This is a genomic window from Sphingorhabdus buctiana, assembly GCF_042680825.1.
In the GTDB taxonomy this organism is placed as follows: domain Bacteria; phylum Pseudomonadota; class Alphaproteobacteria; order Sphingomonadales; family Sphingomonadaceae; genus Sphingorhabdus_B; species Sphingorhabdus_B buctiana.
The window spans coordinates 218,458-275,661 of the sequence record NZ_JBHUEL010000002.1; the positions used below are offsets into that span (position 1 = coordinate 218,458).

The 57,204-nt window shown below is 56.5% G+C and carries 53 protein-coding genes, 1 tRNA gene and 1 pseudogene (2 of these 55 cut by a window edge); 42 read left to right on the forward strand and 13 right to left on the reverse strand.

The window, feature by feature from the left end; genetic code table 11:
• A protein-coding gene (locus ACFSAG_RS01535; protein WP_381510829.1) for an Rne/Rng family ribonuclease crosses the window boundary here: on the reverse strand, window positions 1-1,842 show its 5' portion. 723 nt of this gene lie to the left of the window's left edge; the window shows 1,842 of its 2,565 coding nt (coding positions 1-1,842); the start codon lies at window positions 1,840-1,842; the stop codon falls past the left edge of the window.
• A gap of 608 nt (window positions 1,843-2,450) precedes the next feature.
• On the opposite strand from ACFSAG_RS01535, the pseudogene ACFSAG_RS01540 reads away from it, so the two are divergent.
• The 5 genes and pseudogenes from ACFSAG_RS01540 to ACFSAG_RS01560 form a co-directional block, all read left to right on the forward strand.
• A pseudogene (locus ACFSAG_RS01540) lies at window positions 2,451-3,173 on the forward strand (N-acetylmuramoyl-L-alanine amidase family protein); the annotation flags it as partial.
• Window positions 3,174-3,281: 108 nt separating this feature from the next.
• A complete protein-coding gene (locus ACFSAG_RS01545; protein WP_381511255.1) occupies window positions 3,282-4,979 on the forward strand; it encodes a DNA polymerase III subunit gamma/tau in 1,698 nt (565 codons plus the stop codon).
• A complete protein-coding gene (locus ACFSAG_RS01550) occupies window positions 4,976-5,311 on the forward strand; it encodes a YbaB/EbfC family nucleoid-associated protein (protein WP_381510831.1) in 336 nt (111 codons plus the stop codon). The genes ACFSAG_RS01545 and ACFSAG_RS01550 overlap by 4 nt, the downstream gene beginning before the upstream one ends.
• 115 nt (window positions 5,312-5,426) lie before the next feature.
• Complete coding sequence (gene lon / locus ACFSAG_RS01555) at window positions 5,427-7,823, forward strand: endopeptidase La (protein ID WP_374614758.1); 2,397 nt, start codon at window positions 5,427-5,429, stop codon at window positions 7,821-7,823.
• Between the two features lie 282 nt (window positions 7,824-8,105).
• Entirely contained in the window at window positions 8,106-8,378 is a 273-nt protein-coding gene (locus tag ACFSAG_RS01560; RefSeq protein WP_115548669.1) for an HU family DNA-binding protein, read from the forward strand.
• 123 nt (window positions 8,379-8,501) lie between these two features.
• Here the strand turns inward: ACFSAG_RS01560 and ACFSAG_RS01565 are convergent, their stop codons facing one another.
• Window positions 8,502-8,753: a hypothetical protein gene (locus ACFSAG_RS01565; protein ID WP_381510834.1), complete on the reverse strand. Its 252-nt coding sequence runs from the start codon at window positions 8,751-8,753 to the stop codon at window positions 8,502-8,504.
• A 138-nt stretch (window positions 8,754-8,891) separates the two neighbouring features.
• On the opposite strand from ACFSAG_RS01565, the gene ACFSAG_RS01570 reads away from it, so the two are divergent.
• Entirely contained in the window at window positions 8,892-10,304 is a 1,413-nt protein-coding gene (locus ACFSAG_RS01570; protein WP_381510836.1) for a M20/M25/M40 family metallo-hydrolase, read from the forward strand.
• Between the two features lie 3 nt (window positions 10,305-10,307).
• Here the strand turns inward: ACFSAG_RS01570 and ACFSAG_RS01575 are convergent, their stop codons facing one another.
• The gene (locus ACFSAG_RS01575; RefSeq protein WP_381510838.1) at window positions 10,308-10,682 is read right to left on the reverse strand and encodes a hypothetical protein; all 375 of its coding nucleotides are present in this window, start codon (window positions 10,680-10,682) and stop codon (window positions 10,308-10,310) included.
• Window positions 10,683-10,953: 271 nt separating this feature from the next.
• Between ACFSAG_RS01575 and rpsB the strand changes: the two genes are divergently transcribed.
• From rpsB to ACFSAG_RS01720, 29 genes are all read left to right on the forward strand, one after another.
• A complete protein-coding gene (rpsB, locus tag ACFSAG_RS01580; protein ID WP_374615265.1) occupies window positions 10,954-11,748 on the forward strand; it encodes a 30S ribosomal protein S2 in 795 nt (264 codons plus the stop codon).
• A 152-nt stretch (window positions 11,749-11,900) separates the two neighbouring features.
• The gene (gene tsf / locus ACFSAG_RS01585; RefSeq protein ID WP_374615264.1) at window positions 11,901-12,827 is read left to right on the forward strand and encodes a translation elongation factor Ts; all 927 of its coding nucleotides are present in this window, start codon (window positions 11,901-11,903) and stop codon (window positions 12,825-12,827) included.
• 107 nt (window positions 12,828-12,934) lie between these two features.
• Complete coding sequence (pyrH, locus tag ACFSAG_RS01590) at window positions 12,935-13,660, forward strand: UMP kinase (protein ID WP_381510841.1); 726 nt, start codon at window positions 12,935-12,937, stop codon at window positions 13,658-13,660.
• A gap of 3 nt (window positions 13,661-13,663) precedes the next feature.
• Window positions 13,664-14,221 (forward strand): ribosome recycling factor, encoded by a 558-nt coding sequence (frr, locus tag ACFSAG_RS01595; protein WP_374615262.1) that lies wholly within the window; start codon window positions 13,664-13,666, stop codon window positions 14,219-14,221.
• Window positions 14,222-14,310: 89 nt separating this feature from the next.
• Entirely contained in the window at window positions 14,311-14,961 is a 651-nt protein-coding gene (gene uppS / locus ACFSAG_RS01600; protein WP_381511256.1) for a polyprenyl diphosphate synthase, read from the forward strand.
• On the forward strand, window positions 14,958-15,662 hold the full coding sequence (locus ACFSAG_RS01605; RefSeq protein ID WP_381510842.1) for a phosphatidate cytidylyltransferase: 705 nt from the start codon (window positions 14,958-14,960) through the stop codon (window positions 15,660-15,662). Before uppS ends, ACFSAG_RS01605 begins: the two co-directional genes overlap by 4 nt.
• On the forward strand, window positions 15,659-16,831 hold the full coding sequence (locus tag ACFSAG_RS01610; protein WP_381510844.1) for a 1-deoxy-D-xylulose-5-phosphate reductoisomerase: 1,173 nt from the start codon (window positions 15,659-15,661) through the stop codon (window positions 16,829-16,831). The genes ACFSAG_RS01605 and ACFSAG_RS01610 overlap by 4 nt, the downstream gene beginning before the upstream one ends.
• A complete protein-coding gene (locus ACFSAG_RS01615) occupies window positions 16,821-17,939 on the forward strand; it encodes a M50 family metallopeptidase (RefSeq protein WP_381510846.1) in 1,119 nt (372 codons plus the stop codon). The genes ACFSAG_RS01610 and ACFSAG_RS01615 overlap by 11 nt, the downstream gene beginning before the upstream one ends.
• A gap of 102 nt (window positions 17,940-18,041) precedes the next feature.
• Entirely contained in the window at window positions 18,042-20,696 is a 2,655-nt protein-coding gene (bamA, locus tag ACFSAG_RS01620; RefSeq protein ID WP_381510847.1) for an outer membrane protein assembly factor BamA, read from the forward strand.
• Window positions 20,696-21,427, forward strand: a complete 732-nt coding sequence (locus tag ACFSAG_RS01625; protein ID WP_381510849.1) for an OmpH family outer membrane protein — start codon at window positions 20,696-20,698, stop codon at window positions 21,425-21,427. The genes bamA and ACFSAG_RS01625 overlap by 1 nt, the downstream gene beginning before the upstream one ends.
• Before the next feature lie 5 nt (window positions 21,428-21,432).
• Entirely contained in the window at window positions 21,433-21,888 is a 456-nt protein-coding gene (gene fabZ, locus ACFSAG_RS01630) for a 3-hydroxyacyl-ACP dehydratase FabZ (protein WP_374615256.1), read from the forward strand.
• 106 nt (window positions 21,889-21,994) lie between these two features.
• Window positions 21,995-22,222, forward strand: a complete 228-nt coding sequence (gene rpmE, locus ACFSAG_RS01635; RefSeq protein WP_374615254.1) for a 50S ribosomal protein L31 — start codon at window positions 21,995-21,997, stop codon at window positions 22,220-22,222.
• Between the two features lie 89 nt (window positions 22,223-22,311).
• Window positions 22,312-22,388 (forward strand) — tRNA-His (locus tag ACFSAG_RS01640).
• 87 nt (window positions 22,389-22,475) lie between these two features.
• Complete coding sequence (locus ACFSAG_RS01645) at window positions 22,476-23,507, forward strand: Glu/Leu/Phe/Val dehydrogenase family protein (protein ID WP_381510852.1); 1,032 nt, start codon at window positions 22,476-22,478, stop codon at window positions 23,505-23,507.
• Between the two features lie 203 nt (window positions 23,508-23,710).
• The gene (locus ACFSAG_RS01650) at window positions 23,711-24,574 is read left to right on the forward strand and encodes an OmpA family protein (RefSeq protein WP_381511258.1); all 864 of its coding nucleotides are present in this window, start codon (window positions 23,711-23,713) and stop codon (window positions 24,572-24,574) included.
• A 99-nt stretch (window positions 24,575-24,673) separates the two neighbouring features.
• Window positions 24,674-25,132, forward strand: coding sequence for a MarR family winged helix-turn-helix transcriptional regulator (locus ACFSAG_RS01655; RefSeq protein ID WP_381510854.1), 459 nt, complete (start codon window positions 24,674-24,676; stop codon window positions 25,130-25,132).
• A 10-nt stretch (window positions 25,133-25,142) separates the two neighbouring features.
• Window positions 25,143-26,357 carry a cytochrome P450 gene (locus ACFSAG_RS01660; RefSeq protein ID WP_381510856.1) on the forward strand — a complete coding sequence of 405 codons (1,215 nt, stop codon included), beginning with the start codon at window positions 25,143-25,145 and terminating at the stop codon, window positions 26,355-26,357.
• Window positions 26,358-26,444: 87 nt separating this feature from the next.
• The gene (gene ccmC, locus ACFSAG_RS01665; protein ID WP_374615248.1) at window positions 26,445-27,161 is read left to right on the forward strand and encodes a heme ABC transporter permease CcmC; all 717 of its coding nucleotides are present in this window, start codon (window positions 26,445-26,447) and stop codon (window positions 27,159-27,161) included.
• A gap of 4 nt (window positions 27,162-27,165) precedes the next feature.
• Window positions 27,166-27,297: a hypothetical protein gene (locus ACFSAG_RS01670; protein WP_374615246.1), complete on the forward strand. Its 132-nt coding sequence runs from the start codon at window positions 27,166-27,168 to the stop codon at window positions 27,295-27,297.
• Entirely contained in the window at window positions 27,294-27,743 is a 450-nt protein-coding gene (ccmE, locus tag ACFSAG_RS01675) for a cytochrome c maturation protein CcmE (protein WP_374615245.1), read from the forward strand. Before ACFSAG_RS01670 ends, ccmE begins: the two co-directional genes overlap by 4 nt.
• Entirely contained in the window at window positions 27,740-29,674 is a 1,935-nt protein-coding gene (locus ACFSAG_RS01680; RefSeq protein ID WP_381510859.1) for a heme lyase CcmF/NrfE family subunit, read from the forward strand. The genes ccmE and ACFSAG_RS01680 overlap by 4 nt, the downstream gene beginning before the upstream one ends.
• Entirely contained in the window at window positions 29,671-30,201 is a 531-nt protein-coding gene (locus tag ACFSAG_RS01685; protein ID WP_374615243.1) for a DsbE family thiol:disulfide interchange protein, read from the forward strand. Before ACFSAG_RS01680 ends, ACFSAG_RS01685 begins: the two co-directional genes overlap by 4 nt.
• Window positions 30,198-30,605 carry a cytochrome c-type biogenesis protein gene (locus ACFSAG_RS01690; RefSeq protein ID WP_374615242.1) on the forward strand — a complete coding sequence of 136 codons (408 nt, stop codon included), beginning with the start codon at window positions 30,198-30,200 and terminating at the stop codon, window positions 30,603-30,605. The genes ACFSAG_RS01685 and ACFSAG_RS01690 overlap by 4 nt, the downstream gene beginning before the upstream one ends.
• On the forward strand, window positions 30,602-31,255 hold the full coding sequence (locus ACFSAG_RS01695; protein WP_381510862.1) for a tetratricopeptide repeat protein: 654 nt from the start codon (window positions 30,602-30,604) through the stop codon (window positions 31,253-31,255). The genes ACFSAG_RS01690 and ACFSAG_RS01695 overlap by 4 nt, the downstream gene beginning before the upstream one ends.
• Before the next feature lie 131 nt (window positions 31,256-31,386).
• Window positions 31,387-33,321, forward strand: a complete 1,935-nt coding sequence (locus ACFSAG_RS01700; protein ID WP_381511260.1) for a potassium transporter Kup — start codon at window positions 31,387-31,389, stop codon at window positions 33,319-33,321.
• Window positions 33,322-33,408: 87 nt separating this feature from the next.
• Window positions 33,409-34,152 carry a hypothetical protein gene (locus tag ACFSAG_RS01705; protein ID WP_381510863.1) on the forward strand — a complete coding sequence of 248 codons (744 nt, stop codon included), beginning with the start codon at window positions 33,409-33,411 and terminating at the stop codon, window positions 34,150-34,152.
• A 55-nt stretch (window positions 34,153-34,207) separates the two neighbouring features.
• Window positions 34,208-34,660 carry an AHH domain-containing protein gene (locus tag ACFSAG_RS01710; RefSeq protein WP_381510864.1) on the forward strand — a complete coding sequence of 151 codons (453 nt, stop codon included), beginning with the start codon at window positions 34,208-34,210 and terminating at the stop codon, window positions 34,658-34,660.
• Window positions 34,661-34,882: 222 nt separating this feature from the next.
• Window positions 34,883-36,541 (forward strand): 2-isopropylmalate synthase, encoded by a 1,659-nt coding sequence (gene leuA / locus ACFSAG_RS01715; protein WP_381510866.1) that lies wholly within the window; start codon window positions 34,883-34,885, stop codon window positions 36,539-36,541.
• A gap of 62 nt (window positions 36,542-36,603) precedes the next feature.
• Window positions 36,604-37,581 (forward strand): NAD(P)H-dependent flavin oxidoreductase, encoded by a 978-nt coding sequence (locus ACFSAG_RS01720; protein ID WP_374615237.1) that lies wholly within the window; start codon window positions 36,604-36,606, stop codon window positions 37,579-37,581.
• Between the two features lie 36 nt (window positions 37,582-37,617).
• Here ACFSAG_RS01720 and ACFSAG_RS01725 read toward each other — a convergent pair whose 3' ends face one another.
• The 5 genes from ACFSAG_RS01725 to miaA all read right to left on the reverse strand — a co-directional run bounded on the left by ACFSAG_RS01725 (window position 37,618) and on the right by miaA (window position 42,675).
• A complete protein-coding gene (locus tag ACFSAG_RS01725; RefSeq protein WP_381510868.1) occupies window positions 37,618-38,235 on the reverse strand; it encodes a YceI family protein in 618 nt (205 codons plus the stop codon).
• Between the two features lie 78 nt (window positions 38,236-38,313).
• Window positions 38,314-39,333 carry a ketol-acid reductoisomerase gene (gene ilvC, locus ACFSAG_RS01730; RefSeq protein WP_381510871.1) on the reverse strand — a complete coding sequence of 340 codons (1,020 nt, stop codon included), beginning with the start codon at window positions 39,331-39,333 and terminating at the stop codon, window positions 38,314-38,316.
• 43 nt (window positions 39,334-39,376) lie between these two features.
• Window positions 39,377-39,892, reverse strand: coding sequence for an acetolactate synthase small subunit (gene ilvN / locus ACFSAG_RS01735; RefSeq protein ID WP_374615234.1), 516 nt, complete (start codon window positions 39,890-39,892; stop codon window positions 39,377-39,379).
• The gene (locus tag ACFSAG_RS01740; RefSeq protein WP_381510873.1) at window positions 39,892-41,637 is read right to left on the reverse strand and encodes an acetolactate synthase 3 large subunit; all 1,746 of its coding nucleotides are present in this window, start codon (window positions 41,635-41,637) and stop codon (window positions 39,892-39,894) included. Before ACFSAG_RS01740 ends, ilvN begins: the two co-directional genes overlap by 1 nt.
• A gap of 99 nt (window positions 41,638-41,736) precedes the next feature.
• Window positions 41,737-42,675, reverse strand: coding sequence for a tRNA (adenosine(37)-N6)-dimethylallyltransferase MiaA (gene miaA / locus ACFSAG_RS01745; protein ID WP_381510874.1), 939 nt, complete (start codon window positions 42,673-42,675; stop codon window positions 41,737-41,739).
• Here miaA and serB point away from each other — a divergent pair.
• Window positions 42,674-43,588: a phosphoserine phosphatase SerB gene (gene serB / locus ACFSAG_RS01750; protein ID WP_381510876.1), complete on the forward strand. Its 915-nt coding sequence runs from the start codon at window positions 42,674-42,676 to the stop codon at window positions 43,586-43,588. The genes miaA and serB overlap by 2 nt on opposite strands.
• Window positions 43,589-43,640: 52 nt before the next feature.
• Window positions 43,641-44,159, forward strand: coding sequence for a superoxide dismutase family protein (locus ACFSAG_RS01755; protein WP_381510878.1), 519 nt, complete (start codon window positions 43,641-43,643; stop codon window positions 44,157-44,159).
• Here the strand turns inward: ACFSAG_RS01755 and ACFSAG_RS01760 are convergent.
• On the reverse strand, window positions 44,156-44,785 hold the full coding sequence (locus ACFSAG_RS01760; protein ID WP_381510880.1) for a murein L,D-transpeptidase catalytic domain-containing protein: 630 nt from the start codon (window positions 44,783-44,785) through the stop codon (window positions 44,156-44,158). The two genes, ACFSAG_RS01755 and ACFSAG_RS01760, sit on opposite strands and share 4 nt — an antisense overlap.
• Window positions 44,786-45,034: 249 nt before the next feature.
• Here ACFSAG_RS01760 and ACFSAG_RS01765 point away from each other — a divergent pair, with 249 nt between their 5' ends.
• The 4 genes from ACFSAG_RS01765 to ACFSAG_RS01780 all read left to right on the forward strand — a co-directional run bounded on the left by ACFSAG_RS01765 (window position 45,035) and on the right by ACFSAG_RS01780 (window position 49,641).
• A complete protein-coding gene (locus ACFSAG_RS01765) occupies window positions 45,035-45,763 on the forward strand; it encodes a L,D-transpeptidase family protein (protein WP_381510881.1) in 729 nt (242 codons plus the stop codon).
• 88 nt (window positions 45,764-45,851) lie between these two features.
• Entirely contained in the window at window positions 45,852-46,301 is a 450-nt protein-coding gene (locus ACFSAG_RS01770; RefSeq protein ID WP_374615228.1) for a MerR family transcriptional regulator, read from the forward strand.
• 27 nt (window positions 46,302-46,328) lie between these two features.
• Window positions 46,329-48,128, forward strand: coding sequence for an acyl-CoA dehydrogenase C-terminal domain-containing protein (locus ACFSAG_RS01775; RefSeq protein ID WP_381510884.1), 1,800 nt, complete (start codon window positions 46,329-46,331; stop codon window positions 48,126-48,128).
• A 1-nt stretch (window position 48,129) separates the two neighbouring features.
• Entirely contained in the window at window positions 48,130-49,641 is a 1,512-nt protein-coding gene (locus ACFSAG_RS01780; RefSeq protein WP_381510886.1) for a phospholipase D-like domain-containing protein, read from the forward strand.
• 499 nt (window positions 49,642-50,140) lie between these two features.
• On the opposite strand, the gene cysK is transcribed toward ACFSAG_RS01780, so the two are convergent.
• Window positions 50,141-51,061, reverse strand: coding sequence for a cysteine synthase A (gene cysK / locus ACFSAG_RS01785; RefSeq protein ID WP_381510888.1), 921 nt, complete (start codon window positions 51,059-51,061; stop codon window positions 50,141-50,143).
• Window positions 51,058-52,386, reverse strand: coding sequence for an MFS transporter (locus tag ACFSAG_RS01790; protein ID WP_381511262.1), 1,329 nt, complete (start codon window positions 52,384-52,386; stop codon window positions 51,058-51,060). The genes cysK and ACFSAG_RS01790 overlap by 4 nt, the downstream gene beginning before the upstream one ends.
• Window positions 52,387-52,557: 171 nt before the next feature.
• Between ACFSAG_RS01790 and ACFSAG_RS01795 the strand changes: the two genes are divergently transcribed.
• Entirely contained in the window at window positions 52,558-54,300 is a 1,743-nt protein-coding gene (locus ACFSAG_RS01795; RefSeq protein WP_381510890.1) for a DUF885 domain-containing protein, read from the forward strand.
• Between the two features lie 35 nt (window positions 54,301-54,335).
• Here ACFSAG_RS01795 and ACFSAG_RS01800 read toward each other — a convergent pair whose 3' ends face one another.
• Together ACFSAG_RS01800 and ACFSAG_RS01805 are read right to left on the reverse strand one after the other, a co-directional pair.
• Window positions 54,336-55,019, reverse strand: coding sequence for a PilZ domain-containing protein (locus ACFSAG_RS01800; RefSeq protein ID WP_381510892.1), 684 nt, complete (start codon window positions 55,017-55,019; stop codon window positions 54,336-54,338).
• Between the two features lie 155 nt (window positions 55,020-55,174).
• Window positions 55,175-57,204, reverse strand: the 3' portion of a protein-coding gene (locus ACFSAG_RS01805; RefSeq protein WP_381510894.1) for an ATP-dependent helicase. The gene runs 280 nt beyond the window's last position; 2,030 of the gene's 2,310 nt are visible here — the last part of the coding sequence; the start codon falls outside the window, past its right edge; its stop codon occupies window positions 55,175-55,177.

The window sequence follows — 57,204 nt, forward strand, 5'->3', positions numbered from 1 at the left end:
AGGACCGCTTGCCGTCACTGTCATCTTCGCGCCTTCGGTTTCGCCATTGGGCAAAACTTCGACACGAACATGGTACCGGTCTTCGATCTCGGCAAGCTCTGCGCGCTTGTTGTTTAGGATGTAGATGGTGGCTTCCTGGCTCGCTTGCAGCGAAATCTGGCTGCCATGGCCGCGCGCAGCTTCTTCTTCGATCAGGCGCAAGGCCGAAAGTGCCGAAGATGATGCGGTACGTACGAGACCAGTACCTTCGCAATGCGGGCAAACACGGGTGGATGCTTCGAGCACACCGGTACGCAGGCGTTGGCGGCTCATTTCCATCAGGCCAAAGCTGGAAATCCGGCCTACCTGGATGCGCGCGCGGTCGTTCTTCAGCGCTTCCTTCATCGCCCGCTCAACCTTGCGGGCGTTCGAATGGTGATCCATGTCAATGAAGTCGATGACTACCAGGCCTGCCATGTCGCGCAAGCGCAACTGGCGGGCAATTTCGCGGGCTGCTTCGAGGTTCGTACTGAGCGCAGTTTGCTCGATGCCATGTTCCTTGGTCGAACGGCCCGAGTTGATATCAATCGAAACCAGCGCTTCAGTAGGGTTAATAACGATGTAACCGCCTGATTTCAGCTGGACGACCGGGTTGTACATCGCGTTCAACTGATCTTCGACGCCATAGCGCTGGAACAGCGAGACCGGGTCGGAATAATGCTGCACCCGCTTCGCATGGCTGGGCATCAGCAGCTTCATGAAATCCTTGGCTGCCTTATATCCTTCGGCACCTTCAACGAGCACGTCGTCGATATCCTTGTTGTAGATATCGCGGATAGCGCGCTTCACGAGATCGCTATCCGAATGGATCAGCATCGGCGCGCTGCCCTTCAACGTGCGCTCACGAATTTCGTCCCACAAACGAGCGAGATAATCGAAGTCGCGCTTGATTTCGGGTTTGGTGCGGGCAAGGCCAGCTGTGCGGATGATGCAACCCATCGTCGAGGGAAGCTTAAGGTCGGAAATGATGGATTTGAGACGCTTGCGATCCGACGCGCTTGAAATCTTTCGGCTGATCCCGCCACCATGGCTGGTGTTGGGCATCAACACGCAATAACGACCTGCAAGGCTGAGATAGGTGGTCAGCGCAGCGCCCTTGTTGCCCCGTTCTTCCTTGACGACCTGGACCAAGAGCACCTGGCGCCGATGGATAACGTCCTGGATTTTGTAGCGACGGCGCAAGTTGAGGCGCTTAGCGCGCATCTCATCGCTTGCTTTGGGAGCATTGGACTTGCCACCACGTCCACGCCGACGGCGACCGCGGCGGTCATTGCGGTTTTCCTCTTCTTCATCCGAAGAGGTTTCACGCTCACCATCGTCCTCGGTATTTTCATCACCATTGGCTTCGAGGTCAGGCTCTTCGCCCTCGCTGATGTCGATGGTGTCGATGCGATCATCGCTTTCGACTTCGATGAAATCGGGGTCTTCTTCGTCATGCGCTTCGGAGCGCATGATGCCTGAGGGTTCGTCTTCCTCAGCTTCTTCCTGCTCGCGCAGTTTCGCTTCTTCGGCTGCCGCAGCGGCTTCTTCAGCCAGCAGGCGTTCGCGATCCTCTTTCGGGATCTGGTAATAATCCGGGTGGATTTCGCTGAAGGCAAGGAAACCGTGCCGATTGCCACCATAATCGACGAACGCCGCTTGCAGCGACGGCTCTACGCGGGTGACCTTGGCTAGATAAATATTGCCTTTGAGTTGCTTATGTTCTGCAGACTCAAAGTCGAATTCCTCAATCGTGTTCCCTTTTACGACGGCAACGCGGGTTTCCTCCCGGTGGCGCGCGTCGATTAGCATGCGCGTTTTCATTATAATTTCTCCGCGCCTCCCATTGCTCTGCATCAAGCGAGCTGCGGGGGGCGATATTTGCTGAAAGATGTCCGGCGCCGGTCGCAAATGGGGAAGCCCCAAATGCAACATAGCTGGCCGGGAAATGTACGAATGTGTCTGCTGCAAGGGCACCGCGGGCGCAATTCGCGCGGGCGTAATTTCCTGCCAACGCACCGGGCCCATTCGGGACGGTGGAAGGGGAAATTTCATGCCACATGCAACATCAACCTGTTTTATGCCGAAAAGTCAGTTGGTTCGGCGTCTTGGGGGTCGTATCCAGTAAAGAATAACAGACCGTGAATGACTGCTAGCACCCCGCTTACGCAGGGGCAAGTGGCGGTATCGAAAAATTCCCTCGACCCAAGGTCCAAATTTGCGCAAAAGTCATGCACATGTTGTTCGGCGCTTTCATTGCGATATCGATTGCCATTACGCCGCCGTCATCAGCAGGCGCCATGGCTTCGAGCCCTCTATTCCAGAATTTTGCCGGATCATTCCTGTCGCAGATTCTGGCCTGGTTTCGGCCAGAACCGCGCAAGAGCCGGTACCAGGTTTCCGGGGAGATAGGAAAAGGGGACCAGAGAGGCTTACCGCAAATTGCCGGCCCTGCAGATGCGAGGCTGCCCTTGATCGTAATCGATGCAGGGCATGGCGGTCATGATCCAGGGGCGATCAATTCAGTATCGGGTACCCGCGAAAAGGATGTGACGCTAGGGCTGGCGCGCGCCATCCGCGCTGAATTGGTTGAAACTGGCAGGGTTCGGGTAGCGCTGACGCGCGACGTTGATCGATATCTGGTTTTGCAGGATCGTTACGAAATCGCCCGCAAACTGAAGGCCAGTCTCTTTATCTCGATCCATGCCGATGCCGCCGAAAACACCGAGGCCAGGGGAGGGACGGTCTACACGCTTTCAGAAGTAGCTTCAGACCGCGAGGCGCAACGCCTGGCAGCCCGCGAGAACCGCGCCGACATCATCAATGGCGTTAATCTTGGTGGTGAGGATAAGGAAGTCTCCTCCATATTGATCGATTTGACTCAACGCGAAACGATGGGTGTTGCGGCCAGTTTCGCAAAATTGCTGATCCGCGAAGCTCAGCCCAAAATGATTCTGCGCGAAAAGCCGCACAAATTTGCTTCCTTCATCGTTCTGAAAGCGCCGGATATGCCATCCGTGCTTTTCGAGACCGGGTATATCAGCAATGTCGATGACGCGGATTTCCTGTCGTCGGCCGAAGGTCAGCAAAAAGTAGCGCGTGCAGTCACCAGCGCCGTCCAGGCGCATTTTGCCCGCCGGTTGGCGCGCAATTGACAGCGAAATAGCTTCGACAAAATATCTGCGCGCGCCTATCGGTTGATCATGGACGATTCACTGCCATCTGGACTTGAACAACCCGCATTAGACGGTCGCGATCCGGATATGCCCGATGATGCGCTTGGACTTGCCTTGCCAGAAATGCCGAAGGCGGTGGCGGCATCACCTTATCGCGTGTTGGCGCGTAAATATCGTCCGCAGAATTTTGCCGAACTGATCGGCCAAGATACGATGGTGCAGACACTCGGCAACGCAATCAAGCGTGGTCGCCTTGCACATGCATTCCTGATGACTGGCGTGCGCGGGGTCGGCAAGACATCGACCGCGCGACTGATTGCGAAGGCGCTGAACTGCATTGGCCCAGACGGGCAGGGCGGCCCAACCATCGATCCTTGCGGTGTTTGCGAACCGTGCCGCGCGATTGCCGAAGGTCGGCATATCGACGTGATAGAGATGGACGCGGCGAGCCACACCGGCGTCGACGATGTCCGCGAGATTATCGAGGCGGTCCGCTATGCAGCCGTGTCTGCACGCTACAAAATCTACATTATCGACGAAGTTCACATGCTGTCGAAAAATGCCTTCAATGCGTTGCTGAAAACGCTTGAAGAGCCGCCAGCGCACGTGAAATTCCTGTTCGCAACGACCGAAGTGAACAAGGTTCCGATTACAGTGCTGTCGCGCTGCCAACGGTTCGACCTGAAGCGCATACCTGCCGAATTGCTCGCCGAACATTTTTCGGAAATCTGCAAGAAAGAGGGTGTGGACGCCGAAGCCGAAGCCTTGCGCCTCGTTGCGCAGGCAGCCGAAGGTTCGGTGCGTGACGGGCTGTCGATCCTCGATCAGGCGATTGCCCATGCGGACCTTGCAGCCGACGACAGCGGCAGCGAAGCTCGGGTCGAGGCAGCACAGGTTCGCACCATGCTGGGTCTATCGGATCGTGCGGCCGTGCGGCGTCTGTTCGGCCTGTTGCTCGAAGGCGAGGCGCAGGCAGTATTGGATGAAGCGCGCAACCAATATCAACTGGGCGTTGAGCCGGCTGCAACCTTGGCCGGATTGCTGCGCGAAGTGCATTTGGTGACGCTGTCCAAGATCGGCAGCCCATCGGAGGCTGCTTTGCCGGAAGAAGCCCGTGCGCAAATCGATGAGTGGGCAGGGCGGTTGTCCTTCCCGATGCTTCACCGGTTTTGGCAATTGCTGCTGAAAGGGCATGACGAAGTGCGTCAGGCCAGCCTGCCGCTCGAATGCTGCGACATGGCGTTGTTGCGTGTATTGCATGGGGCTGCGATGCCCGATCCCGGTGAACTCGCCCGGATGTTGCAGCAAGGACCCGTGCCGACCGCAGCCAGTAATCCGACGCCCGCTCCACAAGCACCTCAGTCTTCACCGGCGATGGCGTCTAGCTATCCTGCTGATTTCAAATCGCTGGTTGAGGCGCTTGACCAAGGGGGGCATCCCAATGTGGCTGCCACGCTCCATGATGTCTTGCGCTTGGTTCGCTATGCGCCGCCCAGACTGGAATTCCAATTGGGCGGTGCTGTATACCAAGGATTTGCTGCCGACCTGAACGATGCGCTGTTCCGCTTGACCGGTACTCGATGGGAACTTGCCGAAACGCCTGGAGAGGCTCAGCCCAGCCTGTATGAGCAGGAAAAGGCGGCACGCGCCGCACAAGATAGTGAAATTCTCGAATCGCCGCTCGTAAAGGCGGCACTTGCAGCCTTCCCGGAGGCCGAGGTGCATGTCGACGGACGGACGATTCATTCTCCCCACGAAGCAGAAGTTCGGAGCCTTAGAGCATGAAAAGCATCGAAGAGATGATGAAAGCGGCGCAGGAAGCTGCGCAAACCATCCAGAAGCAGATGGAAGAAGCGCAAGGAAAGCTCGATACCATTGAAGTAGAAGGCGTATCTGGCGGCGGTCTCGTCAAGGTGCGGGCGAGTGCCAAAGGCCGTATCATTTCGTTGTCGATCGACGACAGCCTGATTGTTCCTGCCGATAAGCAAATGCTGGAGGATTTGGTCGTTGCGGCATTCAACGATGCCCGCGAGAAAGCAGATGCCGCCAGCAACAGCGAAATGGGCAAGATGACCAGCGGATTGCCGCTGCCTCCGGGCTTCAAGCTGCCGTTCTGAGGCGCTTTTCCCCAGCTTTTCGTGCCATTTCACCGCTATGCCGTTGAATGGCAGAAAATCGCGCTCATATTGATGCCAAGTTTTCGTGCCGCCAATCGGCACGGTTGGAGTGAATATGACGCTATCTCTACCCCTTTTGCCTTTGCGCGACATCGTGGTGTTTCCCGGCATGGTTGTGCCGCTTTTTGTTGGTCGCGACAAATCCGTCGTCGCCCTCGAAAAGGCGATGGAGAGCGACAAGGAAATTTTCCTCGTCACCCAGCTCGATCCGGCTGAGGATGATCCCGATTTTGATGACCTGTACACCGTCGGTGTTTCGGCAACGGTGATGCAGCTGCTGAAGCTGCCCGACGGAACCGTTCGGGTGCTGGTTGAGGGCAAGCAGCGGGCCAACCTGCTGCGTGTCCACCAGCGGACCGCGGACTATGCTGAAGCCGAGGTTGAGCTTGTTGATGCCTCCGCAGTTGAAGGGCCCGAAGCAACTGCATTGATGCGTTCGGTGCTTGAACAGTTTGAGCAATATTCGAAGCTCAACAAGAAAATTCCGTCTGAAACCGCCGTGCAACTGGCAGAAATCGAGGATGCCGCGCAGCTTGCGGATGCCGTTGCTGCCAATATCAACCTCAAGGTTTCGGACAAACAGGCTTTGCTCGTCGAGGCCGATCCGCTGAAGCGTCTTGAAATGGCCTTCGCCTTCATGGAGGGCGAGTTGGGCGTGCTGCAGGTTGAAAAGAAGATCCGCGGCCGCGTGAAGCGCCAGATGGAAAAATCGCAGCGCGAATATTACCTGAACGAGCAGTTGAAGGCGATCCAGCGCGAGCTTGGCAATGGCGACGAAGAAGGCGGCGATGAGCTTGCCGAGCTGCAAACCAAGATCGATACGCTGAAGCTGTCAAAAGAAGCCAAGGCCAAGGCCCAGGCGGAAATGAAGAAGCTGCGCGGGATGGCCCCGATGTCAGCCGAAGCAACCGTAGTTCGCAATTACCTCGATTCACTGCTGGGTGTGCCTTGGGGTAAGAAATCGAAGCTCAAGCGCGATATCGCCAAGGCGCAGGAAATTCTCGATTCCGATCACTTTGCCCTCGAAAAGGTCAAGGATCGCATCATTGAATATCTCGCCGTCCAGGCGCGTACCAACAAGCTGAAGGGGCCGATCCTGTGTCTCGTCGGTCCGCCGGGTGTTGGCAAAACCTCGCTTGGCAAATCGATTGCCAAGGCGACGGGCCGCGAATTCATCCGCCAATCCTTGGGCGGGGTGCGTGACGAGGCTGAAATCCGCGGCCATCGCCGTACTTATATCGGCTCGATGCCGGGCAAGATCGCATCCAACCTGCGCAAGGCTGGGACGATGAACCCGTTGTTCCTGCTCGATGAAATTGACAAGCTTGGCCAGGATTTCCGGGGCGATCCGGCTTCGGCATTGCTCGAGGTTCTTGATCCGGAACAGAACAACAAGTTCAACGACCATTATCTGGAAATCGACCTTGATCTGTCGGATGTGATGTTCGTTACCACTGCGAACAGCATGAACCTGCCGCAGCCGTTACTTGACCGCATGGAAATCATTCGGCTCGAGGGCTACACCGAGGACGAAAAGCTGGAAATCGCCAAACGCCACTTGGTGCAAAAGCAGATCAAGGCGCATGGCCTCAACAAAGGCGAGTTCGAGGTCAGCGACGAAGGTTTGCGTGACCTGATCCGCTATTACACGCGTGAAGCCGGCGTGCGTACGCTGGAACGCGAAATTGCGAAACTTGCGCGCAAGGCGCTGCGCCGGATTCTTGAAGGCAAGACCAAGAGTGTCTCGATAACGCCTGAAAATCTGGCCGAGTTTTCCGGTGTACGCAAATATCGTCATGGCATTGGCGAGGACGAGAACCAGATTGGCGCGGTAACAGGCCTTGCTTGGACCGAGGTTGGTGGTGAACTGCTCACCATCGAAGCCGTCACCGTTCCTGGTAAGGGCCAGATCAAGACAACAGGCAAGCTCGGCGAAGTCATGTCGGAATCGATCCAGGCGGCATTGTCTTATGTGAAAGCGCGCGCGCCCAGCTATGGAATCAAGCCATCGATCTTTAACCGCAAGGATGTGCATATCCACTTGCCCGAAGGCGCGGTGCCCAAGGACGGCCCCTCGGCCGGTATCGGAATGGTTACCGCGATAGTCTCGACCTTGACTGGTGTTGCCGTACATCGTGATGTTGCGATGACGGGTGAGGTTACCCTGCGTGGTCGCGTGCTGCCTATCGGTGGGCTTAAGGAAAAGCTGCTGGCTGCCCTTCGCGGTGGTATCAAAACCGTTTTGATCCCGCAGGAGAATGAGAAGGATCTTGCCGACATCCCGGCCAATATAAAGGAAGGGCTGGAGATCATTCCGGTCACACATGTCGACCAGGTATTGGCCCGGGCGCTGGTATCCCCGCTGAGCCCAGTTGAATGGACTGAGGCGGATGAACTCGCAGCGCTTCAACCGCAAGCTGCCAGCGCTGCGGGGGCGCCGGTTACGCATTAAGCTGATCAGTCTTTAAGCTAGAAGGACGTAACGTTACATGACGTTGCGTCCTTCTTCATTTCTGGCTGGAAATGCCTGCCGAGAGGCGGTTTTTCGTACCACTTTGGCTGTTTCGAGGCAGTTATCGACAGATTATACATTAATTCACCAAAAGTCGCGGTTTTTTGCGGATTTTTCCTTTGACAGATATTGCTTTCTGCTCCTTATTCCCGGTCCGGCCCAGCCGCGATTCCTTCCCGGAATTGGTCCATAATATTCATTTGAGAGGGGGATCCCGATACTATGAACAAAAATGATCTCGTCGCAGCCGTTGCAGATGCAAGCGGCCTTAGCAAAACCGATGCAGGCAAAGCAGTTGAAGCAACCTTTGACGCAATCACCAAGGCTCTCAAAAAGGGTGGCGAAGTCCGCCTCGTAGGTTTCGGCACTTTTGCTGTTGCCAAGCGGAAGGCGTCGACCGGTCGCAACCCGCGCACCGGTGAAGAGATGAAGATCCCCGCCTCCAACCAGCCCAAGTTCAAGGCTGGCAAGGCGCTCAAGGATGCCGTGAACTAAGTTTCACGCATTTGCGAAACAACGAAGGCGGAACCTAATAGTTCCGCCTTTTTTGTTTTAAGCATTAAAAAAGCGCGATCGCCACATGGAGCGATCGCGCTTTTTTATATTTGATTATCGAGTTCAGGCCGCGCGAAGTTGTTTGAAGGCGAAGGCCTGTTGTACCGGCTGCTGCTCCAACTCATTAACGACCACCAACCGCACGCGCTGACCGGTATAGCGCACAGCGCCCAAGCGGATGATACGTTCAATGGGCGTTCCGCGCATCGCCAAAACTTCCTCAATACGACGCTGTTTCTGCGCCACGGTCAACAGGATGGCATAGAGTGAAAGTGCGAAAGCAAAAGCGAAAAGGGTGGCAACGAGAAGCGACATTTGAACTCTCCGAATCACTTGGATTTCCTTATATGTTCTATATATGTTCTTTTGTGTCAATCGTAAAAAACATCTGTTGTAACATTTGGTTCTGCTCGATAGCTTGATGGCCGAAACCAGATAACGGGGGGAATTTATATGGCATTGGCCAAGTGGACGATTGCAGCTGGAATTGCAGCTTTGGCGGCAAGCGGGGCGTCCGCACAAACGCTGCGTCCAGACCAGTCGGCATTTCGTGAACTATTTGTGGAGTTGGTGAACACAAACACGGCATACTCCAATGGAAATTGCACCGTCGCTGCAGAACAGCTTGCCAAGCGGATGTGGGATGCAGGCTTCACCAAGGATGAGGCGAGGGTGGTTGTCGTTCCCGGATATGAGAAGGAGGGCAATCTTGTTGCCGAGTTCAAGGGTAGCTCGAAAACATTGAAGCCGATGCTGCTGCTCGCGCATATTGATGTAGTCGAGGCGCGCCGTGAAGACTGGACGCGCGATCCCTTTACGTTGGTAGAGGAAGATGGATTCTTTTACGCCCGCGGCGTGGCCGATGACAAAGTACAGGCGGCTATCTGGGTGGACAGTTTCATCCGCTTCAAGAAATCGGGCTATCGCCCCAAGAGGACTATAAAGCTTGCCGCGACTTGCGGTGAAGAGAGCAATGCCGAAGCCTTGAATGGGGCGGAGTGGTTGGCCCGCAACATGCCGGAAACACTGTCTTCGGAATTTGCCTTGAACGAGGGCGGCGGCGGTCGCTTGGATAAAGAGGGCAAACCCCAATTTCTTGCGATCCAGGTGGGCGAGAAAGCGACCCGCACATTCGACCTTGAAACCACCAATCCGGGTGGGCACAGCTCGGTGCCTCGGCCCGACAATGCGATCTATGATCTGGCGGAAGCCATTGTTGCCGTCAAAAATCTCGGTTTCCCGGTTCAGTTGAATGAGACGACCCGCGCATTTCTGAAGCAGCTCTCACCAGTGGCACCGGCTGCAGCACAAAAGGCCATTGCCGACCTGCTGGCCGATGAGACCAATATCGAGGCGGGCAAGCTGCTTTCGATGGATCCGGTAATGAACTCCACATTGCGGACGACCTGCGTTGCAACGATGCTGGAGGCTGGCCATGCTGCCAATGCACTGCCACAACGGGCCAAAGGCGTGGTCAATTGCCGTATTGTTCCCGGGATGAGCACCGAGGATACGCAATCCGCTATCGAAAAGGCGATCGCCAATCCTCGCGTAAAGGTGACACTGCGCAAACCGCATCGTCCCATGGCGGTCCCGCCGCCGCTTGATAAACGCATTCTTGATCCGGCTATCAAGCTGGCAGGGGAGATGTTCCCCGGCGTGCCATTGATCCCTACCATGGCGACCGGCGCAACAGATGCTACCATGACCGCACTGATCGGCATCCCGACCTATGGCATCCCCGGAATCTTTTTCGAATCCGATGGTGGCGGCATACACGGGTTGAACGAGCGTCTGCGGGTGAAATCGGTTTATGATGGGCGTGATTATCTGCACCGGTTGGTGCAGATCTATGCGGACAAGTAAAAGCTAAGGGCTGGCCGCGATCTTACCGCGCCGGGCGGCGAACCATTCGCGCAGCATAGCCTGCGTGCAACCGGTAAAGCCGCCCGAGCCGACAACCGAACAGCTATTGGGGCGCATCGGCCGGGCTTCGTCGTCAAGGCTCTCGACAGCCGATGTCCAAGATTGGCTGCCTTGGGTCTCTTCCTCATCTTTGCGAAGGTTTTTAGGTATCCGGTATCGATCGCCTTCGGGCGCCGTCGCGCATACAACGATCTCCTCGGGGTCGGACGCTTCCGGACATTTTTCTTCGCCAAATGTGGTCAGGAACGAGACTTTCTCGGGTAAGGCTGCTGAACTGCCTTGTGGGCCATCATCGGCAAATGCAGGGGCGCTCGCCAAAAGGAGTAAAAGTGGAATCGATAAGCGGGCCACTGCTTCTTCTTGCAATCCATATGAAAAACGTTGCTTTTTCGTCTATTCGGTTGAGCGATGTGAATGGCGTATTAATCGGCATTGTAAAGCGAAAGGCGCACTGGGCTTGACGAATCTTGCCATTGCAGCTAACGGCCCGCGCATTCCACATGGAAGGCGCACATACCGGTGCCTGACGCCGCCCAAGGGCTTTGTCGGGTATTTGCCTTCCAGAGGTTAAACCGGAAGGAGAAAGACTATGGCGGCACCTGTCGTCACCATGCACCAATTGCTTGAGGCCGGAGCGCATTTCGGCCACCAGACCCACCGTTGGAACCCGCGCATGAAGCCGTACATCTTCGGCGCACGCAACGGCGTTCACATTCTTGATCTGTCGCAGACCGTTCCGCTCTTCGCACGCGCTCTCGATTTCGTCTCCGCAACCGTTCAGGCAGGCGGCAAGGTTCTGTTCGTCGGCACCAAGCGCCAGGCGCAGGGTCCGATTGCTGACGCAGCTCGCGCTTCGGGCCAGCACTTCGTCAACCATCGCTGGCTGGGCGGCATGCTCACCAACTGGAAGACCGTTTCGAACTCGATCAAGAAGCTGAAAACCCTCGAGGAACAGCTTTCGGGCGAAACTTCGGGTTTCACCAAGAAGGAAATCCTGCAGATGACCCGCGAGCGCGACAAGCTTGAGCTTTCGCTCGGCGGAATTCGCGACATGGGTGGCATTCCGGACGTGATGTTCGTGATCGATGCCAACAAGGAAGAGCTGGCAATCAAGGAAGCCAACGTTCTCGGTATCCCCGTCATCGCGATCCTCGATTCGAACGTTTCGCCTGATGGCATCGCATTCCCGGTTCCGGCGAATGACGACGCTGCCCGCGCAATTCGTCTGTACTGCGAATCGATCGCTGCTGCTGCGACCAAGGGCAACACCGGTGCAGCCGCTGCACGTGGTGAAGACCTCGGTGCGATGGTTGAGCCGCCGGTTGAAGAAGCTGTCGTCGAAGTCGCAGCCGAAGCCAGCGAAGAAGCTGCCCCGGAAGCGTAACAATCTTCGTGTCATTCCCGCTTTGGCGGGAATCCACGGCCTGACATTCCGGTTTTAACCGATGGCACAGTCCATGGATCCCCGACCAAGGTCGGGGATGGCATTTTTCTGGATCCGCAGGATCCTGCAAAACCAAGTCGAAAGGACAAGAAATGTCTGCAGTAACTGCTTCAGCCGTCAAGGAACTGCGCGAGCGTTCAGGCGCCGGCATGATGGACGCCAAGAAGGCGCTCGAAGAAACCAATGGCGACATGGAAGCCGCAGTTGACCTGCTGCGCGCCAAGGGTCTTGCCACTGCTGCCAAGAAGTCGAGCCGCACTGCGGCCGAAGGCCTTGTTGGCGTTGCCGTTGACGGCACCAAGGGTACGGCCGTTGAAATCAACAGCCAGACCGACTTCGTTGCCAAGAACGAACAGTTCCAGGATTTCGTCCGCAAGGTCACCGGCGTTGCGCTGGGCCTTGGCGCTAACGACGCCGACACCATTCTCTCGGCTGCACATCCCGACGGCGGCACGGTGCAGGAAGTCCTGACCAACAATATCGCAACCATTGGTGAAAACCAGGTGATCCGCCGCGCAAAGAGCGTCTCGGTTTCGCAGGGTCGTGTCGTTTCCTACGTCCACAATGCAGCTGCCACCGGAATGGGCGGCATCGGCGTTCTGGTCGCCCTTGAAAGCGATGCCGATGCTGACACGCTCGATGCGCTTGGCAAGCAGCTCGCGATGCACATTGCAGCCGCTTTCCCGCTCGCACTCGATGAATCGGGCCTCGACAAGGATACGCTGGAACGTGAAGCTGCCATCGCACGCGAAAAAGCTGCCGAAAGCGGCAAGCCTGCCGAAATCGTCGAAAAGATGGTCGAAGGCGCAGTGAAGAAGTTCGCGAAGGAAAACGCGCTTCTTTCGCAGCTGTTCGTCATGGACAACAAAACCCCGATTGCTGACGTTGTTGCACAGGCGGCCAAGGCTGCTGGCAAGAACATCAAGCTGGCGGATTATGTTCGTTACCAGCTTGGCGAAGGCATTGAAAAGGAAGTGTCGGACTTCGCAGCTGAAGTGGCTGCCGCAGTCGGCGCGTAAAATTCAAGCCGATCCCTGCAATGCGGGGATAAGGCCTTGGCGATATGGCGCTCCGCTCTTATAGCAGGGCGCCATTATTGCATCTGCAGTTGGGGAAAGAGGATTTTATGGCCAATGGCCGCTATCGCCGCGTTCTTTTGAAACTGTCTGGCGAAGTTCTGATGGGCGATCAGTCCTTCGGCATCGATCCTGATACCGTGGCTCGTGTAGCTGCTGAAGTGAAGGCAGCGAAGGACGCAGGCCTTGAAATCTGCCTCGTTATCGGTGGCGGCAATATCTTCCGCGGAATGGCCGGCGCCGCCAAGGGAATGGACCGGGCACAAGCCGATTATATGGGTATGCTCGCGACGGTGATGAACGCACTCGCGATGCAGAATGCGCTGGAGCAATTAGGTGTACAGACCCGCGTGCAATCGGCGATCGAAATGGACAAGGTGTGCGAACCGGTCATCCGTCGCCGTGCCGAACGGCATCTGGAAAAGGGCAGGGTTGTGATTTTCGCGGCCGGTGTTGGTGCGCCTTATTTCACCACCGATAGCGGTGCTGCCCTGCGCGCAGCCGAAATGAAATGCGATGCCTTGCTCAAGGGAACCTCGGTTGACGGCGTATATGACGCTGATCCCAAGAAAGTTGCCAGTGCAAAGCGTTATGAAACATTGAGTTATGACCGTGTCCTTTCAGACAATCTGAAGGTCATGGATGCAAGCGCGGTTGCGCTTTGCCGCGATAACTCCATTCCTATCGTGGTTTTTTCAATCCGCGAGCAGGGCAATATATTGAAGGTGCTTGATGGAAGCGGCACCTTCACCGTCGTTCAGCAAGAAGGGAATTGAATCGTGCCGCAATATGACAAGGCTGATGTCGAACGCCGCATGAAAGGCGCTGTCGAGTCACTTAAGGGTGATCTGTCGGGCCTGCGAACAGGTCGCGCCAATGTGACTTTACTCGACCCGATCGTTGTTGAGGTTTACGGATCGAATATGCCGCTCAACCAGGTAGCAACGGTAAGCGCGCCTGAACCGCGCATGCTTTCGGTGCAGGTCTGGGATCGTTCGAATGTGACGCCGGTGGAAAAGGCGATCCGTTCAGCAGGTCTCGGCCTTAATCCGATTACCGATGGCCAGACATTGCGCCTGCCTATTCCTGATCTGACCGAGGAACGTCGCAAGGAATTGGCCAAGCTTGCCGGGCAATATGCGGAAAAGGCAAAAATCGCCGTCCGCAACGTTCGCCGTGATGCCAATGATGCGCTGAAGACCGACGAGAACAAGAAGGAAATCAGCGAGGACGAGCGCAAGCGCCTTGAGACCGAAGTGCAGAAGATGACCGATGATACGATCAAGGCCATCGACGAAGCAGCTGCGGCCAAGGAAAAGGAAATCATGAGCCAGTGATCGGCCTGCGGTCCTCAAAGGCGAGGCCGCAAAAGCAGGTCGATCCCGAAAATGGCGGGGCCGGCCATCATGGCGCGCGTCATGTTGCGATCATTATGGATGGCAACGGCCGCTGGGCAAAGAAAAAGCACCTTCCGCGCGCGCTTGGTCACAAAAAGGGTGTCGAGGTCGTCCGTGAGATAGTGCGCCATGCGGCCACGACGGGTCTGGAAGCCTTGTCGCTCTATGCCTTTTCGAGCGAAAACTGGAAGCGCCCGGAAGATGAGATCAACGATCTGATGGGGCTGCTGCGGGCCTTTATCAAATCAGATATTGAAGAATTCGCGGCCAATGATGTGCGGCTGAGGATTATCGGGAATTATAAAGTTCTCGCCCCCGACATTGTCGAGATGATCGAGGACGCGCTGGCGCGGACCGCGCATAACAAGCGTACGACCTTGGCGGTAGCGCTGAACTATGGTTCGCAAGACGAACTGGTCCGCGCGGCACAGGCTGCTGCGGGCGAGGGCGCGATCACGGCAGAGGCAATCGAACGCCATCTCGACACCGCAGACATGCCACCGCTTGATTTGCTCATCCGCACTTCGGGCGAGCAGCGACTGTCGAACTTCATGCTCTGGCAAGCGGCCTATGCCGAACTTTGGTTTACCGATACGCTTTGGCCCGATTTCACCCCGGCGGAGTTCGATACCGCACTGGCCGAGTTCGGAAAGCGCGAAAGGCGCTATGGCGGGCGATGAGTGAAGGCGTGGAATCTATAACGAAACCTCGCTCGGACCTTGGTGTTCGCACCCTGTCTGGCATTGCCATGATGCTGGTAGCAACCGTGGCCATTCTGTTTGGCGGATGGCTTTTCCGCATTTTCGTTATCCTTGTTGCTGTCGGTTTATTGCGCGAATGGTTCCGGTTGGCGTGGCAATTGAGCAGTGATGGGGTCGGGCGTTTGCTTTGGGCAGCGGGGGGAATAGTTTACATCGGCGTTGCAACGGCCAATTTGGTGGCTTTGCGAGAAATCAGTGAGATGTATCTCGTGCTTACCGTGATCGGCATTGTTATCGCGACCGATACAGGGGCCTATTTCGCAGGGCGCACATTTGGCGGCCCTAAAATCGCGCCGAAAATTAGCCCGTCGAAGACCTGGTCTGGCCTTGCCGGCGGGATGTTAGCAGCGGCGATATTGGCGAGTGCAGTCGGTAGCCATTTTGAGGCGTTCGCAATCTGGCAACCGCTTATTGGCGCGGGACTGGCCGTCGTTGCCCAAGCGGGCGACTTTTTCGAAAGCTGGATGAAACGCCGGGCGGGCGTGAAAGATTCCGGTTCACTCATTCCTGGGCATGGCGGGTTGCTTGACCGCGCCGATGGCTTGCTTGCCGTACTATTCGCCGTCGCGATATTGCTAGCTGTCGTGCACTTTGATGCAGGCGTGTGGCGGCTTTCATGACCGGCCAACGTTCCCTGTCCATCTTCGGTGCAACCGGATCGATCGGTCTTTCGACGCTTGATCTGGTGCGCCAGCATCGTGATCAATATCGTCTCGTCGCATTGACCGCGAACGGCAATGCGGCGGAGCTTGCCAAATTAGCTCGCGAATTCAAACCCGACGTTGCGGTTGTCGCAGACGAGGGGGCATACGGCGATCTGCGCGATGCATTGGATGGGACGGATATCAGGACTGCCGCCGGGGCCGATGCCCTGGTTGAAGCAGCGCAAATGGGTGCCGACTGGACGATGGCCGCGATTGTCGGCTGTGCCGGCCTTCCATCCACAATGGCGGCAATCGATGCTGGCAAGACCGTGGCGCTGGCCAACAAGGAAGCGCTGGTTTCGGCTGGCGACCTGATGATGGCTGCGGTTGAGCGATCGGGTGCCACGCTTTTGCCAGTCGATAGTGAGCATAACGCGATTTTCCAGTGCCTCGCAGGCGGCCGCATCGATCAGGTGCGCAAGATCACGCTGACTGCCAGCGGCGGGCCGTTCCGGACATTCAGCCTTGAACAAATGAGTGGTGTGACGCCGGCGCAGGCCGTGGCCCATCCCAATTGGGATATGGGCGCAAAGATCAGCGTCGACAGCGCCACGATGATGAACAAGGGCCTTGAACTGATCGAGGCGCATCATCTGTTCCCTGTCGGCCTCGACAAGCTCGATATCGTTGTCCACCCGCAATCGGTGATCCATTCGATGGTCGAATATGTCGATCGCTCCACGTTGGCGCAGTTGGGCTCACCCGACATGCGCATCCCTATTGCCAGCACGCTTGCCTGGCCCGAACGGCTCGAAACCAACAGCGAGCCGCTCGATCTCGCGCGGATTTCCAAATTGGAATTCGAGGCGCCGGATATGGTCCGTTTTCCCGCGCTGCGAATGGCACGCGCAGCGGCGGAGCAAGGCGGGGCAGCACCGGCAATCCTAAACGCGGCCAACGAAATTGCTGTGGCGGCATTTCTGGCAGGTCGCATCGGATTTCTCGACATTGCCCGCCTCGTTGAAGAAACTTTAACGGGTTACGCGCCCAATGCGCCCCACACCCTCGATCATTTGTTCAGCATCGATGCAGCCGCGCGCGAATATGCAAAAGGCTTGATGGAAAAACTATCCTATGCAGCTTGAATCTCCTCATATCCTGGTCACGGTCTTTGCTTTCCTGCTGTTGCTGGGAACGCTGGTGGTGGTCCATGAACTTGGCCATTATTGGGTAGGTCGCTGGTTTGGCGTCAAAGCCGACAAATTTTCCATCGGTTTTGGCCCGCAATTGTGGGGCAGGGTGGATAAGCGCGGCACGCTGTGGCGCATTGGTGCGCTACCGCTTGGTGGATATGTGCAGTTTGCCGGTGACATGAATCCTGCCAGCCAACCCGATGAGAATTGGGAGAGGCTGCCCGAGGTTGAACGTAGCCACACTTTCCAGTCGAAAGCTCTGTGGAAGCGCGCTTTGATTGTCTTTGCAGGCCCTGCAGTCAATTTCCTGCTCGCCATCCTGATCTTGAGCGGATTTCTCTGGTATTATGGTCAGGCGGTCAATCCGCCTGTCGTACAAAGCGTGGCAAACGGAACCGCTGCGGCGAGCATGGGGCTCCAGCCGGGCGACCGTATTCTTGCGGTCAACGGCGTTACCGTCGATAGCTTTCCCAAACTCGCGACCGAAATATCAATCCATCCCGATGAACGCATCCCGATCCGCTATCAGCGCGACGGCGAAGTTCGCACCGACATCGCGCATATCGGTGTTGTCGAAGAAGTAGACCGTTTTGGTAACAAGTACCGCCGCGGCGTATTGGGACTGCCTATACCGCCTGCTGAAATCCGCGAAGTAGGCATTTTGGAGGCGCCTTGGCTGGCGACCAAGGAAACCGCCGATATTGTTCGGCTGACTATCAAGACTACCGGGCAGATCATCTCGGGCCGTCGGCCGGTCTCCGAACTCGGTGGCCCGCTGAAGATAGCCAAGGTTTCGGGCGAACAGTTCGTCCTTGGATTTGCAGCTTTCCTTTGGCTGACAGCGATGATTTCGATTAACTTGGGGTTCATCAACCTGTTGCCAATTCCGATGCTAGATGGTGGACATCTCCTTCTCTACGCGATCGAGGCAATCCGTCGTCGACCAGCAACGCCGATCATGCAGGAATGGGCTTTCCGTGCAGGATTTGCCTTTCTGGTGAGTTTTATGTTGATGGTGACATTCAACGATCTCGCGTCATTCGGCCTTTTCGGCAAATGATACGTGGATAGAATCTACAGATTGCTTGATTGAAAGCAGCGCATGGGGCAAGGGCGCAACAACATTTTCCGTTCAGCGGGGCCAAGGGAAGGTCGAGAATTTATGAGCAAAACATCGGTTTCCGCCAAGTGGATCGGCGCCTCGATGCTGGCTGTGATGGTTTCGCTGACGGCCATGCCAGCGGCGGCACAAACCGCGGATGCCGCTGCTGCCGCTACGCAAGAAAATGTGATCCGTTCGATCAGCGTTACCGGAACCCAGCGCCTCGAAGCGGATACCGTTCGTTCCTATATCCGCTTGCGCACCGGCCAGGTCTGGACACAGGCTGCGGGCGACCAGGCGCTCAAGGATTTGTACGCGACCGAATTGTTCGCCGACGTCAGCATCCGCAACAATGCGGGTGATGTTACGATTGAAGTGCGCGAAAACCCGGTGATTAACCGCATCATCCTTGAGGGCAACAAGCGCATCAAGAACGACAAGATCGAACCCGAAATCAAACTGGCACCGCGCCAAATCTATTCGCGTTCCAAGGTTCGTGCTGACGTTGCCCGCATCGTCGAGCTCTACAAACGGCAGGGCCGTTTTGCCGCGCAGGTCGAACCCAAACTGGTCCAGCTCGACCAGAACCGCGTCGATATCGTTTTTGAAATCACCGAGGGACCAAAGTCGAAAGTCCGTCAGATCAACATCATCGGCAACGAGAAGTTTTCCGATGGCAAGCTGCGCGGGGAAATGGTCACCAAGCAAGCGCGCCTGACCAGCATATTCAGCTCTGGCACCAGCTATGACCCGGATCGCCTGGCATTCGACCAGCAGAAACTGCGCCAATTCTATCTCACCGAAGGCTATGCCGATTTCCGCGTCGTTTCGGCTGTCGCCGAACTTACGCCCGACAAAAAAGACTTCATCATCACCTATGTGGTCGAAGAAGGAGAGCGTTATAAGTTTGGTGAGGTCAAGGTCGACAGCAAAATCCGCGACTTCAAGTCTGAAGCACTGACGGCCAATCTGCGGATGAAGCAGGGCGACTGGTACAATGCCAAGCAGGTGGAAGACACGGTCGAGGGACTGCAGGAAAGTGCAGGTCTGTTCGGTTATGCCTTCGCCGAAGTGAATCCGCAGTTCAATCGCGACAAAGATGCTCTGACGATGAGCATCACTTTCGACATCGCCGAGGCGGAGCGCGTTTTTGTCGAACGCATCGACATCAACGGCAATACCATCACCCAGGACAAGGTAATCCGCCGTGAGTTCCGCCTCAACGAAGGCGATGCTTTCAACAGCATCCAGGTGAAGCGCACGACCGACCGCATCAAGTCGCTGGGTTATTTCCAGGAAGACCTGGAGGTCGAGCAGGAGCAGGGTAGCGCGCCTGACCGTATCGTCTTGACAACCAATGTCGAAGAAAAGGCGACCGGCGAACTTTCGCTGTCGGCTGGTTTCTCCTCGATCGAAAACTTCATTTTCCAGGGTTCGATCACCCAGCGCAACTTCCGCGGCAAGGGACAGGAACTGCGTACGAACATTTCCTATTCCAGCTATTCGAAATCAGCGGAAATCGGCTTTACCGAGCCTTATCTGTTCGACCGCTCGATCGCGCTGTCGGGCGATATTTTCCGCCGCGACCTTTCGAGCTTCAACTTCTTTAACAACGATCGCAACACCACCTACGAACAGGCGACCACCGGTTTCCAGATCCGTACCGGTGTGCCGGTAACCGAATTCCTTTACTTCCAAGCGCGCTACGGCATCAGCTATGACGATATCTCGCTGGACCGCAGCCTTTTCTTCTCCGATCCTGACGGCACTGGTCCGCTGCCAAGCAGTTGCGATCCTATTCTTGCAGGTCGCTTCCTCTGCGAAGCAATTGGCAAGCGTCTGACATCGACCCTTGGCTATACACTGCTTTACGATACCAGCGATAACCGCCTGCGGCCGACGCGCGGCCATAGCCTCAGCATCAGCCAGGATTTTGCGGGTCTTGGTGGAGACGTGAAGTATATCCGTACCCGCGTGAATGCAGATAAACACTTCAAGGTGACCGACAGCGGCTTCGTATTCTCGGTGTCGGCGGAAGGTGGCTATATCCATCCGCTGGAAAATCGTGGTTCGGTGGCTTCGGGAATCGATGATATTCGTCTGACCGACCGCTTCTACCTCGGTGAACCGCAAATTCGCGGTTTCGATATCCGTGGTGTTGGCCCTCGCGTACAGCGTATCTTCTTTGATGGAGCCATCGAAAATGGCGTTCCGGTCAATGTGCCGCGGCTCGATCGTAAGCAGATCCAGGACGACGCAATCGGTGGCCGCGCTTATTATCTCGCACGTGCAGAGCTGCAAATTCCGCTCGGCAGCGGTGCCAAGGAACTCGGCCTGCGTCCGTCTGTGTTTGTTGATGCAGGTGCGGTCTTCAAAGTAACGACCCCGATCTTGCAGACCGTGCAGCAAAGATCAGCCGCAACTGCGACTACACCCAGCCAGCCACTCTACTACACGGTGAACACGTCGGGCACCACACCGACATTGGAAACCACGACTGTTGCGACCAACCCCGACGGGTCGGCGCGCGTACCCGTATTGCAGTTTGAGGAACGCTTTTTTGGTGACAGCTGGAAACCCCGCGTTTCGGTCGGTTTCGGCGTCAACTGGAACTCTCCCTTTGGTCCGTTCAGGATCGATATAGCACGGGCTCTGCTAAAAGAGCCTGGCGATGACACCAAACTCTTTACATTCAACGTAGGAACTCAATTCTAATGACCAAAATTTCCAAATCGATCGCGGCTTTGCTTTTGGCTGGCGCGGCTTTCGCCGGCGGTAGCGCACAGGCGCAAGTGGCCGGCATTGCGACCCTCGATACGACCGATGCGATCATGCAGACCAAGGCTTTCGCACAGGCTTACCAGCAGATCGGCACGACCTATGCCAACAATTCGCAGTCGATCCAGACCAAGCGTCGGGAAATCAACGATATCAATGCGCAGTTGGATACCAACAAAGACAAGAACCTGACGCAGGAAGAACTCGACGCCGCAATCAAGTCGAAAAATCCGCTTCTCCAGCAGCTTGAGACGAAGGAGCGCGAGATCGCCCAGCTTCAACAGCCGATCGTTGCTGCTCAGGCCTTTGCGGTCGAAAGTATTGCCGACCGTTATGCTGCTGCCCAGCAGCAGGTTGTAACGCAGAAGAAGATCAACATCATCCTGGCACCCGACGCCTTTATCTGGGCACCCGATGCGGTGGACATTACCAAGGCTGTAACTGCCGCGCTTGATGTTTCGGTTCCCGCAGTGGGCACCACGCCGCCTGCAAATTGGCAGCCCAAGCAGTCGACCGGTGCGCTTTACGAGCAGATCCAGCAGCGCCTGTTGAACGCTGCACGCGTTCAGGCAATCCGCAACGCACAGGCGCAGCAAGCTGCACAACAGCCTGCAACCGCTCCGGCAACCGCGCCTGCAAATCCGACACCCCAGCCCGAAAGCCGCTAAGCTCGATGAGCGATTTCGCCAATTATGACGTCCGGCGCGTGATGGCGGTGCTTCCGCACCGCTATCCGATGCTGCTGGTTGACCGTGTGGAAGAGTTGATCGTCGACGAACGTATTTCGGCGATCAAGGCGGTGACCATGAATGAGGGCTTTTTCCAGGGGCATTTCCCCGGGCGCCCGATCATGCCCGGCGTCATGATTGTCGAAGCCCTTGCGCAAGCCGCCGGTGTTCTGGCTATGGAGAGCCTGGGCCTCGCCGGTTCAGGCAAGTTGGTCTACTTCATGGCGATCGACAACGCGAAATTCCGCGCCCCCGTTGAACCGGGATGCTTGCTTACGCTGAATGTCGAGTTCACGCAGAAGCGGCCGCGCGTATGCAAATTCGCAGGACGGGCCCTGATCGGTGACCAGGTTGCTGCAGAGGCGGATTTCATGGCGATGATCGCTGATCCGCCGGCCTGACAAACACACTATTCGCAAAACTTGCATTCCGCGAAAACCGCCGCTAAGGGCGGCGCTTCGCAATCCTGGCTCCGGTCGGAAACCGGGCCGCAAAGGAGTTTGAAAAATGAAGAACGATATCCATCCCGATTATCACATGATCAAGGTGCAGATGACCGACGGCACCGTGTTCGAAACTCGCTCCACCTGGGGTAAGGAAGGCGACACGCTGCAGCTTGACATTGATCCGACTTCGCACCCGGCCTGGACCGGTGGCAACCAGCGCCTCATGGACGCCGGTGGCCGCGTTGCCCAGTTCAACAAGCGTTTCGGCGGACTTACGCTCAAGAAATAAGCCTTGGGCTTTTGGATTTGAAAGGTGCCGGGTTGACGCCCGGCATCCTTTGCACATAAGGACGCGCCTGCCTTTCTACAGGTGCTGTGGCGATCGTAGCTCAGTTGGTTAGAGCGCTGGTTTGTGGTACCAGAGGTCGCGGGTTCGGATCCCGTCGATCGCCCCATTTTCCCTACACATTTTGGCTGACAAACGGGTTGCGTAATATTATTGCGCGGTCTCGTAATTTCTCGCGACTCGTAAGGAAGCTGTCATGCCTGCGCTGTGGGACCTGCCCGATTTCGATGCCCATGAATCGGTGCACATGTTCGATGACCCCAAAACCGGGTTGCGCGCAGTTATTGCCATCCACTCCACGCATCTTGGCCCGGCAGCAGGCGGAACTCGTTTCTGGCATTATGCCGACCAGCAAGCCGCATTGACCGATGCGCTGCGCCTGTCGCGGGGGATGAGCTATAAAAATGCGATGGCGGGACTTGCTGCAGGTGGTGGCAAGGCGGTTATCCTTGCCGACCGCCAATACAGCAAGCCACAGGAACTGCTTGATGCTTTCGCCCGGGCGGTCGACTCGCTTGGCGGCCGTTACATCACAGCGCAGGATGTCGGCATGTCGGAAGACGACATGGTGACGCTGTCGAAAAACACCCGGCATGTTGCTGGCTTGCCGGGGCAGGGCGGCGATCCCGGCCCTTACACCGCGCGCGGCGTTTACCTTGGCGTAAAGGCGGCAGCGAAACGTGCGTTGGGCACGGATGATGTTCGCGGCGTGCACATCGCCATCCAAGGCGTTGGGAGCGTTGGCGGCGGCCTTGCCCGCTATCTTGCTGCTGATGGTGCTAAGTTGACACTGGCTGACGTCAACGCCGAACGCGCCACTGCGCTCGCCGCCGAGTTGGGTGCACAAACCGTCGCATCAGATTCGATCATTTCGGTCGAAGCCGACATTTTCAGCCCTTGCGCATTGGGTGCAATACTGACTGATACAAGCGTGGCCGGATTGAAGATAAAGGCTGTCGCGGGTGGTGCCAATAACCAGCTAGCGACATCGGCGCAGGGACAGCAGCTTGCCGATCGCGGTATTGTCTATGCACCGGACTATGTGATCAATGCTGGCGGGATCATCAATGTGCTGCGGCATGTCGATAATGCAGATGATGCTGCGATCAACGCCCGAATCGACACCATCCCCGGCCGTTTGCACCAGATCTGGGAAGAGAGCGAAGCCAGCGGCGATACTCCAGCTGAGGTCGCCGACCGGATGGCACAGCGGTTGATCGGACGGTAAATCGTTTGGCAGGTGCGGGCGACTGCTTCATTTGATACGCTTCGTTACTTGACAGGGGAGGTACCAGAGCGGGCACGCCGCCAACGCTTCGTCGCGCCTTGCGCTCCTATTAACCGCTCGCCACCCCCAGACTGCAATCATTCATCCACGAGCAAGGTTTTGATTAACAGGGTTGGCGCGCATTAAAAAAGAAGGAGTGTATGATGCGTGTCGCTACCAATAAGGCGGGCAGTCTCATCCTGCTTGCCATGTCCACGATCCCGCTGTCGGGAACGTTACATGCACAGCAGCCAAGTTATGACCCTATTGTCGTTGACGGTGCGCTGCCTGATCTTAGCACGATGGTCAAAGGCCCTGAAGTCAAGGGCACGATCGTTGCGCGCAATGGTGAAAAGATCAGGGTGCGAACCGCCGATGGCAGCAGCACCGATATCGCGATTACTGATGCGACCAAGGTTAAGACCAGTTCCGGTCTGTTCGGTGGGCGCAGCAAATTAGGCAATGAGGCGTTGCTCAATGGATTGCCGGTAACCGTCAAGACCCTGCAATGGGAAGGCGGCCTTGTCGCGAGCCAGGTCAGTTTCCGTAAAGGCGATTTCAAGACCGCCAATATGATCCGCAATGGCACCGAGCAGCAATTTGCCGAGCAGACCGCTGCCACAGAAGCGCTGCGGGGGCGGATGGGCGATATCGACAAATACAACATCAAGGGCACGACCAACGTCTATTTCGACACCGGCAGGTGGCAGCTATCGTCACAGGCTAAATCCGATTTGTGCGCCACTGCATCCCAGGCTGAAGCGACCGACAATGCGCTGATGCTGGTTGTTGGCTACACCGATTCGGTCGGCAGCGAAGAATATAACCAGACGCTGAGTGAAAAGCGCGCGAACAGCGTGATCAACTATCTGCAGCAGCAATGCCGTTGGAAGCCGTATCGCATGCTGACTCCGACCGGCATGGCCGAATCTGATCCGGCTGCAAGCAACGACACAGAAGAGGGCAAGGCCCAAAACCGCCGCGTTTCAGTGAACATCCTCGTCAGCAAGAGCGTCGACGGACTGTAATCTTCGCGGGGTGGGCTTTGGTCCACCCCGTTCCGCAAAAGATAATGTGCATTATTGTAATGCACTTGACAAAAATGTCTTGTCCTGCAAGTTGCCGGGATGAAACTTTTAGCGAACTCTGACGAAGCTGTTGTCCTAACGCCGCTTGATACGCTCACCTTTCGGCTGGAGGACCTGCCTCGGCAGCTCCGACGGCTGATCGACGATGCATTGCAAGGACATGATCTCGGCCGGACGCAATGGCGCTTGCTCGCATATGTGTTGCGTCAGGAAGGGCTGACCCAGACTGAATTGGCGCGCTATCTTGAAATTGAACGCGCAAGCGCCGGTCTTGCTATCGATGCGCTTGAGAAGAAGGCGTTGGTCGCTCGTCGCCAACACCCCGGGGATCGGCGGGTTTGGCGCATCGTGCCCACTGAAAAGGCCAAAAAGCTGCTCGGCGATCTGCGTGTCACTGTTGACGAAGTATATGCCCAGTTGTTCGATGGATTTAGCCAGCAAGAACTTGAGCAACTCGGCCGATTCTTCGAGCGCATGGCGCTCAATATAAGGGCGTGAGGCGATGACGATGACCGACCTTATCGAACCGCTCGACCAAATTGACCCCAGCCTCCCAGAGCGTTTTGTCGATGGCCGCGCCAACGCCTTGTTTGAACGTCTTCGGAACGAAGCACCGGTCCATTATTGCGCAAACGGTCGCTTCGGGCCTTTCTGGTCAATCAGCCAGTACGAAGACATTGTCGAGATCGAGGCGCTGCCCAAAATCTATTCCTCCGAAGCGAAATATGGAGGGGTTTCGATCATCGATGTCGACCCGGCGCAGGCAACCTATCTTGAATCCTTCATCATGATGGACCCGCCAAATCATAGCCAGAAGCGACGGACGATTGCGCCCGCATTCACCCCATCAGAAATGGCCCGGCTTGGCACATCGATCCGGGAACGCACTGCAACCTGCCTTGATGGCCTGCCAAAAGGCGAGGATTTCGATTGGGTGCAGTCCGTTTCGATCAATCTAACGATCGATATGCTGGCCATTCTGTTCGATTTTCCTTGGGATGAACGGCACAAATTGCGGATCTGGTCCGATGCTATCACCTCGCTCGAAATGATGAAAAACCGCCCGGAGGAGCGGGCTGCGAATCTGTTCGAAATGGCGTCGCGCTTTCATGAGTTGTGGCAGGAGCGTAGCAAGGGTGAACCTGGACCTGACCTGCTGTCGATGATGGTTCATGCGACCGATTTCGGTGAAATGGGTGCAGCCGAGTTTATGGGGAATATGGCCACCCTGGTGGTTGGCGGGAACGATACGACGCGAAACTCGATGTCTGGCATGATCGAGGCATTCAATCTCTGGCCGGATCAGTGGGAAAAAATATGCGCCCAACCTGAACTCATTCCCAATGCCGTCAGTGAAATCATCCGCTGGCAATGCCCCGCATTGCATATGCGGCGGACTGCACTTGAGGATGTGGAGTTTCGCGGTCACCAAATCCGCAAGGGCGACAAAGTGGTTCTCTGGTATATTTCGGCCAACCGCCAGGAATCGGTGTTTCCCGATGGCCACCGGTTTCTCGTCGATAGGCCCAATGTGCGCCGACACCTCTCCTTCGGCTTTGGCATCCATCGCTGCGTCGGCGCGCGCTTAGCGGAACTGCAATTGCAGATTCTGCTTGAGGAAATGGTGAAGCGAGAGATCCACGTCATCCAAACCGGTCCGGTCGAAAGGGAGCCGCATCCCTTTTTAGCGATCATCAATTCGGTACCAGTCAAGCTAGGCTGATTTGCCCTAAAATCTATTGCTACGATTGCGCCAAATCAATTGGCGTCCCTTGAAAGCAATGCTAGAGGCGCGTGCGAGTCATATCATATGCACCGCTTCGCAAATCCTGCCCGTTTCCTCGGCATTGCCAAACCGCTGACCCCGCTGCTTTTGTGGCCGGGAATACTGCTGGTTCTAGGCGCGTGCTGGTGGGGGCTGACGCAGGTACCGGCGGAACGGTTGCAGGGCCATTCGGTCAAGATCATGTTCGTCCATGTGCCCGCTGCGTGGCTGGGTATGGGCGGGTGGACCGGGCTTGCCATTGCCAGCATCGTACAGCTTGTGTGGAAGCATCCTTTGGCGGGCGTATCGGCGCGGGCCATTGCGGTGCCGGGCGCTCTGTTTGCCGCGCTATGCCTGATCACCGGCTCTATCTGGGGGCGTCCGACATGGGGCACCTGGTGGGTCTGGGATGGTCGGTTGACCTCGATGCTGATCCTGTTCTTCCTCTATCTCGGCTATATCGCGCTAGCTAACGCATCGAGCGAAAAGGGTAGCGTCAGCCGCACGGCCGCGGTGTTCGGCATCATCGGTGCAGTCAATATTCCTATCATCAACCGGTCGGTGGTCTGGTGGGAAAGCCAGCATCAAAAGGCCAGCATCACGCTTGGTGGATCGTCGATCGATAGCGCCTATCTGTGGCCGCTTTTCGCGAGTGCATTGGGTTTCACGCTGATTTTTGGTGCGGTCGTTTTGATGCGGATGCGCGCCCAGCTTGCCGAAATCCGTATCGAGGCGCGGATGCGCCGGATGGCGGAGGATTGAGGTAGTGGATCACACACCGTTCATCATTGCAGCATTTCTAGTGACCGCATTGGGCACGCTCGTGCTTGTGGTGCACAGCTGGTCTGCCATGCGCCGCGCCGAGGCGTTGGCCGATGATTTGAAGAGCCGCAAATGAAACCCAAACACCAACGTTTGATCTTAGCCATTCTGGCCCTTGCCGCGTTGATCGGTGCAGGGTTGCTGGCTGCTTCGGCACTGCGTGAGGAGGCGAGTTACTTCTATACGCCTGCGACATTGGCCAAGGCCGATGTCGAGCCCGGAAAGGCGATCCGTCTTGGCGGGATGGTGCAAAAGGGTTCGGTCAGGCGCGATGCCGATGGCATAACCGTGCACTTTATCGTCCAGGATCGCGACGCGACGCAGGCGGTTGTTTACAAAGGAATAACCCCCGACCTGTTTGTTGAGGGATCCGGCGTGGTTGCCGACGGCCGAATGGATGCGAAAGGCGTTTTCGTGGCGGATAGCCTGCTTGCAAAGCATGATGAAAATTATGTCCCGCGCGAACTCAAAGACATCGACATGTCCACCGCCGAACATAGCAAGGATACCCTCGCCGAATGATTGCTGAATTCGGTCTTGCCGCCCTTTGGTTGGCAGCGGCATTGGCGCTGTTGCAGGCATTCGCTGGCATTGGCCACTGGCGCGGTTTTTCACCAGCACTGGCTTCGCTGACCCGCCCTGTGGCGGTGGTGCAGGGGCTTTTGTGTCTGGTTTCTTTCGGATGCCTTGTCTGGCTGTTTGCGATTACCGATCTATCGGTGCTGCTGGTCGCATCGAACAGCCATATCGACAAGCCGATGATCTTCAAACTGGCGGGCACTTGGGGCAATCATGAAGGTTCGATGTTGCTGTGGGTGACGGTGCTTTCGCTTTCGGGAACTGCCATAGCGCTGTTCGAAAAACGGCTCGACCATCAGACGTTGGGCGCGGCATTGTTTGCGCAGGCTTTGATCGCACTCGGTTTTTTTGCCTTCCTGCTTTTCTCGTCCAACCCTTTCGAACGGCTTGATCCGGCGCCGCCCACTGGCGCAGGCCTGAACCCGCTGTTGCAGGATATCGGCCTCGCATTCCATCCGCCGACGCTTTACATCGGATATGTTGGCCTCTCGGTGGCATTTTCCTTTGCCGTTGCCGCATTGTTGACCGGAAAGGTTGGCCCTGCCTTTGCCCGCGCAATGCGCCCATGGGTGTTGCTCGCGTGGATTTTTCTGACAATTGGTATCACCGCGGGCAGTTACTGGGCCTATTATGAATTGGGCTGGGGCGGCTGGTGGTTCTGGGATCCCGTAGAAAACGCCTCGCTGATGCCGTGGCTTGCAGCGACAGCATTGCTGCATTCGGTGGCTGTGCTGGCGACGCGCGATGCCTTGCGCGCCTGGACTATCATGTTGGCGCTGATTGCTTTTGCGATGGCAATGGCCGGAACCTTTCTTGTGCGTTCGGGCATTTTGACGAGCGTGCATGCCTTCGCTGTCGATCCGGAACGTGGCGCGTTCATCCTCGGTCTGCTGGTAATCTATATTGGCGGCGCATTGACGCTGTTCGGCCTGCGTATCGGTGTGGTGCGCGAAGGGAAGACCTTTGCCTTACTCAGCCGTGAAGGTGCGATCGTTGGCAACAACATATTCCTCTCGGTCATCCTCGCCATCGTTCTGGTCGGTACATTGTGGCCATTGGCTGCCGAAGCGATGGGCGACAAGATTTCGGTGGGCCCGCCCTATTTCAACCAAACGACGGTACCGATCGGCCTGCTGCTGATGCTTTTGCTGATCGTTGGTCCGTTGCTTCGCTGGCGCGGCGATAGTCTGTCGCGGCACAAGGCTTTGGCAGGGCCTGCCTTGCTATTCCTGCTCGTGGCATGTGCTCTGTTCGCTACACAGCCGCAAGCAGGACTTTGGCCAATCCTGTCATTGGCCTTGGCGGCCGCGACCGCGCTGGCATCGATATTGCCGTTATTGGGTCGCAACATTTTGCGCATTCCACTCGCGCTTTGGGGCATGGCTCTGGCGCACTTTGGATTTGCCGTATGCGTTGCGGGCATGGCGGCTGAACAGGGTTGGAAAGTCGAAAAGCTCGTCGCGATGCGTGTCGGGGAAAGCGCCGTTGTTTCCGGCTGGAACGTCAAACTGGATGATGTCCATCCTGTGGTCGGCGACAATTGGGTTGCGCTCGAAGGACAACTGCTTGTTCGCCGCGACGAAGACACAACCATAATGCGCCCTCAATCGCGGCAATTCTCCAGCCCGAAACAGCAAACGACCGAAGCTGCGCTGCTCACACGATGGGATGGCCAGCTTTACGCTGTGATTGCCGCGCCGAGCGAGGGCGATGCATCAGATCGCTGGCAGGTGCGCTTGTGGTGGAAACCCTTTGTAACGCTGATCTGGTACGGCGGCTTGCTCATTGCACTGGGTGGAGCCATTGCGCTCTTTGGGCGCGCGACGCTCGCCCTGCGGAAGCGCCGCCGCGATAATCCATGGAGCTTGGCATGAAAAAGAATTGGCTAATCTGGGCGCCTCTCGCCCTGTTCGCCTTTCTTGGCGGCATTTTCCTTTACGGTCTGGTTGAACCGAAGGATGAATATGTCCGGTCAAATCTTGTAGGCAGGCCGTTGCCTGAATTTGCACTGCCCGCGGCAACCGAAGGTGTGCAAGGGCTGTCGAATACCGACTTCGCCGATGGCAAACCACGTATGCTCAATATCTTTGCGAGCTGGTGCCTGCCGTGCAAGGCGGAAGCGCCATTCCTTGAACAGATCAAGGAAGCAGGTGTTGAAATCCATGCGATCGCCATCAGGGACAAACCGGAAGACGTGGCCGCTTTCCTTGCGGAACATGGCAATCCTTTCGTTAGGATCGGTGCCGATATGGACATGCTGATCCAGCTTAAGCTTGGCTCATCGGGCGTTCCCGAAACCTATCTGATTGACGGCAAAGGGCGGATTATCCACCAACATATCGGCGATATCCGTGCCGAGCATGTTGAACCGCTGATCGCAAAGCTGAAGGAAGCCAAATGAAGCGCTTCGTCATTGCTTGCGCGTTGGCGTTTTCAATAGTGCCAGCAGCGGCACAGGAAGGCCCGCCTCCGCCGCTTGCCAACCAGCAACTTGCTGACCCTGCCCAGGAAGCGCGTGCGCTGGAATTGATGCAAAGGCTGCGCTGCATCCAGTGCCAGGGGCAGTCGATTCACGATAGCGATGCACCAATTGCAGCCGCGATGCGCCATGAAGTGCGCGAGCGTATCAAGGCAGGGCAAAGCGAGGCCGAAATCGAGAGCTGGTTGATCGAGCGTTATGGTGATTGGATCAGCTTCGCACCCCCCGCGTCGGGAAGCGGATTGATCCTGTGGCTCCTACCAATTTTGGTTTTAGGCGGGGCGCTTTTGGTGGCTCGCGGCCGTTTCAGAAAGCGTGAGGCATGATCGGCTGGATCATCATGATTGGAACCGGCCTGGTCTCGGCCTTGGCCATCCTAGCCTTTGCCAAGGGACGCAGGCAGCTATGGCAACCTGTTGCCGCAACGGTGGTGCTCGCGATGGCAGGCTATGCATGGCAGGGCCGCCCTGAACTATCGTCATCTGAGGCCCAACCCATCGCTGCAGAGCGGGGCGCAGCCGAGGCTCTGCTCAAGATGCGCAGCGATATGGATCAGAATTTCGGTGTCGCCAAAATGTGGCTGGTCACCGCCGACGGATTTGCCCGCGATGGAAGTTATTCGGCGGCTGCGGGCTATATTCAGGCAGGGTTACGCGAGCATCCCGATAATCCCGATCTGTGGTCCGCGCTTGGGCTGGTCCTTATGCTGGCATCCGATGGCGAGATGACACCGCCTGCGAAACTGGCTTTTGACAAGGCGCGTACGCTGGCTCCCAACCTGCCGGCACCTGACTATTTTGTAGGTTTGGCAGCATTGTTCGATCGCAAGCCTGACATCACCATTAGCAAATGGAACGCGGTTCTGGAACGCGCCACGCCCAAGGCAAAATGGCGTCCGGCGGTTGAGTCGCAGCTTGCAGGGCTTGAATCCCTGCTGGCGGGAGCGGCGCCTCCGTCACCTGAATTGAAAAATTAATATAATACAATAGGATGATATTCGCGAATTTACAGCGATAGTGCGTTGTTTGGGCTATAGTGTCGTGCTATCGGCGCGCGCTGCGTCCCGTATGGCGCGGAATGGCTGATAAATCCGCCTTTGGGGTGCGCATGGCTAATAGCGAAACCGAAAATTCCGAAAATCACCTGGAACATGGCGGCCACGGCCACAAAAAGGCGTCGTTGCTGACGCTGTGTGTCGGCACAGTAGGCGTTGTCTTTGGAGATATCGGTACCAGCCCCATTTACGCATTTCGCGAAACCTTTGCCGGCCACCATCCGATCGAACCCGATCCCATGCACATCACCGGTGTGCTCAGCTTGGTATTCTGGTCGATGATGCTCGTGGTGACGTTCAAATATGTCTTCACCATCATGAAAGCGGACAACAAGGGTGAGGGCGGTAGCCTTGCCCTGCTGGCGCTGATTAGCCGCAAGACGCAAGGCGAGAAATGGACCGCGCCGATCATCATGCTCGGCGTGTTTGCGACCGCGCTATTCTACGGCGATTCCATGATAACCCCGGCGATGTCAGTCCTTTCGGCAACCGAGGGTCTGAACTATGTCCATCCGGGCTTCAAGGGCTGGGTTTTGCCGATTGCGTTGGCAATCCTGGTTGGTCTCTTCGCAATCCAGGCGCGTGGAACGGCCAAGGTTGGTGCGTTGTTCGGGCCTATCATGGTCACTTATTTCGCGACACTTTCCGCGCTCGGTTTGATGCATCTAATCAAGATGCCCGAAATCGTGCTCCACACGCTCAATCCGTGGAATGCGATCAACTTCTTCTATGTTGATGGTCTGCGTGCGTTCATTTCGCTTGGAGCTGTGGTTCTGGCAGTGACCGGTGCTGAAGCGCTATATGCCGACATGGGGCATTTCGGCAGGCGTCCCATCAAATTCTCTTGGCTTTGGTTCGTGCTCCCCGCGCTGATGTTGAACTATATGGGGCAGGGGGCGATGATCCTGTCGATGACGCCTGCGGAAGCGCAGGTAGCGATCAAGGATCCGTTCTTCCTGATGCTCCCTGGCGACCTTCGCCTTCCGATTGTCTTCCTCGTTATCCTTGCGACCATCATTGCCAGCCAGGCGGTGATCTCGGGCGCGTTTTCACTAACTCAGCAGGCTATCCAACTCGGCTTCATGCCGCGCTTGCGTATCCTGCACACCAGCGAGAGTGAGGCGGGCCAGATCTATATCCCGGCGATCAACTGGGGCCTGATGATCATGGTCATCGTCTTGGTGCTCTTCTTCCGCTCCTCAAGTAACCTCGCAGCGGCCTATGGTATCGCGGTGACAGGTGCGATGTTCATCGATACCTGCCTTATCACGGTCGTGCTTCTCAGCCTTTGGAAATGGCCAAAGTGGAAGGCGCTGCCGATCCTTGCGGTGTTCTTCATCGTCGACATTGCCTATTTCGGTGCCAACCTGCTCAAGGTACCGCAGGGCGGATATTTCCCACTCGTCATCGGGTTGATCATCTTCACCTTGCTGACCACCTGGTCGCGCGGTCGCGCCTTGATGCGTGAACGCATGGCCGAAAGCACGATGCCGATGGAAATCTTCATCAAGTCGGCTAGCGGCAGTGCCCAGCGGGTTCCGGGAACGGCAATCTTTATGGCCTCAACCAGTGCCGGCGTGCCGTCGGCCTTGCTCCATAACATCAAGCATAACCGCATCCTCCATGAACGCGTTATCATCCTTACCGTAGACATCGCGGAAATGCCCTATGTCGATGAAAGCAAGCGCGCGACCTGCAAGACATTGGGCGAAGGCTTCTACCGCGTCGTCCTGCGCTATGGCTTCCTTGAGGAAACCGATGTTCCGGCTGCGCTGGCAAAGGTTGACCTCTGTGGTCCGCCATTTGACATGATGCAAACCAGCTTTTTCCTGTCGCGCCAGACGTTGATCGCGTCCAAGGTCCCCGGCATGGCAATCTGGCGGGAAAAGGTTTTTGCCTGGATGCTGCGAAATGCGGCCAATGCGATGGAGTTTTTCAAGCTTCCAACCAACCGCGTTGTCGAACTGGGCAGTCAGGTGGAAATCTGATCCAATTCGGATTGATGTTTTCGAAGACTCTTGCTTCCTTTAACTATTTATAATAGAACAAAAAAGGAACTTGAGGAATCTAGAACTTTGGAAATAAGTCCATCATTATCGTTGTTGTTTGAAGTTCCGCAGTCTGAAGTGCGGACCAGACTGGATGAACTTGTTTCCACGCAAGCCGACATCCATTTTGATCAAATGGAACGGCTGGGGGATGCTGCTTCTGTACTGATTTTTAATGGGCTGACTTTCGATTGCGACTTCAATCCTGAATCGGCGCTCAAACCTGAACGGCGCAAAGTTTTCTCTACGCTTGGCGATGACGCAATATGTTCGGCCCTTGCCATATCTCTGCATTCGCACATCGAACACGGACTGGTCGTGCCAGAGATTGCCAAGGCGTTCCTGAATTTTGGTGCAGTTTGTGCGCGGAATCTGCAGGCGTCGGCAGTTGTCTGGCAACCAACCGGACTTCAAACCGATACGGGATATTTCCTCGAGGTTGTCCAATCCTATGTGGATGGTGGCGTTTTTCCTGTTCTGCCGATCGTCGATTTCATCGCCGAAAAGCCCGGCTATTTGCGGTCCAAAGGGCTTGCAGATTTTTGCGGGCAGGAATTCGAATTGCAGTCAGGCCAGTTGGACCAGCAGGAATTGATCCGGCGTGCAATTCGCCTTGCACATGATTTGGCGACCAATGGATCGATAGACGATTCACAAGAAATCGCTGACTTGGATCCGGCGAATTTGATCCATTTGGAGCCCTCCGACGACGGCATGTTGCTTCATTGCCGAATTACCTCGAAATCGGAGCAAATAGTGCCCCTCTGCTGATTGCTTTCCGTCCCGCTTCCAATAGCTTGGCGTGCGTGATGGAGGGCTTTTGGACATGCTGACATTCCGGGAAGTGAAAAAGCGCGTAAAAGTGCCGGGATTTCACTGCCATCACATAATTCCAGCAGAGGTTGTCGAAAAACCTGCTTTCCGAACGATGTTCAACCGGATCGGAGCAATCGGCTTTGATTTCCAGAATTTCCATCAAAATGGAATGTATCTGCCATGCACTGAGGAAAATGCCGCCGCATTCGGGCTACCGCTACATCGAGGACCTCATCCATTATATAACCAGATAGTATGCGAACGCATTGCGGCCTTCGAACGGCTGAGCCCCAACGGCCAATTGCGCCAGATCTACGACCTGCAAAAGACATTGCGCGTGGCATTGCGAAGCAATGCGCTGCCACTGCGCAATCGCCAGCGCGATCCTTTGGCGCCAAATCCAGCGTTCGAAACGATCGAGAAAGCCGCATTCGATTTATACGGTGCCCTCGAACCTCGTTGAATTGAATCTTGTTGCGCTTTTTTCTGGACGTTTGAAATTTTGTGTGAAAAAGCGCGGTCACGATGAAAGTCCGTTCACTCTCGCTTCTTCTTCGACTTACGCGCCCTTAGGCGCGTGATTGCCTCCGGCTATGTCCGGAGCCGCCCGGCCTAAGGGTACGAACTACAATCAGACCGGAAACTTTAAGGGCGACATGGCGCGCCCCACAGATTGAGAAGCAAAATGTTGAACGATCCATCCCGTAAATACCGCCCGTTCCCGCAGGTGGACCTGCCAGATCGGCAATGGCCGGACCGCACTATCGACAAGGCACCCCGTTGGCTCTCGACCGATTTGCGCGATGGCAACCAGGCGCTGATCGACCCGATGGGCTCTGAGAAGAAGAGCCGCTTTTTCGACCTGCTGGTCAAGGTGGGCATCAAGGAAATTGAGGTTGGCTTTCCTTCATCAGGCGCGACTGATTTCGATTTCATCCGCGATCTGGTGGACAGCGGACGCATCCCCGATGATGTCACCATCCAGAGCCTGACCCAATCGCGCCGCGACCTGATCGAAAAGACATTCGAGGCGATGGCAGGTGCCAAAAAGGCGATCGTGCATCTTTACAATGCGGTATCACCCGCTTGGCGCAACATTGTTTTCAATCTCGATAAGCCGGGCGTGAAAGCGATTGCGATTGAAGGGGCGCAGATCCTGGCAGAGCAGGCCGCGAAATATCCGCAAACCGATTGGCATTTCGAATATTCTCCGGAGACCTTCTCGACTGCCGAATTGGATTTCAGTATCGAAGTTTGCAGCGCCGTTATGGAAATCCTGAAGCCGACCGTTGAAAAGCCGATCATATTCAACCTGCCTGCCACCGTAGAGGCGGCTATGCCCAACATCTATGCGGACCAGATTGAGTATTTCGGCCGCAATATTCCGAACCGTGAAGCGGTCGTAATCAGCCTGCACACGCATAATGACCGCGGCACCGGAATTGCCGCAACCGAGTTGGGCCTGTTGGCAGGGGGCGACCGCGTCGAGGGCTGCCTGTTTGGCAATGGTGAGCGCACCGGCAATGTCGACCTCGTTACCGTTGCACTCAATATGTACACGCAAGGCCTGCATCCGGGGCTCGATTTCTCGGATATCGATGAGGTCATCCAGACCGTAGAATATTGCAACCAGCTGCCCGTACACCCCCGCCATCCTTATGCCGGGGAACTTGTGTTCACTGCTTTTTCGGGAAGCCACCAGGACGCAATCAAGAAGGGTTTTGCCCATCAGGCCAAGCGCAATGATGAAATCTGGGAAGTTCCGTACTTGCCCATCGATCCGGCTGATTTGGGCCGAAGCTATGAAGCCGTCATTCGCGTGAATTCGCAAAGCGGCAAGGGCGGTGTCGCCTGGGTGCTTGAGCAGGACTATGGACTTAAACTGCCCAAGAAGTTGCAGGCCGACTTTTCGCGCACGGTGCAAGAGCTTTCGGACACTACGGGCCGTGAATTGACCTCGGGCGATATCTGGGGTGCGTTCCAGGAGCGCTATTTCATCAACAAGTCGGGGCGCTTCGAACTGTTCGACTATGCAGAGAACCATGCCGGAAGTGACCGCATTTTTGTCGGTAAGCTGAAGGTAGATGGCGAGTTTCGCAGCCTTTCGGGGCGCGGCAATGGCCTGATGTCGAGCGTGATTGCGGCGCTCAAAGACCATGGTGGGCCTGAAATGGATATTGTCGATTATAGCGAACATGCCATCGGCCACGGCGCCGGCGCGCAGGCCGCAGCCTATGTCGAATGCCGGACCACCGATGGTCGCAGTCTTTTCGGCGCAGGAATCGACACCGATGTCGCTACGGCAACCGTGCGTGCCTTGCTGAGTGCTGCAAACGGCATTTGACAAGCCCCAATCGTTGCGCTCTTTACCGCTTAATCACGTGATTAAGCGTTAGGGAGTTCGCGATGTCTTTGCCTGCCATTTTTGATAATCTTCGCCTGCCGGTGATCGGTTCACCGTTGTTCATTGTATCCGGTCCGGAACTGGTGATCGCGCAATGCAAGGCGGGGGTTGTTGGCAGCTTCCCGGCGCTCAATGCACGCCCCGCGAGCCAGCTCGACGAATGGCTTCACCAGATTACCGAAGAGTTGGCAGCGCACAACCGTGACAATCCTGATCGTCCGGCGGCTCCCTATGCGGTGAACCAGATCGTCCATCGTTCGAACAACCGCCTCGATGAAGATGTCGCAATTTGCGCCAAGTGGCAGGTGCCGGTCACGATCACGTCGTTGGGGGCTCGTGAGGACCTGAACCAGGCGGTACATGCATGGGGCGGCATAACGCTCCATGACGTCATCGATGATCGTTTTGCACGCAAGGCTATCGAGAAGGGGGCCGATGGCCTGATCCCTGTCGCTGCCGGTGCCGGTGGCCATGCCGGAACGACTTCGCCATTTGCGCTGATGCAGGAAATCCGCGAATGGTTCGATGGCCCTGTTGCGCTGTCCGGTTCGATTGCGCATGGCCAATCAATCCTGTCGGCGCAGGCAATGGGCGCAGATTTTGCCTATATCGGTAGCGCCTTCATCGCGACCAAGGAAGCCAATGCGGTCGAGGGCTATAAGGAAAACATCGTCGAGGCGAAGGCCAGCGACATCGTTTATTCAGACCTGTTCACCGGCGTGCATGGCAATTACCTGCGGCAGTCGATCGTCAAGGCTGGCATGGATCCGGATAACCTTCCCAAGGGTGATATCAGCACCATGAACTTTGGCTCCGGCGGCAATACCGAAGCCAAGGCCTGGAAAGATATCTGGGGTTCGGGCCAAGGAATTGGCGCGGTTAAGGAAGTGCAGTCGGTTGCGGACATGGTCGATCGTTTGGAGCGCGAATATCGTGCTGCGAAGGAGCGACTTGACAAGGTTTACCGCAAGGGGTGGTAAGTCGGGTATCGCCCCTGCATTGCAGGGGCGCGCCTTTCAGCCTTCCTTTTCGAAGGCTACACTGATCCGCAATTTCACGTCGTCACCCACCATCGGGACATATTTGGTCATGCCCCACTGGCTGCGTTTGATGGTCGTGGCGGCATGAAAGCCCAAGGTCGCTTTCTTGTTCATCGGATTGTTGCCGGCACCTTCGAACCGTGTTTCGAGTTCGACTGGCTTGGTCACGCCCAACATCGTCAAATCGCCTTTGATTACCGCCTTTTGGCCGTCGACCTTGACGCTGGTTGAAACGAAGCGGGCAGTTTCAAATTTGGCGATGTCAAAGAAATCGGGCGTTTTGAGGTGGTCGGTCAGGCCTTGGCTCGATGTCGCCACCGATGCGATCGGGATGGTGACATCCACCTTTGCCGCTGATGGATTGGCGGGGTCGATCTGCAGCGTGCCCGTTACATCACCGAACAGACCGAAATAGTCATTGAAGCCGAAATGATTCACCTGCCAGTTGACCTGAGTATGTCGGCTATCGACGGCATATGTGCCGGCGGCCACCCTGGCCGTATCTGCAACGCCCGGGAGCTGGGGCTTATCGCCCTGCTGAGCCAATAGTGGAGCTGCAACGATGAGGGGAAGGGCGATCAGGAACTTGCGCATGTGAGGCTCCAACTGAAAGGGGGACGGAGCAAATGTCGCTCCATCCCCCTGAAAGTCAACAGCTTTGCGGCAGAGCGCTTAGTTCTTGGCTTTGTCGACCAGCTTGTTCTTTGCGATCCAAGGCATCATCGCGCGCAGGCGGGCGCCGGTTTCTTCGATGGGGTGCGCGGCGGCCGCTTTGCGGGCGGCTTTCAGTTCGGGCTGGCCGGCACGGTTATCGAGCACGAAATTCTTCACGAAACGGCCTGACTGGATGTCTTCCAGAACCCGCTTCATTTCCGACTTGGTTTCTTCGGTGATGATGCGCGGGCCGGTGGTGATGTCACCATATTCAGCTGTGTTCGAGATCGAATAACGCATATTGGCAATGCCGCCTTCATACAGCAGGTCGACGATCAGCTTGGTTTCGTGGAGGCATTCGAAATAGGCCATTTCAGGCGCATAACCAGCCTCGACCAGCGTTTCGAAACCTGCCTGGATAAGATGGGTGATGCCGCCGCAAAGCACGGCCTGCTCACCGAACAGGTCGGTTTCGCACTCTTCACGGAAATTGGTTTCGATGATGCCCGATCGACCGCCACCAACGGCGCTGGCATAGGCAAGTGCGACATCATGTGCGTTGCCCGATACGTCTTTGTCGACTGCGATCAGGCAGGGAACGCCGCCGCCTTTTTGATATTCGCTGCGCACGGTGTGCCCGGGGCCTTTGGGCGCGATCATGATGACGTCGAGGTCGGCGCGCGGCTCGATCAGGCCGAAATGGATATTGAGGCCGTGTGCAAAGGCGAGCGCAGCACCCTGCTTCATATTGGCGTGCAGGTCATCTGCATAGATGGCCGCCTGATGTTCATCGGGTGCGAGGATCATGACGACATCGGCCCATGCAGCAGCGTCGGCATTCGAAAGCACCTTGAAGCCTGCGCCTTCGGCCTTGGCAGCAGTGGCGGAACCGGGGCGCAGGGCAATTGCCACTTCCTTGACGCCACTATCGCGCAGATTCTGCGCATGCGCGTGGCCCTGGCTGCCATAGCCAACAATCGCGACCTTCTTGTCCTTGATCAGGCCAAGATCGCAGTCTGCGTCGTAATAAACCTTCATGATATTCGCTTTCCTGTTTTGAAGTGTTGGCCAGAGGCCTGAATTAGCTTGCTTCGCTGCCGCGCATCAGCCCGACGATGCCGGTGCGCCCGACCTCGACCAAACCCAGTTCGCGCATCAACGCAACAAAGGTATCGATCTTGTCGGGTCCGCCGGTGATCTCGAAAATGAAACTCGAAACGGTCGCGTCAATTACGCGGGCACGATAGATGTCGGCCAAGCGCATTGCTTCGACCCGTTTGTCGCCCGCACCAGAAACCTTTACCAACGCTAGCTCGCGTTCGACATGCGGGCCTGCATCGGTGAGGTCGGTAACCTTGTGCACTGGAACCAGGCGTTCGCATTGGGCGATGATCTGGTCGATGACCTGCGGCGGACCCTTGGTGACAATGGTGATGCGGCTGATCGCATGGTCTTCGGAAATGTCGGCCACGGTCAGGCTGTCGATATTATATCCGCGCGCAGTGAACATCCCGGCGATACGCGCGAGCGTACCGGCTTCATTGTCGACGGTGAGCGTCAGCACGTGCCGCTCGGCAAATTCTTCCTTGATATGCATTATACGAGCGCCTTCGCTTCGTCATCCATTGTTCCCGACACTTCATCGGAGTGCAGGATCATTTCGGTGTGCGCTGCTCCTGATGGGATCATCGGGAAGCAGTTGGCTTCCTTCGATACGCGGCAGTCGAACATGACCGGGCCATCATAGGCCAGCATCTCGGCAATGGCATCATCGAGCTTTGCCGGATCGTCGCAGCGAATGCCCTTCCAGCCATAGGCTTCAGCCAGTGCAACGAAATCGGGCAGGCTGTCCGAATAGCTGTTCGAATAACGGCTTTCATAGGTCAATTGCTGCCACTGGCGAACCATCCCCATCCATTCGTTGTTGAGGATGAAGACCTTGACCGGCAGGCGATACTGGCTGGCAGTGCCCATTTCCTGGATGTTCATCTGGATCGATGCTTCGCCGGCAATATCGATCACCAGCGCATCAGGATTGCCCATTTGCGCGCCGATCGCTGCGGGCAGGCCATAGCCCATCGTGCCGAGGCCGCCGCTGGTTAGCCATTTGTTGGGCGCATCAAAATGGAAATGCTGTGCTGCCCACATCTGGTGTTGGCCAACCTCGGTGGTGATGATCGGTGCTTTGTCCTTGGTCAGCTCGTACAAGCGCTCAATCGCATATTGCGGCATGATCTCGGATTGGCTTGCCGGATAGTTGAGCGAGCCGACCGAGCGCCAGCCCTTGATGCGCGCCCACCATTCATCCAGATTCTGTGGCTGCAGTTTGCGGCTGTTCCAGATGGTGATCATCTGGCGGATAGCTTTGCCGACATCGGCAACAATCGGCAGGTCAACCCGTACGGTCTTGTTGATCGAACTGCGGTCGATATCGATATGGATCTTGGTGCTGCCCGGTGAGAAAGCATCGAGACGCCCAGTCACGCGATCGTCAAAACGTGCGCCAAGGCAGAGCATGACGTCGCACTGGTTCATCGCCATATTGGCTTCATAGGTGCCGTGCATGCCCAGCATGCCGAGCCATTGCTGGTCCGAAGCAGGGAAGGAGCCCAAGCCCATCAAGGTCGAAGTGACCGGTGCACCCGAAAGCGCGGCCAGTTCGCGCAATGCAGCGCTGGCATCCGGCCCTGAATTGATGATGCCTCCACCGGTATAGAGGATAGGCGCCTTTGCCTTCGCGAGCAGTTCAACTGCCTGCGTAATCGCCGCAAAATCGGCTTCGCCTGCCGGAGCGTAGCGTTTCGCAGCGTTGACGCCATGGCGGTCAAATTCGGCCGTTGCGACCTGCACATTTTTCGGAATGTCGATGACGACGGGGCCGGGGCGACCCTGGGTGGCGATATGGAAAGCTTCTGCAACCACCGCGCCCAATTCAGATGGATCCTTCACCAGATAGTTATGCTTGGTGCAGTGACGCGTGATGCCGATCGTATCAGCTTCCTGGAAGGCATCTGAGCCGATCAGGTTGGTCGCAACCTGGCCGGTGAGGCAGATCATCGGAATCGAATCCATGAAAGCATCGGCGATGCCAGTTACGGCATTGGTTGCGCCGGGCCCTGAGGTGACGAGCACGACGCCCGGCTTCCCGGTTGAACGCGCATAGCCTTCAGCCGCATGGGCTGCACCAGCTTCGTGGCGCACAAGCACATGGCGGATCTTCGGATGCTGGAAAAGCGCGTCGTAAATCGGCAACACGGCGCCGCCGGGATAGCCGAAAACGGTGTCCACACCCTGCGCGAGCAGGGCTTCGATCAATATGTCTGCGCCGGATTTTTCGGCCACTTTTCCTGTCCTTCAAACAAACGAAGCCCGCCTATTGCTGCATCGCAACAAGGCGGGCAAGTGCGGGCTGTTACGGATTAGAAAATGGCATGTCAACAGTTAAAATTGTAATAATCTTTCAATTTGGCCTAAATCGGAGTCATTTAATGCCTCTATCCAGCGCGACCAATCCTTGGGAGGTTGGTTCCTGAACCAGGTATATTGCCGTTTTGCATATTGGCGGGTGGCGGCTTGCCCGCGCGACACCGCTTCGGCCCGGTCGATTTCTCCATTGAGCATTGCCGAGATTTCCGGAACCCCGATCGCGCGCATCACCGGTGCGTCAGCGGGGAGATTGAGCGCCAAAAGCGACCGCACTTCGTCCACGGCGCCTTGCTCCATCATTTGCTCAAAACGCTGGTCGCATCGTTCATGCAGCCAATCACGTGGAGGCAAAAGGATCAGCGGACGCAGATTGACCTCATCGGCGATCCCGCCTTCGAGACGCTGGCGCCAATCGATGATGCTGGTGCCCGTCGAACGGATGACTTCAAGCGCGCGTTTTACGCGGCTATCATCATTGGGTGAAAGGGCCGCTGCGCTTGCCGCATCCTCCTCCAGCAATGCCCGATAGGCGACGTCTGTGGGAAGGGAACGGACCACCCTGCGCTTTTCTGGGTCGATTTCGGGGATCGGAGCGATGCCATATAGCAATGTGCGAAGATAAAGCCCGGTTCCGCCGACCAGCAGCGGCAGCCGCTCTTCGAGCCAGGCCTGTTCGATTTCGGTTTTCGCATCTTGCGCCCAACGCGCCGCCGAACAGGTATCGCGCCCATCGAGATATCCGAAAAGCTTGTGCGGCGCGGTCGCCATTTCCGTGGCGGCGGGTTGTGCACTCAGGATTGGCAAATGCGCATAAACTTGGGCGCTATCGGCGTTGATAACCGTCACAGGCTGCTTTTGGGCAATGTGAAGTGCCAATGCGGTCTTGCCGCTGGCCGTCGGACCGGCAATAAGCGCCAATCTTTTGCCCCCGGGCCTGTTTTGCGGATTCGTCATGACTTCAGCTTCTTCCACAAATATTGCCACACTGATAGCGGCTGATCGCCTTGAAACGGGGGCAATTTCCGAAGCAGAAGACCGGTTGCGCACTGTAGGGGGAGAGCCGGAAGGACATCACTGGCTCGAAACCGGTAAGGCGATCGACCTTTCATTTGGCGGCGATATCGCGGCTGTGCGGCAGGCTTTGCAGCCGCTTGAAGGCCAGTTCGACATTTGCGTCCAACCCTCAACGAACCGCAGAAAGATGCTGCTGGTTTCGGATATGGATAGCACGATCATTACGGTGGAATGTATCGATGAATTGGCCGATTATGCCGGCATCAAAGCAGAAATCGCCGAAATCACGGAACGCGCGATGCAGGGCGAACTGGATTTCGAAGGCGCGTTGCGCGGGCGTGTGGCGCTGTTGAAAGGTCTGCATCGCGATACCATCCGCCTGTGCATCGAGGAACGGGTTCGATTGACTCCCGGTGCCGATATATTGCTGGCGACGATGCGGGGCTGGGGCGCGCACGGGCTTCTCGTTTCGGGCGGCTTTACCGATTTCGTCGCTGCCGTCGTCGAGATGGCGGGTTTTGACAGCATGGCCGCAAACCGCCTGGGCATTTCGGGCGATTATCTGGATGGAACGGTGGACGGAGCTATCGTCGACGCGCAAGAGAAAGCGCGCCAACTGCATCAGGCGCGCCAGCAGCTTGGGCTGGCATCTGAACTGGTGCTCGCCGCAGGTGATGGAGCCAATGATATTTTGATGGTCGAGGCAGCGATTGACGGGGGTGGCATCGGCGCGTCTTACCGTGCAAAAGCTGCATTGGAAGCCAAAGCGAATTTTGCGATCCGACATAATGATTTGACCGCATTGCTGTTCGCGCAAGGCGCGCCACGCGAAGAATGGCAAACGGTCGATTGAACCCTCAAGCTGCCAATGGCAGTATCAATTGAGTCCATCTAGGAGCACAACTATGCGCATATTTCCGCTTTTTGCAGGTCTGGTTCTGGCAGGTTGTGCAACCTCGCAAATGGATAACGCCACAGAGGTGGCGACTGCGAAACTGTATCGCGGCGATGGAAGTGAGGCGGGCGTTGCTAAACTGGTACGCAAATCAGATGGCATTTCTCTTGAAATCGCAGCTGCAGCGCCTGGCCAGGGAAGCTTTGGAATGCATCTTCATGCAGTCGGCAAATGTGACGGCCCGGATTTCAGCTCTGCAGGGCCGCACTGGAATCCCGCGGGCAAACAGCACGGCCACGATAATCCAGCCGGCGCACATGCTGGAGATTTTCCCAATCTCGTCAGCAATGCTGAAGAACGTATCCTGTTCAACGGCCCAGTTGAAAGCGCGGGCTGGGAAGGAGAGGGGGCACTATTCGATGCGGATGGTGTCGCGGTTGTCATCCATGAAAAGGCGGATGACTACAAAACTGACCCGAGTGGCAACAGCGGAAAGCGGATTTATTGCGGGGTTTTCACCCGCGGCTAAAGCTTGTCAGCGTAAAGCAATGAACCCGGCGCAAGCTGCGACAGTACTTGCCCGATATCATCGAACGAAAAGGCAAAGCAGCCCTGGCTGCGCCCGACCTTGCCTTGCGTCGCAACCAGCGATTTGCTCACGTAGCGGGCAGGGTGAATAACGATCGCGCGGTTTTCGGCCTGATCATTTTCCGGATCGAGCCCAATCAGGCGGCGCGATGCGCCATATTTGCCGATATAGCCCTCGCCAATCAGGTAAGCCCCAGACGATGTCGCCTCCGATCCCGGAACATTGGAGAATTGCTGCAATCGGCCGCTATGCGTACGATCAGAGCCAATGCCATGTGACACCAGCAATGTCGTATTGTTGCCGTTAAGCAGGTTGAACAAATGGAAACGCGGCAGACCGGATGGCTGGGAAAAATCGGCTATCGCGAGCATGTCGCGACTGAAAATCTTATCGCCGTGCCTCGCCAGCGCAGCCCCTGCGCGTGCAAGCAATCGTGGATCCAGTTCGACTGCGGCAGTCGACTGGGCATAGGCGCCAGCCAGCGGAAATGAGGCGCAGGCGACGCCTGCACCTGCAAGAACGCTGTTCCGGATAAATTGGCGACGACCCACCTGTTTCATTGACATCAAGGTAAGCGACAAGCCTTACCAATAGAAGTATCGCATCCGCATTTCAGCGCAAAATTGCGGCATTTCGCCTTAGGCCTTCGTTCTAAGCAGCCTTTGCCAATCCGGTTAAAACGCGACGAAATGGGGCTTCAATTGTGCAATTCCATTTGATTTTTGAGCGTTTTTTCAGCATATCAACTGCAAGTGTGTAATAATGTTATCAAACAGGGCTTCACAATGCTTGCGTTAAATTTGCGGCGACTTGCCATGGGTGGTTTGGCGGTAATGCTGGCCGCATCGGCGCAGGCGCAAGTGCCTTCGGCTCCGAACGATCCTGCGGTTGTGGTTGCTCCCCAAGCGACGCCCATCCCCGCAACCGAAACCCCTCCGGTTGACGTTCCGACACCGCAAACTGACCCTGTGGCGCCGCAACCTGTGCCGCAGGTTGAGCCCCAGCCAGAACCGAAACCAAAGCCGGTTAAAAAGGGCCCGCCCGACAGCCTCAAACCGGGGCAATTCGTATGGGAAAAGCGGGATTCCTATGCAAACCCACTGCGCATGGTGATCGTCCTGGATATCCAGCGCATGTATGTATTTGATGGTGACGACCTGGTCGGGTTCACCACCGTTTCCACAGGCAAAAAAGGCAAGGAAACGCCCACCGGGGTGTTCAACATCCTGCAGAAAAAAGTTTACCACGAGTCCAATATCTACGCCAACGCGCCAATGCCCTTCATGCAGCGGCTGACATGGGATGGGATTGCGCTGCATGAGGGCTATAACCCTGGCTATCCGGCTTCGCATGGCTGCATCCGCCTGCCGAAGATTTTCGCCAAGGCGTTGTACGATGCGACAGTGATGGATGGGCAGGTGGTCATCCTTGAAAGCCTTTCAAAGCCTCTGCCCAAGCCGCAACCGGCACCAGAAGCTCCTGTTGAACCAGCGCCGACTCCATCCGAGCAGCCGACACAGCCGTCGCCACTAACCAAAAAATGAAGCTTTCCCCTAGGGAAGGGGATGTTGACGTTTACGCTAACGTAAACTAGAGTCGCGGCAGCCTCTAAAGGGAGAAGGTGGCGCGGCAATGAGCAATATGATGGCAAACGGGAAACCGGCAGATGCGACGATCGAGACACCCGATGCGCTCGGCCGTGAAAGCTACACGATTTCCGACCTGTCGGCCGAGTTCGATGTAACTGCGCGCGCGCTTCGCTTTTATGAGGATCAGGGATTGATCTCTCCTGAACGGCAGGGATTGGCGCGGATCTACTCCAAGCGCGATCGCGCCCGTCTGGCCTGGATTCTTCGTGCAAAGCGCGTCGGATTCAGCCTTGCCGAAATCCGTGAAATGATCGATCTTTACGACTTGAACGATGGCCGCAATGTCCAGCGCCGCGTTACGATCATGAAATGCCGGGAGCGGGTCGAACTGCTCAAAAAGCAACGGCAGGATCTGGATAGCGCAATCGCGGAGCTGACCGAATTTGTGAACCTGGTCGAAAAAGTCGAAGCCGAGGAAACCAAGGCAGCCTGATCTGCCTTTTGACAATCAGAGGACCATATGCCGCAATATAAGGCGCCGCTGCGCGATACGCTTTTCATTCTCAACGAAGTTCTGGGCATCGACAAATATGCCAATTTGCCGGGTTTCGAAAATGCCAGCGCCGATATGGTCGAGGCGATCCTGACCGAAGGCGCGAAATTTGTCGAAAATGAGCTTTTCCCCCTGAATGTCGTGGGCGACAAACAAGGGTGCACCCGTCATGCCGACGGTTCGGTGACAACGCCCGATGGTTTCAAGGAAGCGTATAAGGCCTATTGCGAAGCCGGCTGGGGCACGCTTTCGGCACCTGTCGAATATGGCGGGCAGGGCATGCCGCACATCCTGTCGATGGCGTTCGAAGAATATATGGCCAGTTCGAACATGGCATTCGCCATGTATCCCGGGCTGACGCATGGTGCGGTATCCGCAATCCTCGTCAAAGGCAGCGAGGAGCAAAAGGCGACCTATGCGCCCAATATGATCAGCGGCAAATGGACGGGTACGATGAACCTGACCGAGCCGCATTGCGGCACCGATCTTGGCCTTATCCGTACAAAGGCCGTGCCGAATGGTGACGGCAGTTATGCGATCACTGGTACCAAAATCTTCATCTCGTCAGGCGATCACGACCTTGCCGAAAATATCATCCACCTAGTTCTCGCAAAAACGCCCGATGCACCGGACAATGTGAAGGGCATCTCGCTCTTCATCGTTCCCAAATTCATCGTAAACGAAGATGGGTCGCTTGGCGCGCGCAACACACTCGGCTGCGGCTCGCTCGAGCACAAAATGGGCATCCATGGCAACGCAACCTGCGTGATGAACTATGATGGCGCGACCGGTTATATGGTCGGCGAGGAAAACAAGGGCCTAGCAGCCATGTTCATCATGATGAACATCGCACGACTGGGCGTGGGCCAACAGGGCCTTGGCGTGGCCGAAGTGGCCTATCAAAACGCCGTGCAATATGCGCATGATCGCCGCCAGGGCCGCGCCTTGACTGGTCCGCAGGACACCAGCGAAAAGGCCGACACCTTGTTCGTCCATCCCGACGTGCGCCGCATGCTGATGGACTCAAAGGCGTTTACCGAGGGTATGCGCGCGCTTTGCCTTAACGGTGCCTTGCTTGCAGACTTGATACACAGCGGCCAAACCGAAGAAGAGCGCGTTGCAGCTGACGACCTGCTTTCGCTGCTAACCCCGGTCATCAAAGGTTATGGCACCGACAAGGGCTATGAAGTCGCGACCAATGCACAACAGGTCTATGGCGGCCATGGCTATGTTGGCGAATGGGGCATGGAACAATATGTCCGCGATGCCCGCATCACCATGATCTATGAAGGCGCCAATGGGGTTCAGGCGATGGACCTAGTCGGTCGGAAGCTCGCGCAAAATGGCGGACGTGCTGTGCAGGCCTTCTTCAAACTGGTCGATGACGAATGCGCTGCCGTCAAGGGTTCCAAGCTCGAAGATTTTGCGACAAGGCTTGAAAAGGCCAATGGCGAACTCAAGGCCGCAACGATGTGGTTCATGCAAAATGGTATGGCTAATCCCAATAATGTGGGTGCGGGTGCGCACCACTATATGCACATCATGGGCATCGTAGCGTTGGGGCTGCAGTGGCTGCGCATGGCAACCGCTGCCCAAGCTGCACTCGATGCGGGTTCGGGTAACGCCAAATTCTACGAAGCCAAGCTGGTAACGGCGCGTTACTTCGCCGAACGCTTCATTCCTGATTGCGGTGCCCTGCGCCGCAAGATTGAAGCGGGCAGCGAAGCCGTAATGGCGCTGGAGCCGGAGATGTTCCAGGCGGCCTGATATGGCATCCGGGCCATCCGCCGAAGCGACGCCCGTCGTTCGAGAAGGGCATAATTGCTGGCGGATCGCCCGGGCCAATCGCGTATCGGTGGTGGTCGATGCCGCTGATTATTTCCATTTCGTGCGCGAGTTGTGCGAGGAAGCACAGAATCTGCTGCTATTCATCGGCTGGGATTTCGACACCCGCATAGCGCTCGAGCCTGGCGATCGCTCGCGACGGTACCGGCTTTCAACCTTTTTCCTAAGGCTGGCGCGGAAAGACCGGCATCGGCAGATTGCCATTCTCAAATGGCGCTTTGGCGCTTTGAAACAGTTTTTGATCCCGACAAGTGCGTGGACATTGGTCCGCTGGGCGACCACCCGGGCTATCCGCTTTCGCTTTGACGGGGCGCATCCAGCAGGCTGCAGCCACCACCAAAAGATCGTTGTTGTGGATGACAGCATCGCTGTGTGCGGCGGCATCGATCTCGCCTGCGGCCGGTGGGATACGCCGCAGCATCTGGACGATGATCCCAAGCGCCTGTTGCCCAATGGCAAACCGCATAAGCCGTGGCATGACATCACCATGCTGATGGATGGCGATGTGGCGACTGCACTGGGCGAGCTGGCGCGGGATCGTTGGGCAGTTGCCGGGGGCAAACCATTGCCAGAGGTTCGTAAGGTCAATCCCAAATGGCCAGACGATGTTTCGGTGCTGTTTGAAAATGTCGATCTTGCAATTGCCCGTACCCGTGCCTGCTATGGCGAAGTGGAAGAGGTGCGCGAGATTGAGAAACTAACCCTCGACATGATCGCTGCCGCACAGCGCTTTATTTATATTGAAAACCAGTATCTTACATCCGCAAAGATTTCTGCCGCCATCGCCACACGAATGGCGGAAGCCAATCCCCCCGATGTGGTCGTTGTGATGCCGCGTTCGGGGGAAGGGTGGCTCGAGCAAATGGCGATGGATGCTGCGCGCGTGCAGCTGGCACGAGCGATTGGGAAGGTCGATAAGGGCGACAGGTTTCGCATCTATGTGCCGCTGACCAAAGGCGGCGAGGACATTTATGTCCATGCCAAGCTGATGATAGTCGATGACAGGATCTTGCGGATTGGTTCCGCCAATCTGAACAACCGCTCGCTGGGTCTGGATAGCGAATGCGATATGGTGCTCGATGCGGCCTTGCCCGCCAACCACGGGTCTGAAAAAGCGATATCCGAATTGCGCACGCGATTAATGGCTGAGCATCTTGGCGTCGAAGTGGAGGCTGTCGCAGCCCAAATGAAGACGTGCGGATCGTTGGTGGAGACGATCGAAACGCTTCGCGGCCAAGGCAAAACGCTGGAACTGCTCGATCTCGAAAAGCCCGGTCCGCTCGACGAGCTGATTGCCGAAAATGAACTGCTCGATCCCGAGCATGCGGATGGCTTTTTCGAGCCGTTGCAGCAACGGGGTTTACGCCGGCGCTGGCGGGAGGGAAGGGCGCGAATAGCAAAAAGGCTCGTGCGTCGCAGGGCGACGAACCGTTAGCCTGCGCTCCACTTGCGACAGTCGGAATGCGACGGGCGGTTAATCCCGATGCACCATTCCATTCAACGATTGCTGCTGTTCAACTGCTCCACTTCATAGAAAAACGCGTTCCGACAGGGGGTTGTGAGAAAGAGGAGCAACCGATGTCGATGAGCCGGAAATGGTCGCAAAACCCGATGGCGTGGGCCGCTGCAATGGCGCTCATACTGCCTTTTGCTGTGGGTGCCGTGCATGCTGCGGAACCCGCCAAACAAACAGCGCCGTCTGACGCACCGGTTCCACCGCCAACAATTGATAGCGATGGAGATGGGAAAGCAGATGCATGGGATCGCGATGGAAATGGCAAGGCTATGCCTGGGATACCAATGGCGATGCCAAGCCTGATCAGTTCGATGATGATGGCGACGGCAAGCCTGACGTCAGGCGCTAAAGTTATCAGGCCCGCGGGTCGCTAAGGGACGGGCCGGAGCCGGGGCGGAGTAATCCGCCCCGGTGTCTTTTATTCCACCGGCAGGAAATCGGGAACCGACAGATAGCGTTCGCCGGTATCATAGTTGAAACCCAGAACGCGGCTGCCAGTCGGGAGCTCCTTCAGTTTCTGGCTGATCGCGGCGAGCGTTGCGCCGGAGGAAATGCCGACGAGCATGCCCTCTTCACGCGCCGCACGGCGGGCCATTTCCTTCGCATCTTCGGGATCGACCTGGATCACACCGTCGATCAACTGGGTATGCAGGTTTGCCGGAATGAAACCTGCACCAATGCCCTGGATCGGGTGAGGGCCCGGCTGGCCGCCGCTGATCACGGGCGATAAAGTGGGTTCCACGGCATAGACCTTCAGATTGGGCCATGCTTCCTTCAAAACCTTTGCGCAGCCAGTGATATGGCCACCGGTGCCAACGCCGGTAATCAATACATCGATTGGGCTATCCTTGAAGTCGGCAAGGATTTCAGGTCCGGTGGTGCGGACATGGACGTCCACGTTGGCGGGGTTTTCGAACTGCTGCGGCATCCATGCGCCGGGGGTGCTTTCGACCAGTTCAATCGCGCGCTCAATCGCGCCCTTCATGCCCTTTTCTCGCGGGGTCAGGTTGAATGTCGCGCCATAAGCAAGCATGAGCCGCCGACGCTCAACCGACATGCTCTCGGGCATCACCAGAACCAACTTGTAGCCTTTGACCGCTGCGACCATTGCCAGGCCAACACCGGTGTTGCCGCTGGTCGGCTCGATGATAGTTCCACCGGGTTTAAGGCTGCCATCCTTTTCCGCCGCTTCGATCATGGCAAGGCCAATGCGATCCTTGATCGAACCGCCCGGGTTGGAGCGTTCGGATTTGATCCAGACTTCGGCATCGCCAAACATCCGCTGCAGGCGAATATGCGCGCTGTTGCCTATGGTTTCGAGGATGGAGTTGGCCTTCATGTGCGAGGTTCCTTTGCTTCACGAAATTGCGGCTCAAACGTCCGTGCGTTTTTGAGTTCGGGGAACAGTTTGGCCCAGATACCGGTGATGAGGATAGCGCCTGCGCCGCCGAATACAACCGCGCCGACGGGGCCAAGCAATGCTGCGGCAAAACCAGATTGCAGCTCGCCCAATTCGTTGGAAGCCGAAATCGCCAGACCGGAAACTGAGCTGACCCGGCCGCGCATGGCGTCAGGGGTGTTGAGCTGCACCAGCGAACCGCGGACATAAACCGAAAGCATGTCAGCCGCGCCCAATATTGCCAACATCGATAGCGCCACCGCCATCGATGCACCCATATCGAGCCAGTCGATTTCGGCATTGCCGAACAGGTGCTCACCAATGATGTGCGAGTAACCAAAGCCGATGGTGGCAATGCCGAATACGACGACCGCCCAAAGCATCTTGGCACCGACATTGTGCTTCAGCGGTTTGAAGGCGAGATAGATGGCGACGATCGCTGCGCCAAATGCTGGAGCAGCACGAAGCTGGCCCAATCCATCTGGGCCGACATGAAGGATATCGCGCGCATAAACGGGTAACAGCGCGGTAGCGCCCGCGAGCAACACAGCGAACAGATCTAGCGTAATGGCACCAAGCAGAAAACGTTCGGACCAGGTATATTTCATCCCCTCAACCATCATACGCACCGGATGCTTTTTCTCGTCCATTGGTGGCGGATATACTGGGCGGACAGTCGAAATCGCGATGCTGGAAAGGACCAGCAAGCTAACCGTCATCCAATAGGAGCCAGCGGCATTTTGCGCATACATCAAGCCGCCGACAGCAGGGCCGATCACCGAAGCGCTTTGCCACGCAATCGAACCAAGCGCGATCGCGCGGGGCAGGGATTCGGGGGGGACGATATTGGGCGCGATTGCCGCCATCGAAGGGCCAACGAAAACACGGGCTACACCGTGCAATGCGGCAAGCAGGAACAACAGCGGCAGGTTTAGCGCATCGTTATAGGTCAACAGGCCAAGTGTCAGCGATGCACCTGCATCGACCATATTGGCAAAGATCGCGACCCTGCGGCGCTCGAACCTGTCGGCAGCCCAGCCTGCGACGGGCGTCAACAATGCAAGTGGAATGAATTGCACCAAACCGAGCAACCCGAGTTGGAAAGCCGCCTGCTTTGGCGACATGCCATAATCGGTGCGTGCAATGTCGTAGACTTGCCAAGCGATCACGACGACCATCGACATCGTGGCAATCACCGCCATGAAGCGGGCGAGCCAATAGCGGCGGTAATCAGGTATCGCGAAAGGATGCGGTGCGGACGACATGCTCATTTGTCGCCTATCTGCTTCGCCGAAGCAGTGCAATCGCCCTGTGCTACGTCCAGCTAAAGTTGTGCTTTGCATGGCTTTCTGTGCCGCTCATCGAATTCGCTCTGGAACTCGTGGATGTTCGGGTGCAGCATCGCAGGCATCAACATGCATTCGGGGAGAAGCAGCATGAAATTGAAACAAGCGGCTTTGGCCGTGTCACTGGCCACGTTGGTGATCACCGGCGGTTGTAAGAAAGTGGACGGCGACCCTTCCGCAGTCACAGCCAATGATGGAAGCGAATGGGGAGGTTTCGTCGAGAAATTCCTCGACGGTTATTTCAAGATCAACCCCACATTCGCGGTCTATCAAGGCAAGCACGAATTTGATGGGCGACTACCCGATTGGTCGCCCGAGGGCATAAAGGCTGCGATCGCGTATCGCAAACAGGCGATCGCCGATGCCAAAGCGATCAATGCGTCCAAACTGACCGATGCGCAGAAATTCGAACGCGACTATCTGGTGCACGCGATGGAGGGTGAGCTTTTCTTCCTCGAAGATGCGGACATGCTGCACAAAAACCCGTCGGCTTATGTCGGCGTCCTTGATCCCAATGTGTACATCGCGCGCCCCTATGCGGATGCCGAAACGCGGATGAAGGCATTCATCAAATATGCCAACAATGTTCCCAAAGCCGCAGAGCAGATCAAGGCGAACCTGAAGCTACCGCTTCCTGCGACGTTTGTGAAAATAGGGACAGCAGGTTTCGGTGGTTTTGCCGATTATTACACCGGCGATGCCAAAAAGGCCTTTGCTGAAGTGAAGGACGCCGAACTGCAAAAGCAGTTTGACGAAGCGGCGACCAAAGCCGCTGCGGCAATGAAGGATCTGGCCGGCTATATCGGTTCGCAACCTGGCACCGATGGCGGCTATGCCCTTGGTGCGGACAAGTTCGCCAAAATGGTTTTGAAGACCGAAGGGGTGAATGTTTCGCTCGATGAGCTTGAAGCCATTGGCCGAGCTGATCTGAAGCGAAACCAGGATGCACTTGCCAAAGCATGTGCTGTGTACGCTCCCGGCGCTTCGATGCAAGATTGCATGAGCAAGATGGGAGCCAACAAGGCAGCCGATGGTCCTGTTGCCGAGGCGCGCCGCCAATTGCCGCCATTGAAGCAGTTCCTGATCGACAAGGATATCGTTTCTATCCCCGGCACCGAAGAGGCGAAGGTTGAAGAATCGCCGCCCTATAATCGGCAGAATAGCGCCTATATCGATATTTCCGGACCCTATGAGAAAGGTCTGTCATCGGTCTATTACATCTCTCCGCCCGATCCGACATGGGACAAGGCGACGCAGGACGGGTTTGTACCGGGCAAATATGACTTGCTAGGCACCTCGGTGCATGAGGTATGGCCCGGCCACTTCCTCAATTTCCTCCATTCGAACCGGTCAAAGTCGATCTTTGGCAAGCTGTTCGTCGGTTATGCCTTTGCCGAAGGCTGGGCACATTATACCGAGGAAATGATGATGGATGCGGGGCTTGGCGATACCACTGCTTCGCCCGAGGAAGCGGCTGAAATGAAGATCGGACAGCTCTCAAACGCATTGCTGCGTAATTGCCGCTATCTGTCCGCCATTGGTTTGCATGCGCGCGGCATGGCGGTTGCCCAGTCTGAGGAGCTGTTCAAGACGCAATGCTATCAGGATGCCGGAAACAGCAAACAGCAAGCCGCGCGCGGCACTTATGACCCAGCCTATCTGAACTATACGATGGGCAAGCTGATGATCCGTAAATTACGCGATGATTGGACCAAGGGAGACCGTAAAAAGTGGAAGGCGTTCCATGATGAATTCCTCTCGTATGGCGGCCCGCCAATACCGATGGTAAGGCAAGCGATGATGAAGGAAAAAGAGGCTAAAGCCGTCTTTTAAGCGATAAGCCCTCTCCCTATCGTGGGGAGGGGGCCTCACTTCGTGCTGCGGCCGTCCTTTGCTTCGGGTCGTGCCGAACTTTCATCCTGGTTCCAGGCCAGCCAGTTTTCGAATTCATCATAACGCAGCGGGTTTATGAATTTGACCCCCGCCTGGTCATCGCGGTTCCAGACGATCGATACTTTTCGGCGTGATAGGCCGGCGATGACAAGCGTGAGGTTTTCGGTAGGTTTCAGATTGCGCACCTTGTCCAGCCGCACCCCGTTTGCCGAAATATCGATCGCTTCGCAGTGGATGCTACGTTGATCGGATTCGAGCTTGGCGGGAACCTTGCAATTATATCGCGGTAATCGCGGTTTCACGCGCGCAATCGAAATTCCGGTCTTTTTCAGAACCGCGTCCAGATCGGCTGCTTCGGTAAACTCGACACCGGCATAAGCGCCATTCTGCCAACGCACTGTACCTGCGATGGACAGGTTTGAACGGAACTCAATCCGGATTTCTTCACCAATTGAGAGTTTGGCCCTCGTCTCGATTTTTGCACCACCTGATGAGATATTGTGCACACGGCACAACAATTCCCGCCCGGCTGCATCGAGCTTCGCGACGAGCATGACTGAGATCTGCCGCGCATTCTCGCGACGATCCGGTTGTGGCATCAGAATGAAGTCGTCGACCTCGGCCGCGACTTCATTTTTGAACTCAACCCTGCTACCCAATTCCATAGCTCGACCGATCCCCAATCGACACGAATGCCATTGTTGGGAATAACGGCGGTTCCGTTGTAAAATTTATCAATTCTTATGGCTAATTTTGAAATCTTCGAAAAGCAGATTTTCCGGTATTTACTGTTTTATATTAATGGTTTGGATGATTAAGCAATCGTCACGAAGCTATCCATAACCCGTTTGCGGCCCGATTGTTCGAACTCGATTTCCAGTTTGTTGCCCTCGATATCCTCGATCGAACCATAGCCAAATTTCTCGTGGAATACGCGCATGCCGATGGCAAGGTCGCTGCGACCCTGGGCGCCAAGACCGACGGCTGGCTTGCTGACTTCCTGAACCCGTTGCGGCCGTGAGTTGAACCCGCCAGCTGTTGCGGCGCGCTGCCAACCTGGGCCGCGCGCGTTGCTCCGGCCCTGGTTTGCCGCAGCCAAATGGGCGAAAGGATCGGCCCGTTCGGACCAGTTGGCGCGCCACAGAGATGCGCCCCCGGTCATCGTCTGCTCGTTCTCAACATGCTCGGGCGGCAATTCGTCGATGAAGCGGCTGGGGATGCTGCTTGTCCACTGCCCGTAAATACGCCGGTTGGCGGCATGGGTGATGGTGCATTTCTCTCGGGCGCGCGTAATCGCCACATAGGCGAGGCGTCGCTCCTCTTCGAGACTGGCCATCCCGCCTTCATCAAGCGCGCGCTGAGAGGGGAAAACGCCATCCTCCCAGCCTGCGCAAAACACGTGATTAAATTCGAGTCCCTTCGCTGCGTGGATTGTCATGATGGTGACCGCTTCGTCGTGCGCGCCCGCATCATTATCCATCACAAGGCTGACATGCTCCAGGAAGTCGCCCAGCGTCTCATATTCCTCCATCGCACGGACGAGTTCCTTGAGGTTGTCGAGCCGTCCCGATGCTTCAACACTGCGTTCGGCCTGCAGCATTGCGGTATAGCCACTATCCTCGAGCACCAGTTCGGTTAGCGCCGACGGGGGCAGGGTGGCCGCACTATCGCGCCAACGTGCAATATCAATCACCAGATCGGACAGCGATTTGCGTGCCTTGCCGGTCAGTTCATCAGTGCCGATTATGCGGGTCGCGCCAACCGACAGTGGAACCCCTTCCGCGCGGGAAACTCGATGGATTTTCTCGACCGCCTTGTCACCAATCCCGCGCTTTGGCGTGTTGACGATGCGTTCAAAGGCGAGGTCGTCTGCAGGTTGGTTGATGATGCGCAGATAGGCGATGGCATCGCGGATTTCCGCGCGCTCGTAAAAGCGGAAGCCGCCTATAATCTTGTAATTGAGGCCGATCTGGATGAAGCGATCTTCAAATTCGCGTGTCTGAAACTGCGCGCGAACCAGAATGGCGATGTCGTTGAGCGACACCTGCTTGTACTGCAGCGCCTCTATTTCCTCTCCGATACGCCGCGCTTCCTCAGGCCCGTCCCATACACCGAGCACCCGCACCTTTTCGCCGCTGTCGAGATCGGTCCAAAGCGTCTTTCCCAACCGGCCACTGTTCGATTCAATCAGGCCCGAAGCTGCCGCAAGGATGTGGGGCGTCGAGCGGTAATTCTGCTCAAGCCGGATGATCTTGGCGCCGGGGAAATCCTTTTCGAAACGCAGGATATTGGCCACTTCCGCCCCACGCCAGCTGTAGATCGACTGGTCGTCATCGCCGACACAGGCGATATTCTTGCGCTTCTGTGCGAGCAGACGCAGCCACAGATATTGGACGGCGTTGGTGTCCTGATATTCGTCGACCAGAATATATTTGAACTTTTCCTGATACTCCTCAAGCACATCGCGGTTGTTTTTGAGCAGCGTCAGATTGTGCAGCAGCAGGTCGCCAAAATCGCAGGCGTTGAGCTCGCGCAGGCGCGCCTGATAGACGGTGTACATCGCCTGGCCCTTGCCATCGGCGTAGAGCGCACTTTCGCCTGCATCGAGGTCCGCCGGTGTCAGTCCCTTATTTTTCCATTTGTCGATCAGTGAAGCCAGGCTGCGGGCGGGCCAGCGTTTTTCATCAAGGTTGGCAGCTTCAATCAACTGTTTGAGCAACCGTAGTTGGTCGTCGGTATCGATGATGGTGAAGTTGCTCTTAAGGCCCAATAATTCGGCGTGGCGGCGCAGCATCTTTGCACCGATCGAGTGGAAGGTGCCGAGCCAGGGCATGCCTTCCACAG

What these genes read in the sequence shown, in the direction of transcription:
- ACFSAG_RS01545 (WP_381511255.1), top strand. Translation starts at nt 3,282, where the DNA reads ATGCCCGATGATGCGCTTGGACTTGCCTTGCCAGAAATGCCGAAGGCG.
- ACFSAG_RS01550 (WP_381510831.1), top strand. Translation starts at nt 4,976, where the DNA reads ATGAAAAGCATCGAAGAGATGATGAAAGCGGCGCAGGAAGCTGCGCAA.
- lon (WP_374614758.1), top strand. Translation starts at nt 5,427, where the DNA reads ATGACGCTATCTCTACCCCTTTTGCCTTTGCGCGACATCGTGGTGTTT.
- ACFSAG_RS01560 (WP_115548669.1), top strand. Translation starts at nt 8,106, where the DNA reads ATGAACAAAAATGATCTCGTCGCAGCCGTTGCAGATGCAAGCGGCCTT.
- ACFSAG_RS01565 (WP_381510834.1), bottom strand. Translation starts at nt 8,753, where the DNA reads ATGTCGCTTCTCGTTGCCACCCTTTTCGCTTTTGCTTTCGCACTTTCA.
- ACFSAG_RS01570 (WP_381510836.1), top strand. Translation starts at nt 8,892, where the DNA reads ATGGCATTGGCCAAGTGGACGATTGCAGCTGGAATTGCAGCTTTGGCG.
- rpsB (WP_374615265.1), top strand. Translation starts at nt 10,954, where the DNA reads ATGGCGGCACCTGTCGTCACCATGCACCAATTGCTTGAGGCCGGAGCG.
- tsf (WP_374615264.1), top strand. Translation starts at nt 11,901, where the DNA reads ATGTCTGCAGTAACTGCTTCAGCCGTCAAGGAACTGCGCGAGCGTTCA.
- pyrH (WP_381510841.1), top strand. Translation starts at nt 12,935, where the DNA reads ATGGCCAATGGCCGCTATCGCCGCGTTCTTTTGAAACTGTCTGGCGAA.
- ACFSAG_RS01605 (WP_381510842.1), top strand. Translation starts at nt 14,958, where the DNA reads ATGAGTGAAGGCGTGGAATCTATAACGAAACCTCGCTCGGACCTTGGT.
- ACFSAG_RS01610 (WP_381510844.1), top strand. Translation starts at nt 15,659, where the DNA reads ATGACCGGCCAACGTTCCCTGTCCATCTTCGGTGCAACCGGATCGATC.
- ACFSAG_RS01615 (WP_381510846.1), top strand. Translation starts at nt 16,821, where the DNA reads ATGCAGCTTGAATCTCCTCATATCCTGGTCACGGTCTTTGCTTTCCTG.
- bamA (WP_381510847.1), top strand. Translation starts at nt 18,042, where the DNA reads ATGAGCAAAACATCGGTTTCCGCCAAGTGGATCGGCGCCTCGATGCTG.
- ACFSAG_RS01625 (WP_381510849.1), top strand. Translation starts at nt 20,696, where the DNA reads ATGACCAAAATTTCCAAATCGATCGCGGCTTTGCTTTTGGCTGGCGCG.
- fabZ (WP_374615256.1), top strand. Translation starts at nt 21,433, where the DNA reads ATGAGCGATTTCGCCAATTATGACGTCCGGCGCGTGATGGCGGTGCTT.
- rpmE (WP_374615254.1), top strand. Translation starts at nt 21,995, where the DNA reads ATGAAGAACGATATCCATCCCGATTATCACATGATCAAGGTGCAGATG.
- ACFSAG_RS01645 (WP_381510852.1), top strand. Translation starts at nt 22,476, where the DNA reads ATGCCTGCGCTGTGGGACCTGCCCGATTTCGATGCCCATGAATCGGTG.
- ACFSAG_RS01650 (WP_381511258.1), top strand. Translation starts at nt 23,711, where the DNA reads ATGCGTGTCGCTACCAATAAGGCGGGCAGTCTCATCCTGCTTGCCATG.
- ACFSAG_RS01655 (WP_381510854.1), top strand. Translation starts at nt 24,674, where the DNA reads ATGAAACTTTTAGCGAACTCTGACGAAGCTGTTGTCCTAACGCCGCTT.
- ACFSAG_RS01660 (WP_381510856.1), top strand. Translation starts at nt 25,143, where the DNA reads ATGACCGACCTTATCGAACCGCTCGACCAAATTGACCCCAGCCTCCCA.
- ccmC (WP_374615248.1), top strand. Translation starts at nt 26,445, where the DNA reads ATGCACCGCTTCGCAAATCCTGCCCGTTTCCTCGGCATTGCCAAACCG.
- ccmE (WP_374615245.1), top strand. Translation starts at nt 27,294, where the DNA reads ATGAAACCCAAACACCAACGTTTGATCTTAGCCATTCTGGCCCTTGCC.
- ACFSAG_RS01680 (WP_381510859.1), top strand. Translation starts at nt 27,740, where the DNA reads ATGATTGCTGAATTCGGTCTTGCCGCCCTTTGGTTGGCAGCGGCATTG.
- ACFSAG_RS01685 (WP_374615243.1), top strand. Translation starts at nt 29,671, where the DNA reads ATGAAAAAGAATTGGCTAATCTGGGCGCCTCTCGCCCTGTTCGCCTTT.
- ACFSAG_RS01690 (WP_374615242.1), top strand. Translation starts at nt 30,198, where the DNA reads ATGAAGCGCTTCGTCATTGCTTGCGCGTTGGCGTTTTCAATAGTGCCA.
- ACFSAG_RS01695 (WP_381510862.1), top strand. Translation starts at nt 30,602, where the DNA reads ATGATCGGCTGGATCATCATGATTGGAACCGGCCTGGTCTCGGCCTTG.
- ACFSAG_RS01700 (WP_381511260.1), top strand. Translation starts at nt 31,387, where the DNA reads ATGGCTAATAGCGAAACCGAAAATTCCGAAAATCACCTGGAACATGGC.
- ACFSAG_RS01710 (WP_381510864.1), top strand. Translation starts at nt 34,208, where the DNA reads ATGCTGACATTCCGGGAAGTGAAAAAGCGCGTAAAAGTGCCGGGATTT.
- leuA (WP_381510866.1), top strand. Translation starts at nt 34,883, where the DNA reads ATGTTGAACGATCCATCCCGTAAATACCGCCCGTTCCCGCAGGTGGAC.
- ACFSAG_RS01720 (WP_374615237.1), top strand. Translation starts at nt 36,604, where the DNA reads ATGTCTTTGCCTGCCATTTTTGATAATCTTCGCCTGCCGGTGATCGGT.
- ACFSAG_RS01725 (WP_381510868.1), bottom strand. Translation starts at nt 38,235, where the DNA reads ATGCGCAAGTTCCTGATCGCCCTTCCCCTCATCGTTGCAGCTCCACTA.
- ilvC (WP_381510871.1), bottom strand. Translation starts at nt 39,333, where the DNA reads ATGAAGGTTTATTACGACGCAGACTGCGATCTTGGCCTGATCAAGGAC.
- ilvN (WP_374615234.1), bottom strand. Translation starts at nt 39,892, where the DNA reads ATGCATATCAAGGAAGAATTTGCCGAGCGGCACGTGCTGACGCTCACC.
- serB (WP_381510876.1), top strand. Translation starts at nt 42,674, where the DNA reads ATGACTTCAGCTTCTTCCACAAATATTGCCACACTGATAGCGGCTGAT.
- miaA (WP_381510874.1), bottom strand. Translation starts at nt 42,675, where the DNA reads ATGACGAATCCGCAAAACAGGCCCGGGGGCAAAAGATTGGCGCTTATT.
- ACFSAG_RS01755 (WP_381510878.1), top strand. Translation starts at nt 43,641, where the DNA reads ATGCGCATATTTCCGCTTTTTGCAGGTCTGGTTCTGGCAGGTTGTGCA.
- ACFSAG_RS01760 (WP_381510880.1), bottom strand. Translation starts at nt 44,785, where the DNA reads ATGTCAATGAAACAGGTGGGTCGTCGCCAATTTATCCGGAACAGCGTT.
- ACFSAG_RS01765 (WP_381510881.1), top strand. Translation starts at nt 45,035, where the DNA reads ATGGGTGGTTTGGCGGTAATGCTGGCCGCATCGGCGCAGGCGCAAGTG.
- ACFSAG_RS01770 (WP_374615228.1), top strand. Translation starts at nt 45,852, where the DNA reads ATGAGCAATATGATGGCAAACGGGAAACCGGCAGATGCGACGATCGAG.
- ACFSAG_RS01775 (WP_381510884.1), top strand. Translation starts at nt 46,329, where the DNA reads ATGCCGCAATATAAGGCGCCGCTGCGCGATACGCTTTTCATTCTCAAC.
- ACFSAG_RS01780 (WP_381510886.1), top strand. Translation starts at nt 48,130, where the DNA reads ATGGCATCCGGGCCATCCGCCGAAGCGACGCCCGTCGTTCGAGAAGGG.
- cysK (WP_381510888.1), bottom strand. Translation starts at nt 51,061, where the DNA reads ATGAAGGCCAACTCCATCCTCGAAACCATAGGCAACAGCGCGCATATT.
- ACFSAG_RS01790 (WP_381511262.1), bottom strand. Translation starts at nt 52,386, where the DNA reads ATGTCGTCCGCACCGCATCCTTTCGCGATACCTGATTACCGCCGCTAT.
- ACFSAG_RS01795 (WP_381510890.1), top strand. Translation starts at nt 52,558, where the DNA reads ATGAAATTGAAACAAGCGGCTTTGGCCGTGTCACTGGCCACGTTGGTG.